The organism is Mucilaginibacter lutimaris, from assembly GCF_042676625.1.
GTDB classification, from domain to species: domain Bacteria; phylum Bacteroidota; class Bacteroidia; order Sphingobacteriales; family Sphingobacteriaceae; genus Mucilaginibacter; species Mucilaginibacter lutimaris.
This window is the reverse complement of record NZ_JBHTIA010000003.1, coordinates 1,093,607-1,151,277: the sequence shown is the minus strand read 5'-3', so window position 1 is coordinate 1,151,277 and position 57,671 is coordinate 1,093,607. Positions and strand designations below refer to the sequence as shown.

Genomic DNA, 57,671 nt, shown 5'->3' with positions numbered 1-57,671 from the left:
AGAAGTTCAGATAACGTTCCGTGGCGTCCTCGGCCATCATCATACTGATCTTACTCACCTTTTCAACAAGCGCTTTGGAAATGATCTTATTCATGATTCCATCCACTCTACGATCGTATCAGATAGTTCCTTCAGCGCCTCCCGAGACAAGGTGACATAAGTACAGTCAGTAATAGCTTGTATATACTCTGCTGACGGCTTGCGTTGATTATAACTATCAAGGTCAACGACAAAATGATCTTCATCCAGAAAGTATTTCGTTATTTCATCACCTTTATCGTTATAATAACTGACCCTGAGAACACCGTCTATCAAAAAGGCGAACTGATCAGGGGTTTTACCTGCTTCCTGGTAGTATGCGTTGCTTTTGATATGGCGTATTTTGCATTTACTGATGATAAATTGCTTCTGTTGCTCATTAAGATCTCCGAATAACAGAAGATAATTGATCAGTGCTTCCATCGATCTAAAGTGTTTCTGATAAGATAAATACTTTTAATTACTGCCTGGCATCGTAAAATAGGGCGTGATCTGTTGCAAGGTCAAGTGCTTATTCAGACCTTCAAATGTGTGCAGGTACCTTTCTGCCTCTTCATGTGGAACGGTTGCCTCGGTAATGCCAATGCTGCGCTTTTGGCGTGCTGTTGTGGCTTTTTGCAATATCTTTTTAAGGATGGCTCCCCAGTTGGTGACTGTCGCGGAAATTTGTTCGAGGGCATCTTTTCCGATAACAAGAAGCGTACAATCCGTCACTGCCTGTATAAATTCAGATTGTGGTAACGCAATAGGTAATGATCCCGTACCGGCAATGAAATTGCCTTCTTCTATGAAGCTACTGGTGATGTTTTCCACTTTCCGATTATAATAATTGTACCGAAGTACGCCACTTTCTATGAAAGCAAGTTGTGGATAGGTATGACCGGGCTCGGTAAAATAACTGCCTTCTTTAAGTCTCATACGGTGCGTGACGGTTTCGATAAGCTCGATCTGCCAATCATTCAGGTCATCGAACAAAAGCAAGTGATCAATAAGTGTCTTCATGGAAATTGATAATGTTAAAAATCAAAGGATCTTTCCCTTCTGTACAAAAATGCAGTGCGATCTGTGAATAGCATTTGCCAAATGGCAAAAACGCCTATCTTAAAATGCAAGCTATATCCGATCGTAAACCGGTAAATATTTTTTTTCGCAGTTGATCGCTATTTGCCAAATGGCAAATGGTATCGGCAGGGTTCTCCTCACATTTGTATCGTCGCATTGAACAACATCATTCTTAAAATTTTAAAACATTAAAAATGAAAACACTAACTAAAAGACAGGAAACCCGAAAAAACCCACACTCTACGATCATTGCTACTGTGAAAGTTCCGATAGCTCAAGCTTTCGATTACATAGCACCGATCTACCTGCCTCGCATTTTTCCCGGTACCGGACCAATCGCAGGAATTTCCGGCACCAGCGTTGATGCAGACTGGAATCAGGCCGGCCTGAGCAGAACAATATATTTCAATGATGGCACAACTTCAAAAGAGACCATGCAGAAATGGGAAGCACCCAACACATTTGCATACAAGAACGAAGAGTTCACTTCACCGGCGCTTAAATATACCGCAGAGCGTGTAGAAGGTGAATGGTTCTTTACCAGCCTCGATGAGCACACTACAAGAATTGAATGGACCTACAGGGCAGTTCCTAAGAACTTTTTTGCCAGGCTTTTCATCCGGTTCGTGTTGATGCGATTTATCACAAGGATGCTGAAGCAGGCAATGAATATTTCTAAGCATGACCTGGAGACTGGCGATCTTGTCGGCGCACAATTCCCGGCATCACCTGTGCAAAGCAATAGCGGCATGCAGGAAAGATCCATTTCGGAGTTCAACAGATCTACCGTAGCTATTTAAATCTTCAAAACAGCTTGTAAAATATCACGTAACATCACATAAAAAATTTATCAAATGAAAACAGCACTCATTACCGGAGCCAACAAAGGAGTCGGCTTCGAGACCGCTAAACAATTGTTGGCGGAATAATATTCGGTATTCATCGGCAGCCGCGACGCTGATCGCGGTGAAAAGGCGGTCTCTGAATTAAAAAAAGCTGGCTGCAATCACGTCCAGTACTTAAAGATCGATGTGACCGATGAAGATTCGGTGCATAAGGCAGCACAAGAACTTGCCTCAACGTCGACCAGTTAGATGCGCTGATCAACAACGCGGGTATCCCGGGAGACTTCCCGCAGGATGCCAGTAATGTTACGATGCAGAACATCCGTAAAGTATATGATACCAATTTCTTTGGCGTGATACAGACAACCCAGGCATTTCTCCCGCTACTTAAAAAATCAGCGGCGCCACGTATCGTCAACGTTTCCAGTGACCTTGGTTCTTTAAGTCTTCACAACGATACGGCTTATGAACATTATCATACCAAGTTAACCGCCTATAATTCCAGCAAAACGGCACTGAACGCTTATACCGTTCTGTTGGCCTATGAACTCAGGCATACTGCTTTTAAAGTCAACAGCGTGAACCCTGGGTATACCAAGACCGCCTTCAATTTTAACCAAGGTCATAAGCCTGTAGCTGACGGGGCAGCACCGATCGTGAAATATGCCACGATGGGTAACGAGGGACCAACAGGCCATTTTTTAAGCGATCATGGAATTACACCGTGGTAAAAATGATTCTTTTTTTTTAAAGGTGGCAGTTTGCGGCAAAGGATGGTCTTCTCGGCAACAGGATAGTTAGTTGCGATCGTGCGGGTAAATCTTCGCTTTATCGGCCCTTAAAAAGGTGGCAAGGGATTTGTTTTGGGCGATGCGCTGGAGTTGTTCGAGGTGCTGCTCTTCGAGGGGCAGCAGGGCGACCTTATCGTTTTGCAGGATCGGGATCGTCATGGTTTTGGGCGAATTTGGCGGCATTGTACTGGTCGGTCTGGCCGCGGGGTATGGATAGTGAGGTCCATTCGCCTGCGAACATTTTGCCGAGATAGACGATCTGGCCGATGTGATAGGGATAATGGGCGAGCTGGCGGTTGATGGCTTCGAGCACACTATGCGGTTCACTGCGGATCAGTATGGTTTTATGGAGGTCAGCTTCGCTTAATGAGCACAAGGTATCCAGTAAGACTTGCCAGCCAGCGTTCCATAATGTGAGCATGGCTTGGCGGGTAATAATGTCGTTGTCGAACTCGGCTTCGCGCTGGCGGTCGGGTTTCTCGCCGTCCGTGGTCAGGAAGTCGGTCCATCGGCTCTGCATATTACCGGCCAGGTGTTTAACGATACTGGCGATGCTGTTACTGTCCGGGTTATACTGCAGGAAAAGTTTTTCATCCGGTAATTGCGCAAAGGTCTTCTCCCCTAATTGTTTATAATATTCGAATTGTTTGATCGCGCTGTCGAGGTAGTTCATAACTTGCTATGTTTTTTACTGTAACAAAAATAAACGATCAGGCCGAGAATCAGCCAAGCCAGCAGGCGCAGCCAGTTCGCCCAGCCCAAGCCATAGATCATGGCGCCGCAAAAGGCGATGCCTAAAAGCGGCACTAACGGAACCCAGGGTGCGCGAAACTGGCGTTCCAGGTTAGGTTCTTTTTTCCGCAGGATGACGACGGACAGGTTCACCAGGATGAAGGCAAAAAGCGTACCGATGCTGCTCATGTGGCCAACGACATTGCCGGGCACCAATGCGGCGAACAAGCCAACGAGTAACATGATGACCAGGTTGGCTTTATAGGGTGTTTTAAATTTGGGATGTAGTTGCGCGAACATGCTGGGTAATAACCCATCCTGCCCCATGGCGTAAAAGACACGGGACTGCCCGAGCAACATGGCTAAGATGACCGAGGAGAAGCCGGCCAAAAGCGCCACCGTAACGAGTTGGGCTAACCAATCGTAGCCGGGCATGGCCTGGTGGATGGCAAAGGCGACGGAAGCTTCGCGGCCCTCGTTGCGGAAGTCTTCGACCGAAGCTAAGCCGGAGAGTACATGGCCGAAAAGGATATAAAGCACAGTACAAAAGGCCAAAGTACCTAAGATACCGACCGGCATATTGCGTTTGGGGTCGATGGTTTCCTGCGCCGTTGTGCTGACGGCGTCAAAGCCGATAAAGGCGAAAAATACGGTTCCGGCGGCTGCGAGTATGCCGCCGATACCGCCAAAGGGATGGCTAAAGCCTTGTTCATCCACATAAGTGCTTTGCGGTGGTATATAGGGGTTATGATTCACTGGGTCAATAAAACTCCAGCCGGTGAAAATGATGAGTAAAACGATCGCGACTTTGATGATGACGATCAGGCCGTTAACCCAGGCGGACTCACGGGTGCCCTTGATGAGTAGTAAACTCATCAGGATGATAATGATGAGCGCGGGCAGGTTTAGGATGCCATGTTCGCCGCTCGCTGATACCTGGAAAGGTGAATGTGACCAGGCAAAACGTATGGGCGAAACCTGGAGGATATTGACCAGCAGGTTATTGAGGTACTGACTCCAGGAGATAGCTACGGTCGCGGCACCCACGGCGTACTCTAAAATGAGGTCCCAGCCGATGATCCAGGCCAATAACTCCCCCATCGTTGCATAGGTGTAAGTGTAGGCACTGCCGGAGATCGGGATGGCCGAAGCCAGTTCGGCATAACAAAAGCCGCTCAGCGCGCAGCCGAGGGCTGCGATCACAAAAGCGAGGGTCACTGAGGCACCAGCATCATCAGCGATGGCGGTGGCGGTACTGACGAATAAGCCAGAGCCTATGACCGCGCCGATACCGAGTGCGATCAATGACCAGACGCCGAGCGTGCGTGGCAGGGTTTCACTGCCTTGCAGTATATGGCTTATTGGCTTCTTTTTCCAGAGAGACATAGTTGTGCTTTAAGGGTGGTGAGTTCGCCTAAGAGGCGGGTTTCAGGGACGGGCAGTTCGCCGGCTAAACGGACGATCTCGGCGTTGAGCGTGTCGAGTTCCGTCGGGCGACCGGCTTTGATATCTTGTAAAGTAGAAATAAATTGCCCATCAGATAATTTACTGATAGTCAACAAACTATCTATAACTGCATCAAGTTCCAGTGTAACATATTGTCGCGCTACCAAAAGGCATTCGGAAATGACCCGCTTGGCAATAGCGAGGGCGGCCGGGTCGCGGTGAAAGATGCCGTTATCGGTATCGAGCAATGGACAAATGGAATTAAAGAAACAATTGACGATGACCTTTTTCCAGACTAATTCCTGTATATTTTCCGTGGCAGTAAAGGAGAACCAAGGGTTATTTAAAGTTTCAACGATCTCATGTAATTGTGTTCCTCGGATCGTTCCTATAGGACAGTTGCTTACTGGTTTGAATTGCACCACTCCTTCTGCATCGAACTGGCTGGTGACCATGAGGACACAGCGGTACAATTGCGCATTGTCAAATGACCTTTCGATGTTCAGGCCGTTTTGCAAAATGACAACGCTTTGGGTCGTCAGCTTTGCGGCGATGTCAGGATTGGCAAATGATTTGGCGGTCACTAATACAAGCCCCTCACCTATTTCATCCAAGGTGATAACGGGTATCTCTGCTTCCAGTAGCTGGTCGGACAATTGTACTTTAATAGTGATAGGACCGCTGTTCACCCGACGGACTAGCGTGACGGGTTTTAAGGTGTGTTTTAAAAATACGGCCAGTGCCTGGCCGATGGCGCCTGCGCCGACGATATAGATCATGGTTAACGTTTAGCGTAAACAAGAATGGATGCTTTGGCGATGGCGGCTTTATTCAGCATAAAGCCGGTCATTGCCGCGGTCGAGGTCGTGCCGAGCTTGGCAGTGTTCACTGCGTAGACCGTAATTATGTAGCGGTGCGCGGCATCACCTTCGGGCGGGCATGGGCCTTGGTAGCCGGGTTTGCCGGTGTCATTGACGCTGGTTAAACTGCCGGCAGGCAAGCTGTTTTGCTTGATCGCCATGGTGGTCGCAGGTATATCGACAATTACCCAGTGCCAAAAGCCGCTTCCGGTCGGGGCATCAGGGTCATACATCGTGATGGCAAAGCTTTTGGTAGCAGCCGGCGCGTTCGACCAGTGCAATTCGGGTGAGCGGTTCTCGCCGCTGCAGGTAAATGTTTCGCTGAACTGCCCGCCGAGGTCATCACTTTTCAGCGTGAAGGTTTGCGCGGATGCCTGATGGCATAATACAACGAGAACGAATAGTATTTTTTTCATACTTCAAAATTGAGGCATGAGCGCTATGTGGTGTTATTGCGAAACGTTCATTTTGTATTGCGGGAAGCCCAATTTGCGGGTGTATGCCCGAAATGGCGTTTGAAAGCGGTGTTGAAGTTGGAGAGGTGACCATAGCCATAATCTAGGTAAATATCGTTCGCTAGCCGGCCTTTGGATAGTTCAGTAGCGGCGAGTTCGAGGCGGCGCTCGCGAATATAGCGTTGCGGCGAGACCTCGTATTGCTTTTCGAAATCGCGTTTAAAGGAGGACAGGCTGCGGTTCGCCAGGAAAGCCAGCTCTTCTAAGGTCAACGCACTCAACAAGTGCTTTTCTACGACCGCTTTTAACGTGTTTTGATGGTTACCCAAGACAGCGCCGAGGATATCAGGTGACAGCTCGTGCAAGGCGGTCAGTAGTTCCTGGACTTTGAGTCTGGCCAGGTCCGCAGATAGTGTCTGTTGCTTTTGGATGAGGGAACGCATATGGCTCACATAATCCTGGATATAGCCATTGGTCTCGAAATGCAGATACGGTTCGGTCGCTTTCGCAGACGAGCCTATAAAGGCTTGTCCGAGATGACCGGGGAAGAATACGATGAAACTGCTATAAAAGGTGTTGGTGTCGCTATGCTCCGCAATAATGGAATTGCCTTCGGGAATGAGCATCCCCTGCCCCGGCCTTAATATCGTATCGCCACCAGCACGGTAGATCTGTTTCTGCCCCTGCTGCACAAAACTGATCGCGCAATGGTCGAACAATACGCGGTTACGGAAAGGACCGCCCTTATCGCTATAATCGACAAAAGCGATATCCCCCGCGGATATCTGCGGCTGTAACCGGGTGGCTAAAGGAACACGAACAATTTCCATATCAAATGATCAAATTACCTAAACGACGCAAGGCGTCTTCAATATTGGCGGTCCAGGGCAGGCCATAGCTCAGGCGCATACAATTGCGGTACTGGTCCTGCAACGAGAACATATTGCCCGGCGCAATACTGATGCCCTGGCGCATGGCTCGGTCATATAAAGTGACCGCATTCACTTTTTCATTCATTTCGACCCAGAGCATAAACCCGCCCTGCGGCCGGCTCACTTTGGTGTCCCCTGGGAAATACTCAGCGATGGCCCGGCTATAACGCAGGGCGTTAGCTTGCAAAGTATGCCGCAGACCACGTAAGTGGTGTGCATAGCGACCGGTCTCCAGGAAACCGGCGATGACTTCCTGCGTGATCGTAGTGGCTGAAATGCTGTGGTAAAGTTTGAGCCGCAGTACCTCTTCCTTGAATTTACCTGGCGCGACCCAGCCGACCCGGTAACCCGGCGCTAAAGTTTTGGAGACAGAGCTGCACCATAAGACGAGGCCGCTGTCGTCAAAAGAACGGCAGGAACGCGGGCGTTCGGTGCCGAAATAAACTTCACCATAGAGGTCGTCTTCGATCAGGGGAACGCCGTGATATTGGATCAATCCTACAACTTCCTTTTTGTGCTCGTCAGGCATCAGGCTGCCGAGTGGATTATTAAAATTGCTAACGAGGACGACGGCTTTAATATTTTTGTTTAAGACCGCTTTGAGTGCATCGATCTCGATACCGGTTTGCGGGTGTGTCGGTAATTCAATGACCTGTAAACCCAGGCTTTGCGCCAGCTGCAAATTCCCGAAATAAACCGGGCTTTCCACGGCGATGGTATCACCACGCTGGGTCACCGCCATCAGCGACATGGCCAGCGCATCCATACAACCCGAAGTGACCACCAGGTCCTCACCGGCCAGCGGCTGCCCCTGGTTATTGTAAAAGCGGGCCACCTGCCGCCGCAGGTTCTCATTGCCCTGTACCTGCTCATATTCCAGCCCGCTCCCTTTCAGACTGCGGGTGGCTTTCAATAGTCCTTTGTTCAGTTTGGCCACCGGCAACAGTTCCAGCGAGGGTACACCTAAGGACAAGGGTATTGCCCCGTCCCTGCCCATATCTTTATAGACCCGGCTGATGACCTCATGCAAAGCGCCGCCACTAACCTGCCCCGGCGTGCTCACGCCTGGCAGCGATAAATGCTTTTTGGGTGAGCGATGCACGAAATAGCCTGAGCGTGGTCGCGACTCGATCAGTGACTTCGCCTCCAACTGGTAATAAGCCTGCAAAGCGGTACTCTGGCTGACGCGGTAACGTTCGCAAATGATCCGCAGCGAGGGGAGTTTATCCCCTACGCGTAAAACACCCTGAGCGATCTGCTGCTCCAGTTCGCTGGCGATCCGGTCATATAAATACTCCATCTGCTATGGTCTAAAAATCATTTTCTGCATCTGTACAGGTCGGCAATTTTACGACAATTTTGTGTTATGACCAAAAAAGATATCCAGACGCTACATGAGATCCATCCCTGGCATGAGCGATACATTAAACTGACCGCGGACCTGCCGCCATTAGAAGTTTTACAGGAACACCGTTATCCGTTCAACGCAAAAGACCTTGCAGCATTGGGCGAGCTAACCTACGCAACATGCAAGTGGACGATCAGAGAGATGCTGCAACACATCGTGGACACCGAACGTATCCTGGGCTACCGGGCTTTATGCCTGGCCCGTGATGAACAGGCGCCGCTGCCTAATTATGATGAAGCGGCCTACGGAAAATTCATCAACATCACCGATCGCACTGTTGATGACCTGTTAGCTGAATTTGACCTGTTAAGACAGGCGACACTGTTATTATTTCAGCAGTTTGACGAAGCAGCCCTGAAACGAACCGGTACTGCCGCAGAAAAGCGCGTTTCGGTATTGGCCATCGCTTACATTTTGGCCGGACATCCCCTGCACCATTTGAACATTATTCAAGAACGTTATTTACCCTTGTTGCTCCCGGTCGCCATCGTATTCAATGAGCCAGCTTATCTCCGACACTTTGAAGCATTAAACAAGACCTGGATACTTAAAGACTACGTCCTTGAACCTGAAGATAGGCATGTACTGGAGAACGCGCAGGAAGCCATCATCGACCGGGGCGGTGTTATTCTTTACGCGGTCGAAAATAGTCAAGTGGTCGGCACGGTCGCTTTGCAGCCCCATGGGAATGAATGGGAAATGATCAAAATGGCCGTAGCTGAAGACCAGCGCCGCCGCGGTATCGGCCGGTTCCTGATCCGCTCCGCGATGGAACAGGCCAAAAAAATGGTATCGACCGCCTGATCCTGCATTCGAACAGTATCTCCAATGCCAAAGCCGTCGACCTGTATCGCAAATGCGGCTTTCGGGAAATACCGCTGGGTGATACGCCTTATGAGCGGGCTAATATTAAAATGGAAATTCAATTATAAAACGATGCATATACCTGTAATACGAACGAACAAAAGCCGTTTAGCGGCTTATGACTTCACCAATATCCAGTTCGGGCCTAACCCGACGGATCATTTATTTACCGCCGACTACCAGAATGGCGAATGGACGAACGCCGAAGTGAAGCCTTTCGGCGAATTCCTCATCAGCCCATTAGCACTGTGTCTGCATTATGGACAGACCGTCTTCGAAGGCATGAAAGCCTTTCGCGTGGCCGATGGCGGCGTTAGCATTTTCCGCCGGGACAAACATCTGCTGCGTTTGAATCGCTCTTTGGAACGGATGTGTATGCCAGCCGTACCTGAAGCACTATTTTATGAAGCGCTTGACGCGCTCGTGGGTTTGGATGAGGGCTGGGTATCCGGTCTTACCGGCAATTCCCTGTATTTGCGCCCTATAGTCATTGCCAGCGAAGTGCGCTTAGGCGTGCTGGAAGCCAATGCATACAAATTTATGATCGTGGCCCTGCCGATGGCCAATTATTATGACGGAACCGTTAAAGTCAAAGTAGAGACCGAATATACACGTGCGGCTAAAGGTGGCGCCGGTTTCGCCAAATGCGGCGGCAATTACGGCGGAGCTTTCCTTCCTACCCGTTTGGCCCGTCAAGCCGGTTTTGACCAGGTATTGTGGACGGACGGTGATACGCACAGCTACATCGAAGAATCGGGTACGATGAACGTCATGTTCGCGATCAACGGTACACTGATCACGCCACCGCTGAACGGCACCATATTGGATGGCGTGAACCGGGACAGTATCCTGACCCTGGCTAAAGATCGTGGGATGACCACCGAGGAAAGGCCGATAGGTTACCAGGAATTGGAGACCGCTTTCAAAAATGGAGCTGAGATCGAAGCGTTTGGCGTGGGTACCGCCGCGGTATTGACCCAAATCCGTGAGATCGACATTCTGGGACAAAGCTATTTCCCGGTCACGCCCAACGATGGTATCGCCGCCAGCTTACGCGACGAACTCAATGCCATCCGTACCGGCCGCTTACCCGACCGTTATGGTTGGAATCATCTTGTAGCCAGTCCGGAAAAAGCCGAACTTGCAGAATGAACCTTACGCTGCTCATTACCGGCGCCAGTCGAGGCATTGGCGCCGCTACAGCAAAGATGGCTGCCCGGCAAGGCTACGCCGTCGCCGTCAATTATCATCATAACGCAGAAGCCGCGAATGCGATCGTCGCCGAGATCCGCGAACATGGCGGCACGGCAGAGGCCATAAAGGCAGATGTGAGTACCGAAGCCGGTGTACTGCACCTGTTCGCTGAGGTAGACCGCCTGCTCCCGCCACTATACGGCCTGGTTAATAACGCGGGCATACTGGAAACCCAAACGACCGTTGCGGACATTGCAAGCGAACGACTGCAACGCATTTTTACCGCGAATGCGATCGCCCCTTTCCTATGCTGCCGTGAAGCCATTCAAAGAATGTCCCATGGCGGCGCGATCGTGAATGTCTCGTCTTTAGCCGCAAAGACCGGCGCACCACATGAATATGCCGACTACGCTGCCAGCAAAGCTGCGCTGGAAGCTTTGACCATCGGCCTGTCCAAAGAGGTCGCCGCCCAAAATATTCGCGTCAATGGCGTCCGCCCGGCCTTCATCTATACCGACATCCACGCCGACGGCGGAGAACCCGGCCGGGTGGACCGGATCAAAGACAGTATCCCGATGCAACGCGGTGGCCGGCCCGAAGAGGTCGCCGAAGCAATCCTTTGGCTGCTGTCGGACAAGGCCTCGTACACTACCGGAACTTTTATTGATCTGACCGGAGGAAAATAAGATGCTGAACGAAACTTTACGCACACTTTTTAAGCGTGACCTCGAAAAACTAAGAACAGAACTGAACGCCTACCAGGCCGAGCCCAATATCTGGCGTGTCGATCAAGACATTGCCAATTCCGTCGGGAACCTGGCCCTTCACCTCATCGGCAACCTGAATACCTATATCGGCGCCATACTCGGCGGCACGGACTATGTCCGTGACCGTCCGGCAGAATTCGCCAGCAAAGATGTACCCAGAAGCATTTTAATCGTACAACTAGACCGCACGATAGTAATCGTTGATGCCGCGCTTAAAGCGTTGCGTAAGGACCAAATGAAGGGCCCTTACCCACAAGATGTGGGCACGGGCGATATGACGACCGAATATTTCCTGTTACACCTGGCCATGCACCTGAGCTATCATTTAGGGCAGGTCAATTATCACCGTCGTTTTCTGGACCATTAATCAACTGAAGGGAGACTTTCGACGACCATTACGCACTATTAGAAGTACGTTACAAATAGAAACTGCAAAAAAACAATGGCGATTATGGTCTTTTGAAGCCTTCCTTGAAACAAGATTCGGTTTCATCGAGGATGGCACAAGGCGCACAAGAATCGCTTAGCGGATATGATTTCGTCTCTTACCAGCATCTAGAGCTGCCTGCACTATCCCGTATAAATTTTTGGTACGTGATAGCACTAGGGTCACCTGTTACTTTTCTGAAGCTTTTGGCTGTTCAGCCAGTATGCCGACCAAGTCCTTTTCCAGGTCATTTCGGTTAGCGAGGCTATTGGTAAGGATAACCAAACCTGCGCTGAGTTGAGGGAAACAATCCAGTGAACTGCGGGAGCCACCGGTACCGCCGCCATGTTCCAGTATACGGTAGCCATTCGCACCGCTATGGATAAACCAGTTCAGGCCCATACCTTCCTGATCGGAACCGAAGGTTCGTTGATGGGAAAGCTTAATGGCCCGGTTCGCCTCGGCATTGTTAGCTTTGATGTAGTTAACCAGATCAGCAGTGGTAGATCTTAAGGCCCCCATCGCAGGAACTTCTCCCAAATCCCAAAGCGGAACCGACTTTCTTTGTTCATTATGCGGCCACGCAATCCGGCCTGACGGAAGTGATCCGATATTGATCCGTGTATCCCTCATCTGATACGGTTTCAGGATGTTTTTTGATACCAGCGAAAAGTAATCCTGACGATAAACGTCTTCCAGTATTGTACCCAGTAAAGCAACGGCCATATTGGAGTAAGCATAAATTTTGCCCGGAAGAGTATCCATTTTCATGTGATGCAGTCCTTCATATAAAAGCGTTCTCGAGTAATTGGACAAGGGGTTAAGTGAATCATAGGTGGGCCGTTCCCACATGTTGGGGAATATCCTTGTGATCCTTGAAGTGTGGTTACTTAGATCTTTAATCCGTATAGGCGTACCCTTATAATTTAGATTGGGGTAGGCACCTTTAAGATATTTTCTGATATCATCTTCCAGGTTGATCTTTTTATCCAACACGGCCTGTGCAAGGATTATCCCCGTGAATGATTTGGTCGTAGAGCCGATCTCATAGATGGTATTTTCATCGGGCCGTTGCCCGTTACCGGCCTTCGTCTCCCCATAATTGTAAAAATGCGGTTTGCCGTTCTGCACTAATGCAATGGAAAGTCCCACCGCTCTTTTATCCTGAAAATATCGCTGAACGTACCTGTCGACCAGCGAATCCAGCCGGGAATGAAGCGGGTTATCTGACGCTACCAGCCGGACCTGCCCGGCGCAGATCAGACTGTTCAGGAAATATAACGGCATCAGGTATACAAAACTAAAAAGCATTGTTACCGGCCTTTTTATGAGTGCTATAGCGTTAATTCTAATGTTCATGGGATACCGAAGATATGACCTATTAAGTTCCATTTGGTTGTTTTATGAGTAACGATTCAGGTTCTTATTTTGCCTTCTGCAGACAATTTGACTTCCAGATAAAGAACATCATGACGGCTGTAACGCCCAGATAAGGCAGCAGCACATTTAACGGGTGATAATCACGGGCATCCTGCACAAGCGCAAAAAGCATAGTTTTACCTTCTTCCGGCGAGCGGGGAACAAGTGCCTGAACCACGTTCCAGCCAAAATGCAAACCAATAGATAAGATCAATTTGCCGGTCTTGAGATAACAAATCCCGTATAGTATCGATCCGAGGCCGGTGGTCAGCCATGTCATTAAAAACTGCTGCCAGGTTACGCTCGAATTCAGCTTCAGATGCATCACAGCGAATGGCAGCGTAACCGCCAGTTGAGCGACCCAGGGCCCGTACGCGGTCAATAAACGTTGAAAGGGATAACCCCGGTAGGTGAATTCCTGTGCAAAGGACGACCAGAGGTGAATAAAGATCAATATGAGGAGATATACTGGATCAACATGGCCGGTAAAAACCAGCCTTCCGCCGTTCAACCAGATCGTAAGCCCGGCACTTGTTAATAAGGCCAATATACCTATCAGCAGCCCGCGGAAGAAGTTTTTCCAATCGGCAGCACACGTAGGCACAAATCCGAGGCTGGTTAACGGCTTAACTTCCGCTTTGAGGAACAATAAGCTCAAAAGCATTGCGATCCCAAAATAATAGAAGACGCTGTCGAGTGTAGGGATGACTCCACCAATATAAGCGGCTCCGACAATCACTATAAAATAAACGCTTACTCTTAGCCAAACGGGCAATTGATCAATCAATTTTTTCCTTTCCATTTTCCATCCTTTTGTTTACAAAAAGACGGTCTTTCGACGGGGCGGAAAAATAAAATCGACGAACCGATGGGAATTGGCAACCAAACAGCCCGGGCTAGCGATATCGTTGCTGCCTATCGTAAGATAACCTGCTGATTCAAAGTTGTAACCTTTGAAAAAGTTCTTCCCGGTTGCTTGCTCCAATTGGAATCTCAGCATTCATCAGTTCAATGACGTTGCCTTTGATCGCCCGGATCATTTTAAGGTTAACGATATATGACCGGTGCACCCGGAGAAACTGCTTGGGGGGAAGCAGATCTTCGAATAGTTTCAAATGCATTCCTGCGAACAGCCTTGTTTCCTTTAGATAAACCGAACTGAAGTCCCTTTCGGCCTGAATATAGAATATTTGGTCATGCTCCACACGCAGCAGCCTGTTATCCTGGCGAATGAACAAGCAGTCCGGCTGATGTTCTGTCTCTGGCAAACGGATATGTTTCATTGCCATTCTTTCGCTGATTTTCTGTACGGCCTGGTAAAAGCGCTCAAAGGTGATCGGCTTTAAGAGGTAATCAACGGAATTGAGATCGAAGCCTTCCACTGCATAGTTGGGATAAGCCGTCGTAAAGACAACGAGCGGTGGATTCCGCAGTGAGCGCATGAATTCCGTACCGGTAATGACCGGCATCTGAATGTCCAGGAAAATCAAGTCGACCTTCCGGCTGTAAAGCCCTTCATAGGCTTCAGTGGCGTTGTGGCAGCTTTTAACGAGTTCTAATTCTGGAACGCGCTGAATATACGTTTGCAGGATATCCCGCGCGATCGGCTCATCATCAACGACCATGCAATTGATCTTTTTCATAGGCTAAGACATAAATTTGCCAAATAAGTATTTCCACTAGCACTTACTTCGTAACGATAGCGGTCGGTATAGTATAACTCGAGCCGCTTCCGCATATTGGCCAGGCCGATACCGCCGGACATGGCCTCTGGCCTCGCCGGGTCAATGCTATTCTCTATTTCAAATTTAATCGACTCAGGCGCGACCGTTAATGCAATATCGATAAAAGCGCCCGGTTCGTCGGGCGTAAATTTGAACGCATTCTCAATCAGTGGAATAAGCAGTAAAGGGGCAATTCCAACGTCATCTGGAATTGATGGCTGGTTAAACATCACCTTTGTAAAATTTAACCTTACCTTTTCCAGTTCAATATAATCGGCCATGAGCTTCACCTCTTTGCTGATCGGCATCGTGTCCCCTTCGGATTCATAAAGCATATAACGCAACAATTCGGACAGGCGGGACACCAGACCCGCAGACCGTACCGTATCACCGGTAATGATCAGCCCGTAAATATTATTCATGGAATTAAATAAAAAATGCGGGTTCAGCTGCGCTCTGAGAAAGTTGAGTTCCAGTTCAAGCTTTTCTTTCGCCAGGGTTACGCTTTTCATATTGCTGCGGTAGGCATTCAAGGCCGTCTTAATACTGATCGGGATGGTTAAGGTGAGCAGCAGAAAAAATGGCGTACCAAAAGTGACGACGCGAATGAGGACGATATTGCTTAGATCGGAACTCATCAGTTGGAAGTAGCCAAGTTCCGTCTTAGATAACCTTTCCATACAAGGCGCGCAACTGCTGATCAGAAATTTCTCGGCAATAGCGTCCAAGATCGTATAAATCACTAAAAGTATCAGAATCAGCAATACACCTTTAACATATTTATGGTTGGCAAAATACTTTGGCCAGAGGTAGTAAATCAGGGTGTAATAAAACAGCGCAATAACGCCGGTGCTACAGGTGTTAAGTAAAAGCATGCGGCTTATAGGAAAACCGCCGTAGACGTTAAACGTGACATTTGTGAGGTAAAAGCGCAACACGAGCAGCAGCAGCCAAAACAGACCATGCTGCAACCAGCGTATACCCTTGTCTGGGTAAAGCAAAAATTTGGAATGGGACATTGACATGCCTAAAGTTGCTTTTTTTAAGCGGTCATATCAATTAAAAACCACGAACGCAAAAAAAAGCAAACAAACAGGTTTTTTTTTCCAACTACAACAGATTAATCAGATATCCTATCGCATTCCTTTTTCATCAAAACATATAAGTTTCTGTTCAGAACTCTACCCCTCCTGACTAAACAAAGTTCTGAATTGAAAAACGCCTGCTTATTTCTAGAACCGACTATACATTGATTCTAAAGGCTCGTAATTTGTGTTCGCTAGCTCGAAGTGACTGGGAATACTATATCGTTGGAATTGTATCAAATCGTTTGAATGCAGCCCCATCAGTGTTACCGCTGTCGGCATAAACGAAGTAGTCCTCCGGGTTATAAACCTGCAGGGCTGTGCTCTGTACAGGGCTGCCGTTTTCTGTCAGCAGGCTTGTTTTAGCTACAAAGAAAGCTAGTATACACAGACCGATCAGGACGGTCATTTATCATAGACGCTGTTTTTGGACTGCTATGTCTCTATTGTTTGGATGGTGTGGGCCATCCAAAAAGTCAGTTACTTTGAATTGTTTTAAGCGATCCCAATGTTTCAGGTCGACCACTGAACCGGGTCGGAGATAGTTTAGAGAAACAATTTAATAATTAACGTTGCATCAATAAAAAATTTGAGAACGACCTATTTTCACCGTAAGCACTTAGCAGGAATGTTGTAAAAAGTAAGAAGACGGTAGTACTTTAATTTTCATTGTTCTAATGGGTTCCAGTAAGTCCACCGTTCAGTGTGAAGGAAACGCGACCTAATGTATCAAAACATCTCCTCTTATCAAAGATCAAATATTGGCCTCCACCTAAAGATAATTGATTCATAATAGTTACTTTTTGTAACTTTATTTTCATGGCGCGCGCGAAAGGTTCAAGTATAACAAATTTTGAAGCTTGGGAGAGACTCTCAGGCGACGTTAGGGCTAAAGAGCCGCCAACAGGAATAAGAGAAAAGATCTTAGGCAGCTTGGGATTCGATGGTAAACGATTAAAAATAAAGAGTTTACCAGAAATAAATAAGTATACCAATCACTTGAGCTGGCTTGAGGTCATCGATCCGTTGATACCTGAACAACCCGTCAAAATTATTTTTATGCGAGAGCTCCGGAGGGATGATAAGATAGTTCAAACGCTGGTGATTACTAGAGTAGATGTAGCTGAGGAGACTCATGAATCCTATACGGAAAGCTTTTTTATCCTTAAAGGTCGTTGTGTGTGCACAGTTGGGGGAAATGTCTTTGAACTAGGCCCCGGGAACTATTTGAGTATTCCGCCCTACATTCCGCATGACGTACGTTTATTGACGCCGGAAGTAACTGCCATTCTGCAATACCAGCTTATTTAGTTTTTCTGTGATTTGTTTTACTTTTGAATAGCTAAGTTGCGGTAAATGGCAAAATAAAATCAAATATTCCTTTCAAGGATTTGAAGTCTGGGCTTCGAGCCCATGTTGATAGCCTTGAAAAAACTCTTATTGAATAAAGTTAAATACGCACAATAATTGTTCGATTTCGAACAGTTTTAATTATATATTAACAATAGTTTACTCAAGATCACGCTGTTGTAAAAATGGCACGTAGGTTGACCAAGCAAGACATTGGAATCGTATAATGTTCATATTAGTTTCTACGGCGCGTTATTCGTCTGTCTGGCCTGCATTAGTATTCCACTCGTATCGCTTTTGTTCTTTGTTAAGCGTTCTACTCGTTCAGCAAATGTTTATCTGGGCTTGGCAGTGATTACTACGGTCTTGTTCCTGCCGCACGATGCATATGTCAGCAATGAACACTTGAATAATTGGCCGATGCAGGTGTATACGTCACCGCAGTTCTCCATGGCATTCGGTCCATTGATCTACTTTTATGTTTTTAAACTAGTTAATCCTGATATACCTTTCAAACGACGAAACTTGTTGCATTTTAGTCCGGTATTTTTAGAAATAATCTTACGGGCGGGATCCACGAGCGTCTTATTGAGTCTGACCTTGCAATCGCTCTCACTCATTTCTGCTTTAAGTTATATTACACTAAGCCAAAAGCTCATCAGAGATTTTTATAACAGCCGACAATTTATTGGAGGCGATCGGTATCGACATGAACTAACTTGGCTTCGTAATTTGCTGATTATGATCAGCGTACTTTGTGTTCTGCGGTTTGCACTTTGCGTACTTTTTTATTTATTCCAGATCCAATGGATAATTTCTATCGATTACGCGGTCGCTGCAGCTACCCTATGCGGACTGATATGGCTGGCCGCACAAGCGCACCTCAAGGCGCAAAACCTTCTACCCTATCTTAATTTGCCCTTATTGCGGCCAACGAAACAGGGCGATATCAGGCATAAGGCCATTTGGATCAAAAATGAAGTAAAAACCCACCGCTATTATGAAGACCCGAATCTGAGCCTGGAGTCTTTGGCAGGTAAACTTGAGATGACCGTCCATGAGCTGTCAAGCCTGATCAATACTGGCCTGAAGAAAAGTTTTAATGATTTTATCAATCAATTTCGCATTCAGGCCGTCATAGCCAAGTTTAAAGATCCGAAGTATGACGGTATGACGTTGATCGCAGTTGCCTACGAATCTGGCTTCAATTCTCAAAGCTCATTTACACGGGTGTTTAAACAAAGTACAGGAAAAAGCCCGGCTGACTTCAAAGCGGAAATGAGAAAAGATTACCCATTTTATAATGTGAGCAAGCGAATAGAGGTCGCAACGATAATTTCGCATAAAAAAACCAACCGGATTCTTATGCTGAAAAATTATTTCATAACCGCTTACCGCAGCCTGCGAAGGTTCAAGCTTTTTACTTTTCTTAACGTGTTTGGCCTTACCACGGGCATGGCGTGTAGCATTTTGATTCTTTTATGGGTCCAGGATGAGCGAAGCTATGATCAATTTAATAAACATGCAAGGCAGATTTACAGGCTAACCGTTAATGTAGCCGGAACACCCGCGGCAGTTACGCCACCCCCAGTGGTACTTGCAATGAAACAAGAACTCCCCGCAGTAGAGACGGTCACAAGAGTGGTTCCGATCAGTACAGTAGTACGCGTTGGCAATCAGAAGTTTTCTGAGAAAAATGTTTTCTACGCAGATCCAAATTTTTTGGAAGTATTCAGTTACCCATTGCTAAAAGGGGAAAAAACTCAGGCCCTGACTAGTCCTGATGGGGTCGTCATTACCGAAATCGCTGCAATAAAATACTTTGGCACGGACAACGCCATTGGAAAGATTATTCATGTCGACAACGACGCAAATGGGCACGATTATAAGGTAACGGGCATCCTTAAAAACGTCCCGCGTAATTCGCATTTGCAATTCACGTTGTTACTACCTATTGAATTTTATGATCGATCCAACGCGGATGTCTGGGACAACTTCTCCGCCTACAGTTATATCCAGGTGCATGACCAATTTAATGCAAATTCCAAAACTATCGCCGTACTTGAAAAACAAACTGATGCTCTTTATAAAGCCAACGACAAAAGCAATACCAAAAGTACCTTTTCTTTACAGCCACTTACTGATATTCACTTGCACTCAACACTGTCGCTGGATGTTAATGGACAAGGCAATAACCAGTATGTAACCATATTCTTCTTGATAGCTTTATTTATTTTGTTGCTGGCTTGTGTCAATTTTATGAATTTAGCCACTGCTTTAGGGACGCACCGGGCGAAAGAGGTTGGTTTACGCAAAACTATAGGTGCTTTACGTGGGCAGCTGATCACACAGTTCATGAGCGAATCTATATTGGTAAGTATGATCTCGTTGATAGTGGGAATCGCTCTTGCGTGGTTGTTATTACCACTGTTCAACAATCTTTCTGGCAAACAAATAACGATCGATTTGTTAAACTTTAAAATAGCTGGAAGCCTCTTAGCCCTAGCAGCATTTGTCGGAATAGTTTCAGGTAGCTATCCGGCATTCTTTATGTCTTCGTTTAATCCTGCTAAGGTACTAAAGGGCCTTAGGATCTTTGACGGAAAGAAATCCTATTTACGCAATGGGCTGGTCGTTTTTCAATTTGCTGTAGCGGTGGTTTTGATAGTGAGCACCATCGTCGTTAACTATCAGCTGAGATTTATTCGCAGCCGGGACATGGGGTTTGATAAAAAAAACCTGCTTTACCTGGAAATGCCTAAAACTGGAGACTTACAAAGCAACTATCAGGCCTTAAAGGCGACTTTGAAGCAGAATGCAGATATCACCGATTACAGTTTGATCAATCAACTACCTACTAACCTCAGCTCCGCCACTAATGATGTTACCTGGAGTGGAAAAGACCCTCGCTTGCAGATCCTTTTTCCGCATATCAGTGTAGACGGCAATTTTGTAAAAACTTTCGGTATGCATATGCTTGCCGGACGAAGCTTCGATGACAATGTAGATGGCGATCAAGCTAATTATGTTTTAAATGAGAAAGCGGTATTGCTAATGGGCTTTACAACGGAAACCGCGGTAGGACAAAAGATCAGCAGTAAAGGGCACGAAGGCATAATAATCGGCGTAGTAAAAGATTTCAATTTTAAGCCCGTACAACAGCCAATCGAGCCGCTTATTATGAAGCATACCAACAACGGCGGCTATCTGGTGTTGAGATCCCGACCGGAAAACGTCGAGACGTTGCTGCCAAAATTACGGTCCATTTTTCAGAAAGTTTATCCAAACGCTCCCTTTTCCTTTGGTTTTGTGGATGAAGATCTGTCTAAGTTGTACTTAGCCGAGCAACGTATTTGCGCTTTATTTAATACGTTCTCAATTATTTCTATCGTAATATCTTGTCTCGGCTTATTCGGATTAGCCGCTTTCGCAACCCAGCGACGCGTAAAAGAGATCGGTGTTAGACGCGTGTTGGGTGCTAGTGTTTCCGGAATCACCGTGATGCTAATGAAAGATTTTGTAAGACTAGTGGCATTATCCCTCTTAATTGGTTTTCCTTTGGCCTGGTACGCCATGCATCATTGGTTGAATAGCTACGCCTACAGGATACAACTCAGTTGGTGGATTTTTGCTGGAGCAGGTTTGATCGCAATCTTTATAGCTGTTGTGACTGTCGCATACCAATCGGTTAAGGCGGCACTGTGTAATCCCGTCAAGAGTTTGAGAATAGACTAGAACTAACGAAGGCATTCGATACATCTTTGGTAAAATAGGAAGAGATGCCGGAATATTATCTTTTGCATTAAGCTGAGCCGTTACTATCGCTTTAGTGAATTTAAATCTGATAATTATGTGCCGGCTTTTTAAATAGAACATATTTTCTTATCTTTGAGGTAACAATTAGAGTAAACTTGCTATTTTGCGTCATTCGTAGAGTAAGGTACTTTTTAAAATGTAAGTTACTGATAATAAACATATAAGAGCGACAGTTCTGAACCCTCGCTCTCCGCCATAAGGCAAAACAAAAGAAACTGCGTCATTCGTAGAGTCTTTTTGAAAAACTTGCCAAAAACAGCATCAGTAAAGCGTAGAGCGCATGGGTTCTGAACCCTAACTCTCCGCTGATTATCATATCAAACAAAAGAAACGCCTTAAATGATGCATTTAAGGCGTTCTTGTTTTAACTGCTCCCGCTTATTTTCTCCTTCGCTGGCCGTACTTCTGCTGCAATGAGCATTAGAGGCGCGGGCTACAATCATATCTTTAGTGCCCTGGTACATACCTTCGCCGGGTATGCAAGGCCGCAAATGGTTGATCTGCGGCGTTACTATAACTAAGTTATTTTAAATTTATACGTTGGTGCTTTTTATGGTTTTACCTAACCGTATTGCAGCCAGCGCAAAATAAAATGCACCAAATGCAGAATATCCTGCCAATGAGGCTATGCCATAGTTGGGCATGTGCGCACGTAATATGATAAAGCCGCCCGCTATGAGAGATTGCGCACCGCTAAGGATCATTGGCCATTGGCCTTCAAACATTTTTCTGCGGCGCAAACCTATAATAAACTGAATAAGGCCTGTTAACGAAGCCCAAACACCAAATACCACTAATGCAGTAGGAATGCCGCTTTGCAGGGCAATAATGACCGCGATAGTTGTTAGCGTGCCAATTGCCACATTTACATATTGCGGAATTTTGTTAGATGCAGGTGGATTGGCATTAATATCAACAAATGTTGCAATGACATCCCATATAGGGTAAAGAACAAATAAAATTTCTTCGAGTGTGTTGTTCGTTTTGCCAACGGTTACTATAAGCGTGATCCATATTACAGAAAACGCTACCCGTGCGAAATATAATTTACGTAATGATTTTGCGGTTCCGGCTGCTTCACTTGGTACAGTACCGGTAGATTGATTTAATGCGTTCATGATTTATATTCTTACTTTAATACCCAAATGTCGCTTGATAATGACCACCGGTTTTTCACTTAAGTTAAAAGCGATAGATTTTTTTTTAATCTAATATCATTCCTATCAGCGTCAAAGTAAGCTGTACCAACTACATACATTACCTTACAGGTAGGCGCCCGCCCTTAATTATTTGTTCCTGTGTAAGCCTAACCGCAATAAGTATACAACTTACCCCAATTTGTATTATCTGCTGCCCTCCGTTTGCACCGACCTTTACTTCATCAAATAATTACAACATGAAAAACACAATTTTAATTACCGGTGCAAGCAGCGGTATTGGTAAAGCCACCGCTAAATTATTCCTGGAAAAAGGATGGAACGTAATTGCTACCATGCGAAACCCCGAAAACGAAACAGAGTTAAATGAGCAGGAAAACCTACTGCTTGCCCAGCTGGATGTACTTGACCTGGCTTCTATCGAGAAAGCCATAGCAACAGGAATTGAGAAATTTGGAAAGATAGATGCTTTAGTGAACAACGCCGGTTATGGCGCTTTCGGCCCTCTCGAAGCTTTTTCGAGAGAAAGCATTATCCGCCAGTTCAATACCAATGTAATTGGGCTAATGGATGTAACGCGGGCCATATTGCCACACTTCCGCGGTAATAAAAGCGGGGTTATCATCAACATTTCTTCTATAGGCGGTAAAATGGCATTCCCTTTGGGAACGCTTTACCACGGCACCAAGTTTGCCGTAGAAGGTATCTCAGAAGCTTTAAGTTATGAACTGGAACAATTTGGCGCCAAAATCAAAATTGTTGAACCAGGTGCCATAGCTACCGATTTTGCCGGCCGCTCGCTGGATTTTAGTAACGATGAATCAATGACCGAATACCAGGATATTGTTAGTAAAGTTAACGAAGGGATGCCCGCATTTTTTAAAAATGCTTCTACTGCCAGCGTAGTTGCAAACGTTATATATGAAGCGGCTACGGATGGTACCGGCAAACTACGTTACACCGCCGGCGAAGATGCAAAAAACGTAATTGCCCAACGCACAGAAACTGATGATGCAACTTTCTTCCAAGGCATTAAGGACATGTTTAAACTTGCATAATTAAAAAAACACGGGGCTGCCGTGTTATAGCGCCCTGTGTTTTTATTATAAATCTTTAACTTTAATAATCAGCAATTAAATCAATGAGTGTATCCCTCCATTTTTCTGAGATAGCCGACGTATATAAATTCTTTAATATAGATAAGCCCCTTAAGCACCCGCTGGTTGCAGTAGTGGATTTTAGCGATGTTGATGAAAGTGTAGAAGAAAACACCAGGATATCCGGAGATTACTACTGTTTATTGTTTAAGCGGTATGATGGTAATAATGTAAGGTATGGCCGTAAAGTAATCGATTTTAATCACGGCAGCCTCATGTGCATAGCGCCAAATCAGGTGTTGGAAATGGAAACAGATATAGGCGCTTATACCGAAAAAGAAGGGTGGGGCGTATTTTTCCATCCCGATCTTATCAGAAACACTTCTCTTCAGGATAAAATGAACGACTACAGCTTTTTCTCTTATGAAGTATGGGAAGCGCTTCATATGTCTGAAAAAGAGAAACAAATCTTTTATGATTGCGTACAGAATCTGGATAATGAATTACACGAGAACATCGACCAGCACACCCAAAACGTTATTGTATCCCATATCGAGTTGCTGTTAAATTATTGCGCACGCTTTTACGGGCGACAATTCATTACAAGAAAAAGTGTGAACAGCACCGTTGTAATGCATGTAGAAAAAATACTACGCCACTATTTTAGCGGACCCGGGCTTCAAGAGCAGGGCCTGCCAACCGTAAAAAAACTTGCGGATAAAGTCAACCTTTCGCCGGGGTACTTAAGCGACCTTCTCAAAAAAGAAACAGGCAAAAATGCCCAAGACCACATTCACTATTACCTTATTGAGGAAGCAAAGAATATACTGACCGGTACCGATAAGTCTGTTGCCGAGGTTGCTTACTTGTTAGGGTTTGAATACCCACAGTATTTCAACAAGCTTTTTAAACAAAAAACAGGTAAAACTCCGGTAGAATTCCGTAACCTCAACTAAGCCATTCGATGATTATATGAAACTGTTACCTCCGTAAAAATGGTGTAAGGTCAGCTCATCATTCATTCGCCAGTTGTTTTTTACCCCAGTTATGTAAATGCTCTATAAATGGCATTAGCTCGCGCCCTGTATCGCTTAATGAGTATTCTACCTTAGGCGGCACCTCATGATACATTTTACGGATGATCAGGTTATCATCTTCCAGTTCCCTTAAGGTTTGGGTGAGCATTTTGGTTGTTATATCAGGCAGTGTCCTGCTCAGTTCACCGTAACGCAATACGGACTGTAAGCCCAAATGCCACAGGATGCGTCCCTTGTACTTCCCCCCTATACGCTTAAAAGCATATTCTACACCACACCTTTGAATACATTCCGGTATTTCCTGCTTTTTTTTCATCTTTATATTTATACAAACAACTGATAATCAATAATACATACTTTTTAGTATGTAGGATACAAAAAAGTACATACTTGCCAAAAGTAAACAATAGATCTAACTTTGTTAAAAAATAAAAGATAAAAATGGAATCACAAGCTAAAGATAAACAAGGAACAATGAAGGCGGTACGCCAATACGAGTTCGGCGGCCCCGAAGTATTACGTTACGAAGATGCACCCATTCCGGACATAGGGCCGGGAGAAGTCCGCATTCGGGTACATGCAGTAGGCCTTAACCCACCCGATTGGTATTTACGCGATGGATTTAAGATACTGCCGCCTGAGTGGCAACCCAAGCTGCCCTTTCCCATCATATTGGGCACCGACGTTTCGGGCGTTATAGAGGCCGTTGCCGATGACGTTAAGGATTTCTCGGTTGGAGACGAGGTTTATTCGATGGTACGCTTTCCGGGTGAGGTTTTGGGAAATAGCAGGGCTTACGCGGAGTATGTAACCGCCCCTGCCTCAGAAGTTGCGCTGAAGCCTGCCGGCCTCGATCATGTGCATGCCGCCGCCGCGCCCATGTCATTACTAACCGCATGGCAGTTTATGATAGCACAAGGGCACAATGTGCCTAACCCGCTTCAGCCTAAACAGCACGAGCCCGTTCCGCTGCAAGGTAAAAGGGTACTGGTTAACGGTGCTGCCGGTGGTGTAGGCCACTTTGCGGTACAACTTGCTAAATGGAAAGGCGCTCACGTTATCGCGATAGCCTCAGGCAGGCATGAAGCGTTCCTGATGGACCTTGGCGCTGATGAATTTTATGACTATACAAAAGTTACCCCCGAGGATATTATTCGTGATGTTGATCTGGTAGTTGATGCTATCGGCGGGCCATCTACCGGCCGTTTTTTACGTACCATAAAACGTAGGGGAGCGTTATTCCCGGTGTTTGGGCTTGGCGCGGGCGGTAGCGAAGAAGCCGAAAAGCTTGGCATCACCTTCTCTACCACACAGGTTCGTTCGAGCGGCGCGCAACTGGCAGAAATAAGTGGCTTGCTGGATAACCGTACCATACGGGTTGCCGTAGACAGCACTTTTACACTTGCCGATGCACATAAGGCTCATGAACGGGCCGAAAAAGGAAGCATACAAGGTAAAATCGTATTAACTGTACAATAGACCAACTGATAGCGGGCGCGGCCCCCATTCATATAGGCTGCGCCCGCATTAAGTATATTATGAGGTTATTGTTCCGTTTTCGGGCTCTTTTAAAAACCTTGTTTTAGGCAGGCTGCCGGGGAAATTTTCCTGTATGTATTGTATCATGTTCTCCCTTACATAACACCTTAAATCAAAAGCCTGCGATGAATTTCTGGCGCTAACCAACATACGTAATTCAATAACACGTTCTTTAGCATCAGTAACCTGCAATATGCCAACGCGCTTATCCCAAAGATCGGTTGCATCTAACAGTTTGGTCAATTCCCCCCTCAGCGCGTCAGTAGGCACTGTATAATCTACATATAAAAACACCGTACCTAATATTTCAGAGGTGGTTCTGGTCCAGTTTTGAAAGGGCTTCTCTATAAAGTAATTAATAGGCAGGATCAATCTGCGCTGATCCCATATATTAAGCACAACGTAAGTAAGTGTAATATCCTCTACCCGCCCCCATTCGCCTTCAACCACCAGCACATCGTCAATACGTATGGGTTGCGTAAAAGCTATTTGGAAACCAGCCAATAGATTACCTAATGATTTCTGCGCTGCAAAACCAATAATGATACCTCCTATGCCCACCCCCGTTAAAAGCCCGGCACCCAGTTTGCGCACATTATCAAAACTCAATAGTATAAGGGCGAGTGTAATTAAAATAATAAGTACGGTAGCCAGCTTCCTGATGAATTGCAGCTGTGTGCGTATCTTACGTTCTTTGAGATTATCGGCCTTATTAAAATCGTATTTATAGTAAATAAAATCCTCAAGCACCCTAATGGAACTCATCACTAGGCTTGCAAACGATATCAGCAAAAAAATGCCAAGCCATCTTCTGAACGCACCGTCATAAACCTCTCTTAAAGCTAGGTATGGTAACATGATGTTAGCCACCAGCAGCGGTATAAAATGGTTTAGCGGCCTGCTAAGGTGTGTAACTAACGACCGTAATAGTGAATACTCCGCCTCCTTTTTATTCTTGTAATAGTTAAGCAGTATTTTAACAAACACTTTTATGATAAAGCCAATAAATAATATAAAGGCGATAACAATAATATTCCACAACCAGGGTGATAATGTTTTAGACCATAAATTTATTTGCTCTTCCATATTTATAAAAATATTGGCCTGTCAAGCTTCATGGCAATACGGTAGGCGGCATTCATTAAGCCTACATGGCTATAGGCCTGCGGGAAGTTACCCCATTGGCTGCCAGACTCTTCGTCAACGTCCTCACTAAATAAAAGCAGGTGGTTACAGTATTTGAGCAATTTTTCAAACTCCCTGGTGGCATCATCAAGCCGCCCAACGCAGGCAAGCGCCTCAACGTACCAGAACGCGCATATAAGGAAGGTGGTTTTGGGTTTTCCAAAATCATCGGTATGTATGTAACGATAAAATAAGCCTCCCTCTGTCTTAAGCTCTTTTTCTAAAGCTATCAAATGATCTTTTGCCTTTTGCGATGCAGGATCAAGGTAGTTCATCATAATAAGCTGTAATGTGCTTGCATCTAAATGCGGGCTGCCTACAGCATGGGTGTAAACCTTGCGTTCTGGGTCGTAGCATGCTTCTATATGTGCGGCTGCGCGCGCCTTTAATTCGCGCGCTTTTTCAACAAGTTCGTCATTATTGATGGTAAGAGCGATCTTTTCGGCCGCGCAGCAACCTGCCCATTGGAAAAGGTTGCTATAGCAATGGATGTGCGCTATATTTCTAAACTCCCATATCCCCGCGTCTTTTTCGTCGATAGTCCGTTCTATTTTACCTAAGATGGAAGCTATCCATTTGTCAGAGTCTTTACGCTCGCTAAAAATAAAGCGGTGGTCGGTATAAAGCGGCAACAGTGATATAAGCACCTGGCCATAAATATCGTTCTGGATATGTTCTGACGCCTGGTTGCCAATACGCACCGGGCCATTACCCATATAACCCGACAAGTGTTCCATGATGGTCTCGGTAAGGTCTTTTTTACCGGTTATGCTGTATAGCGGCTGATATCTGAAATGCTCCTTGTCTCCAAAAGAGATATCGGTTACATACCCGAAATATCGCTCCATTTCTTCGAAATGGCCTATATGGTTAAGCGATGTTAATACGTAATAGGTATCGCGCAGCCAGCAGTAGCGGTAATCCCAGTTACGGCCGCTGCCGGGGAACTCAGGCAAGCTACTGGTGCTGGCCGCGATAATAGCCCCGGTATCTTCATATTGATGGATCTTTAGCGCCAGTGCCGAACGGACAACATATGGCTGATAAAAGCCGGCAATTGTTGAATGCTTGATCCACAGGCGCCAGTAATCAATAGTTTCGCGTAAATATTCTTCGGCCATGCTTGTTAACGATTTATCAAGCTCAGAGCCGTAGTTTAACAGCAGGTATTTGGTCTCGTTAAGAGAAAAGAAGGATGCATCCTCTAAATAGCTCAGCGGGATATTTGAAGTAAGCGTCATCCGTTCATCGCAGCCTGTAAACTCAATGGAATCGCTGCCAAACTGCCTGTCCCATTTATTTTGCCCATAATCACAAACCGGCTCGCATTTAACACTTATTCTTGGGTTACCCTCCAGTACCTCAATTTTACGGATGAGGATAAGGGGCTTATAGTAACGCCCGTTTTTGAGGAACCGCGGCGCAAAATCTGTTACGCGGTATTTACCGTTGGCACAAGTTATTTCGGTACGCAGTACATTGGTATTTTCGAGGTAGTACTGCTTCGAAGTAAATTCGCCTAAGGGCTTAATAGAAAACTCGCCTCCTTTTCTATCATCAAGCAAACCGCCAAAAATAAACTGGCTGTCGAACCGTGGCCAGCACATCCATTCAATGTTAGTATTAGTGTTTACGTGAGCTAAAAAGGCGCAGTTCCCTATAATGCCGGTACTATAAGTATGTTTTTCCATGAACAATTATAAATTATCATACCAACAACAATAGTTTATAATTGTTACCTAAAAATGTTTTTTGATTAATGAACGGCTTGTGGCTGCAGCAAATTGTTAATTGTTTCCTTCAATTCATGCAGGTTTACAGGTTTGGTAATAACGTTACTACAGCCAAATTTTGCCGAAATGGGATCCAGAGATGTATATTCTGATAGTAAGATGATCGGCAGGTCGTGCAGCTCATTATCCGATTTTATCTGGTGGCATAACGTTCCGCCGTTGTCATCATTTAATATAAAATCAATGATCAATAGCTCCGGCGAGCTTTGTTTCATCTGGTTCAGTATATCAGCAGAGCAGCAGATCACTTCCGGTTCGATATTTAAAAATTGGCTGTTTGATTTAAGCAGATGAACAACCGTGTCATCGGGGCTTATAAGTATTACTTTTCTCATAGGTAGGATGGTAGGAACGCAAATTAAATAAATGAAATCACATTTTATCGTTCTAAGAAAAAAAATAACTCTTAAAACAAATCAAAGTTTTCGTGTTATATGAGTATGTCTAAAAATATTTACCCCGGTAAACCGTATCCGCTTGGCGCAACCTATGATGGGCAAGGCGTAAACTTCGCGTTGTTCTCTGATAATGCAACCAATGTTGAACTTTGTCTTTTTGATTCATCTGCTGAGCAGAAACAACCGGAAGAACGCATAAAACTTACCGAACGCACACACCAGATATGGCACTGTTACATACCCGGCATAAAGCCCGGCCAGTTATACGGCTACAGGGTACACGGCCCATATGAGCCTGAACAAGGACACAGGTTTAACGCTAATAAAGTTTTGATAGACCCGTATGCAAAAGCTATATCGGGCACTATTGACTGGCACGACTCGTTATTTGGTTATGAGCTTGGGCACCATGCCGAAGACCTGAGTTTTAGTGCTACTGATAGCTCGCCTTATATACCAAAGGCAGTTGTTGTAGACCCAACATTTGATTGGGAAGACGACCAGCCGCCGCGTACGCCTTATCATCAATCTGTAATTTACGAAACACATGTTAAGGGCTTTACGCAACTCCACCCCGATATTCCCGAAGAAATAAGAGGCACTTATGAAGCCATTGGACACCCGGCAAGCATAAAATATCTAACAGAACTTGGGGTAACGGCTATAGAATTGATGCCGGTACACCATTTTGTAAACGACAGGCACCTTGCCGAAAAAGGTTTAAGCAATTACTGGGGTTACAATACGATAGGTTTTTTTGCACCTGATGTGCGTTACGCCGGTAATATCGACAACGGACAGCAGGTACAGGAGTTTAAACAAATGGTAAAAGCACTGCACAAGGCCGGTATAGAGGTAATACTTGATGTAGTTTACAACCATACCGGCGAAGGTAACCACATGGGCCCTACGCTATCATTAAAAGGTATTGATAACTCATCATACTACAGGCTAGTAGATGATAATAAAAGATATTATAACGATTATACCGGCACCGGCAACACGCTGAATGCCATGCTGCCAAATGTATTGCGCTACATTATGGATAGCCTGCGTTATTGGATAACAGAAATGCACGTTGATGGCTTTAGGTTTGACCTTGCAGCCACCCTTGCCCGGGAGCTTCATGAAGTGAACAGGTTAAGCGGCTTTTTCGACATCATTTACCAGGACCCTACCATTTCTCAGGTAAAGCTGATATCAGAACCGTGGGATATAGGCGAAGATGGCTACCAGGTGGGTAACTTCCCGCCGGGATGGGGCGAGTGGAATGGAAAATTCCGTGATTGCATCCGCGATTACTGGATTGGCGCCGACAGTATGCTGGGCGAGTTTGGCCAGCGCTTTACCGGCAGCCCCGATCTTTACCAGGAGGATTACCGCAAACCAACCGCCAGTATTAATTTTATTACTGCTCATGACGGCTTTACGCTTAACGATCTGGTATCATACAACGAAAAACATAACGAAGCAAACGGAGAAGATAATAACGACGGCGAAAGCCATAACCGATCCTGGAATTGCGGTGCCGAAGGGCCTACTGATGACCCGGAAGTTATAAAGCTGCGCGATCGTCAGAAACGAAACCTGCTTACTACCCTATTTCTATCGCAAGGGGTGCCTATGCTTGTTGCAGGGGATGAATTTGGGCGTACACAACAAGGTAATAACAACGCATACTGCCAGGATAACGAGATCTCGTGGCTTAATTGGGGCGAAGCGGATCGGGACTTATTAGCCTTTACCCGCCGCCTCATCGCTTTGCGGAAAGACCACCCCATATTCCGCCGGCGGAAATGGTTCAGGGGTAAACCTGTTAAGGGTAAGGGTCCCGAAGATATTGCCTGGTTTTTACCTGAAGGGGGGCCGATGGAAGACCATAACTGGGATCACGATTTCGCGCGTTCTCTGGGTATCTATCTCAACGGCCTTGGCCTGCACTCGGTAGATCCAAAGGGTGTCCCAATAAAAGACGATAATTTTTATTTGATGTTTAACGCACATCACGAACCACTGGAATACAGGTTGCCCGAAGTGCTGAATAATAAAAGCTGGGAGATTGTTTTAGATACGGCTAATGACGATGTTTTTGAGCAAACCATAAACAACCGGGAAAGCATACGTGTTGAAGGAAGAGCAGTTGTTGTATTGCGTAATAAGCTTTTTAATGAATAAAGAAGATCTAATACCCGGCGTAAGTTTTTTAGAAGATGGTACAGCATGCGTTGTGCTTTGGGCGCCAAAGGCAGATACAGCGGCTATTCTTTTAAACGACAAAGAACAATTGCCGTTAAACAAAGTTGAAAAAGGCTACTGGACGCTTACTACGGATATAATTAAGCCCTTTGATAAATATTCATTCCTATTAGATGGGACTAAACAACTGCCCGACCCTGCTTCACGGTCGCAGCCGGACGGTGTGCATGGGCAATCGCAGGCTATTGACCTGAAAAGCTTTGAGTGGAAAACAACCGAATGGCAAGCCACCCCATTACAAGATTACATTATTTATGAACTACATACCGGCACTTTTACACCTGAAGGAACTTTTGAAGGTATTAAAAATAAGTTACAACACTTAAAAGAACTGGGTGTTACTGCCATCGAAATTATGCCTGTAGCACAGTTTCCTGGTGGGCGAAACTGGGGGTATGATGGTGTTTTCCCGTTCGCGGTACAAAACTCTTACGGGGGTGCCTCAGGGTTGATGAAGTTGGTAGATGCCTGCCACAAGCATGGCTTAGCTGTAATATTAGATGTGGTTTATAACCATGTTGGCCCCGAAGGCAATTACTTTAATGAGTTTGGGTCATACTTTACCGATAAATACCGCACACCCTGGGGTAACGCCATAAACTTTGACGATGCCGGCTGCGATGAAGTGCGAAATTACTTTGTACAAAATGTGTTAATGTGGTTCCGCGATTTTAAAATAGATGCATTGAGGTTAGATGCGGTACATGCCATTAAAGACTTTGGGCCTAAACATATTTTACAGGAAATGAGGGAAGCGGTTGATGAACTGATGGCCCAAACAGGACGCACACATTACCTCATTATAGAATTTGACCTGAACGATAAACGCTTCATCGACCCAATCAAAGAACATGGCTATGGCATGGATGCGCAATGGATAGACGAATTCCATCATGCTTTACGTGTAACCGCGGGCGGAGAACGTAACGGTTATTACTCGGATTTTGAGGGAATAAAGCATCTGGCTAAATCTTACCGCGATGCTTACGTATACGATGGGATTTACTCCGAAGAGCGCCAAAAAACATTTGGTACTAAAACAGATAACCCGGGCAGCCAGTTTGTAGTGTTCTCGCAAAACCATGACCATGTGGGCAACCGCATGCTTGGCGAGCGCAGTAGCGTGCTATTTAGCTCATCAATGCAAAAATTGATGGCTGCCGCGGTAATGGTTAGTCCCTACCTGCCAATGCTATTTATGGGCGAGGAATACAGCGAACAAAACCCCTTTTTATATTTTGTGAGTCATGGAGATCAAGAGTTGATCGAAGCCGTGCGTAAAGGCCGTAAAGAAGAATTTAAAGCTTTCCATGTGCAGGGCGAAGCGCCCGACCCGCAGTCGGAAAGCACGTTCACCAAATCGAAATTAAATTGGGGAAGTATGGCCCAGGAGCAGCAGCAGGATATGTTGCAATATTATAAAACGCTTATCCGGCTACGTAAAACCTTGCCTGCTCTAAGCAACCCCGAGCGCCAAAAGCTATCTGTAACTTATAATGATACACAGCAAACCTTGCAACTCCATCGTTGGAAAGATGGCAACCAGGTATACTGCTTCATGAATTTCTCGAAACAACCACAACAGATCGAACCGCCCGCCGATGCGCTAAAAATGGCTTTAAATTCTGCGAAGAATAACGATCATCCAAAAAACATCATTCAACCAGAATCGATAATAATTTATACAAACAAATATGTTTAACCCGGTATCTACCTATCGCATACAATTTCATAAGGATTTTACTTTTGCAAACCTGGAGCAGATAATCCCTTATTTGGCCAAACTGGGTGTAAAAACTTTATATGCGTCGCCCATATTTAGCGCGGTACCGGGCAGCAATCACGGGTATGATGGTGTTGATCCGCTTACTATAAACCCTGAGATTGGAACGCTTGAACAATTAAAAGACATCAGTAAAAAGTTAAAGCAAGTTGGTATAAGCTGGTTACAGGATATTGTACCCAACCATATGGCTTTTCATCACCATAACAAATGGCTGATGGACCTGCTCAAAAATGGCCCCTCCTCCCCTTACCGCAATTACTTTGACCAAAGCCTGGCCGACGAAACATTCTTTAAAGGCCCCATCATGGTTCCCTTTTTAGGTGATGACCTGGAAAACGTGATTAATAACGGCGAGCTAAAGATCATCAACCAAAATGATGGCTTCTTTTTTAATTACGCGGATCAATTCTGGCCAATCAATGACGATTCTGCGTTGGCGCTTACTGGAATAGATCCGGATGTGTTAAATGTAGACAAAAGCAAGTTGATAGAAATTGCCAACAAACAACATTACAGGCTGTGTAACTGGAAAGAAACGGATACGCAAATTAATTTCAGGCGATTTTTTACAGTAAACGGACTCATTTGCATCAACATACAACGCCAGAAAGTATTTGACCATTTCCATCAGTTAATAGCACAACTACTTAAGGAAGACGTTATACAGGGCCTGCGTATCGACCACATTGATGGTTTATATGACCCTGAACAGTACCTGCAACGCCTCCGCAAACTTGCAGGCGATGATACTTATATCGTAGTTGAAAAGATCCTGGAACCCGGTGAAGCCTTGCCCGCATGGCCCATACAAGGCACAACCGGTTATGATTTTCTGGCGCAGGTAAACAATCTTTTTACTGACAGGAAAAGCGAAAAAGCCTTTACCCGTTTTTACAAGGATCTAACAGAGAAGAAAAGACCGGTAAATGAGCAGATAAAGGATAAAAAGAACCTGATCCTGACCACTCACATGAATGGCGAACTGGAGAACCTCACCAACCTGATTATTGAATTGGGATTAGGAGACGCCAACAACCGTGATGGTATTAAAAAAGACATTTCACATTTACTTATAAACTTCCCAGTTTACCGTTTTTATGGCAATAGCTGGCCGCTGCCTCACGAAGAGGAACAAAAACTCGTTACGATTTTAAACGAAATTAAAAGCGATAACCTTCAATTGTTTGAACACAAAGCAGACGACGATTATAACCGTCGTGCATTAAGCTTTTACCAACGCTGTATGCAATTTAGCGGACCCTTAATGGCTAAGGGTGTAGAGGATACGTTAATGTATACTTACAACCGGTTTATAGACCATAATGAGGTAGGCGATTCGCCCGAAACATTTGGTTTGCCGGCAGATGAGTTTCACACATTAATGATTGAGCGCCAAAACCAATGGCCGCTGGCACTCAATGCAACTGCTACCCATGATACCAAACGGGGTGAAGGTGTAAGGGCGCGTTTAAATGTGTTAAGCACCATAAGCGACGAATGGATAGAAAAAGTAACGGAATGGCAGGCCCTAAATGCTGATATTAAATTAGGTGGCGCGCCTGATAACAATGATGAATATTTTATTTACCAAACGCTTATTGGTACGTACCCGATGCCCGGTGAGCAAGCGGCCGACTTTGCAGAACGATTGGATGCTTATCTTGAAAAAACACTTCGCGAAGCAAAACGGCATTCTAACTGGGCAGATCCTAACGAAAATTATGAGGAAGCGGTAAAACACTTTGCTTCATCATTGCTGAATACATCGCGGCCATTTTGGGACAGTTTTAAAACATTCCATAAAAAAGTATGTGACCTGGGCGTAGTGAATTCCCTTGCCCAGCTAACATTAAAGCTTACCTGCCCGGGCGTGCCCGATATTTACCAGGGCTGCGAACTTTGGGATCTGAGCATGGTTGACCCTGATAACCGCCGTCCTGTTGATTATAGCGTTCGACAAGCCTACCTCGACGCAAACGAACGCGAAAGTATAGAAGAGATTTGGGGCAGCAAGTTTAACGGACATGTAAAAACCTGGCTTTTGCAACGGCTATTAGATTTAAGAAGCAAGTTTGCAGAAGTTTTTGCTAACGGCGACTACCTCCCCATAACCCTAAGTGGCAAACATGCCGATGAAGCTATTGCCTTTGCAAGAATTTACCAGGATAAATGGCTTGTTACAATTGTACCGGTACGGGCCAAAGCGCAACTGAATGACACCTATATACATTTACCAAACGAAGCGCCTGTATCGTTTAAAAACATTATAACGAATGAAACAGGCTTAACAGGTAAAAAGATCGCCATCAGCACTATGCTCAAGGAACTCCCGGTTGCGGTATTAGAGCTTAACAACTCAACAAGCAAGCGGGCCGCGGGTGTTTTATTACATATTACATCGCTGCCCTCAAATTTTGGCATTGGCGATCTTGGGCCAAAAGCCCGGCAGTTTGCCAAATTATTAAAGGAAGGTTACCAGCGTTATTGGCAAATATTACCGCTCAACTCGGTAAGCGCTGCCGATGCGTTCTCCCCCTACAGCTCAACATCCAGCCAGGCGGGTAATATATTGTTAATTAGTCCGGAACAATTGGTTGAAGATGGCCTGCTAACATCAATTGATTTGCAACAGTACAATGGAGAGAACCGGCAGTTAAATTTTGAAAAGGCGCAGGACATAAAAAATCAGTTACTCGAGAAAGCCTGGCAAATTTATATAAGCCACCCTACAGAAGCATTACAGAAAAATTTCGCCTTGTTTTGTGAGCAGGAAAAGACATGGCTTGACAATTACGCCTTTTTTTGTGTACTAAAAGATAAATATCACCAAGCACCCTGGTATACCTGGCCAGATGAATTTAAGTTTAGAAAACAAAATGCGCTACAGCAATTTGCTGAAGTGAACACTGGCGAAGTTGAAAAAGTTAAATGGTTACAATTTATATTTACGAAGCAATGGTTAAATCTTAAGGCGCATTGTAACAATTTAGGCATCAGCATTTTTGGCGACATCCCTTTTTACATTAGCTACGATTCTGCAGATGTATGGACCGAGCCGGAACTATTTGACCTAGATGAGAATCTGGACATGATCAATGTATCAGGCGTACCGCCCGATTATTTCAACAGCAATGGCCAGCGCTGGGGAACACCTGTATATAATTGGCAAAAATTAAAGGAACAAGGATATGACTGGTGGTTAAAACGCATCAAAAAGAACCTGCAATGGTTCGATTTGCTGCGACTTGACCATTTCAGGGCCTTTGCCGATTATTGGGCAGTTCCCGCTAATGAAGATACCGCCATAAATGGCAAATGGCTCAACGGCCCGGGCTCTGATTTTTTCAAAACGCTGTTAGCTGCCATACCCAATTTGCCGTTAGTAGCCGAAGATCTGGGCGATATAGACGAAAAAGTACATCAATTGAAAGATGAGTTTGCTCTACCGGGCATGAAAGTGTTGCAATTTGCCTTTGGTGATAACATTGCACAGTCTGATTACATCCCTCATCATCATACGCCAAATGATATTGTTTATACCGGTACGCATGATAATAACACAACGCTCGGGTGGTTTAGGCAGGATGCGGATAAAACAGTTATTAAAAATTTAAAACGCTACGCTGGCATTGATGTAAAGGAACGAAACATTGTCAATACTATCATTAGGATGGCATTAGGTTCTGTTTGTAATACTGCAATAATCCCTTTGCAGGATTGGTTTAAACTTGACGAACAGAGCAGAATGAACACACCCGCCGGTGAAGATGGCACTAATTGGAAATGGCAATTATCAGAGTCCAATTTCAATAACATCCCCATCAAAAAAATGAAAAAATGGGCGGCCTTATTTGATCGCGTTTAAAGTATTTAAGCACGATCTTATAAAATATAAGATGCCGTTTAAACCATATTCCCTGTTACGCACAACCCCAACTTAAGGGGTTAACAATTTACCTTCTAAAATATTTACGATATATTAATTTCTTTAAAGTTAATTAAGTTAAACAATTATAAATTCAAAGGGTTGTTATAATATATCCGCTACTTAAAAGTATTAGCCGCTCCCTTCCGAAATATTTGTTTAACCACTAAAAAGCTTTATATGTTAGCAATGAATTATCGTGGCCCATACCGGGTCAGGGCAGAACAAAAACCGATGCCCGAAATCCTTCATCCCGAAGATGCCATAGTAAGGGTAACCCGCAGCTGCATCTGTGGCTCTGATCTTCATTTGTACCATGGCCTTGTACCGGATACCCGCGTTGGGTCTACGTTCGGCCATGAGTTTACAGGCATTGTTGAAGAAGTAGGCCCTTTAGTACAAAACCTTAAAGTTGGCGACCATGTGTTGGTTCCGTTTAATATAGCATGTGGTAAGTGTAACTTTTGCAAGCAGGGATTATACGGTAACTGTCACGAATCTAACCCTATGGCAACCGCTGTAGGTGGCATATTTGGCTATTCACATACTGCCGGGGGCTTTGATGGCGGGCAGGCCGAATATGTACGCGTACCTTACGCGGATGTAGGGCCAACGGTAATCCCCGCAGATATGGATCCGGATGATGCTGTATTGCTTACCGATGTTGTGCCAACCGGGTATCAGGCGGCAGAAATGGGCGGCATTAAAGAGGGCGATACCGTTGTAATTTTTGGCGCGGGCCCTATAGGCATTATGGCGGCACGTTGTGCCTGGTTTTTTGGTCCATCGCGCGTAATTGTTATCGATCATATTGATTACCGCCTGGAGTTTGCAAAGAACTATGCCAAGTGTGAAGTGTACAACTTTAAATCATTAGAAGATCCTGTAGTTTTTCTTAAAAAAACAACCGACTGGTATGGGGCCGACGTTTGTATTGATTGCGTAGGCTGCGAGGCAGAGGGTAACACACTGCAAACATTAAGCGGCAGGGTTGGCCTGTTACAGGCTGGCGCTACTACCGCGCTACAATGGGCCATTAACAGCGTTAAAAAAGGTGGCATTGTATCAATTGTAGGCGTTTACGGTCCACCGTTTAACCTGGTGCCTATAGGCAATGTAGTAAACAAAGGCATCACTATAAGGGCTAACCAGGCATCGGTAAAAAGATTATTACCGAAGCTGATAGACCATGTACAATCCGGCAGGTTAAAACCAAGCGAGTTAATAACCCATCGTATCCCGCTCGAAGAAATAAGCGATGCTTACCGGCTATTTTCCTCAAAACTCGACGAGTGTATCAAAACCGTTTTAATACCATCTACTAAAAGATAACAACATGTCAGCACAAAATTATAAAGATATACCCGGATGGGGAATGGATGCCGATCCGGAAAATGAACCCACCTACCCTATTAAAAATTACACTGGCGACGATCATAAACGCATTAATTATGAACGGTCTGAACAGCAGCCGGCAAATGTGGAGATATTAAAATCTAACGAGCGACCGGGCTTAACTGCCGTATTTGGTACAACTGTGCCGCCGTCGGGCCTTAGTGGTGTTATAAGGCGTTATGCCTTTAAGCATAGTGAAGACAGGTACCGCCATTGGTTGCCTCTTATACTTGCCGACCGTATAAATATTTTGGAGGGAGTGATAGATGATATTAAAGATGGTCGCTTCCCTAACATTATAGCCGAGCGGGGTTACAAGGCAGAGTGGAAATATAACCGGCTCGCGGTAATCAGAAAATTGGTTATAGGCGCTGTAGTTGCAGCGGTTGTATGGTCATCAATAAATAAAAAACATAAATAAACTATAAAAATCATGAAAAAATACATTTGGATATTTTTGATAGCAGCCGGTGCAGCAACTTACGGCTGTAAAGGCAACGGCAGCACCAGCGGAAGCAACGATGCCGGAAAGTCAGACTCGGTAAGTTTAAATGACGGTAATGGCGCCCCTGGTTCTGGTACCGGTTCTGCCGGAGCAGGTACAGTTGGCGATACAACGCTTACCCCACAGGATACGGTTAACGGCGCGCCGTTACCTAAAAAGCCAGATACCTCGATACAAAAAAAATAAGATTTTAAAAGAAAGTTGTGGTAGCCCCATGAAGGAAAAGTCATTCATTACCCATGCGGCGTGGTGACACAATTACGGGTGGCGAAGCAACTAATAACAAAACAACAGGCAATGAAAAAAACAGCAACGGCAATATTAATAACTACAAGCGTATTACTACTTGCTTGTAAGGGCAACCCACAAGGTGCAATGGGCGCAAATGACAAACCCGATACAACAGCTGCGTTTGATAAACAAGACCCTAAAAATGGCAGGCCCGAAGCCACAAAGGGCGACAGCACCGGTAGCTCTGTTGGGCCCGGTAACGACAAAACGCACGCTACAGATTCTGAGGACAAGCAAAAACACCGTTAACCGTTGGTGTTTTATATCTTTCGACTCTTGTATTAATAAAGCAGGGCTGTTGGCCCTGCTTTATTGTATATTCTATTTTAATTATCCAAATCATCCATTGATGCCATAATTACAGCCTTGCCTAATTCATAAACCTCATCCGGAAATTAACTAATTACAATAAAAATTTATCAAAGCCATGCGGTAATACCATTAGCGGTACTTTACTTTTAACTGCAAATTTTTGGGTATAACTGTTATTAAAAATACTGTTATTACGATGGATCATAACCAACATATCTATATGCCCGTTCTCTGCCAGCCAGTGAAGGCCATCCTTAACACCATCACTTTGTAAACTCCGGTAGTAAATATTAGGGTAATCTACCTTGCAGGTAACATCACTTAAAAACGAGTCTATTTGTTTTTGATCCTGCCCCGGAGTTTGTAAAACATGGCTTATCAGTATTTCTGCATTAAAATATCTTGCAAAGTTGGCCAGAGAATGCAGGGCGTCTATATCCGCTCCGCTTAAATCTGTAGCAAAGCCAATCTTTTTTAACGGCTTGTAAGTATAAGCTTTAGGTATCAGTAATAAGGGAAAATCGGCCTTGTTGATCAGATCGCGGCTATTACTACCCAGCACAAACCGCGAGAATACATTAGCCCCCGACATGCCCATTACCACCATATTTGCATGATCATCGCAAACAATGTTTCTAATATAGTCTGTAACATAGCCCACGCCTGTAGTATGACTGATACGTGGTTGAAAGCCATCGTTTTCCGTATTCGGTTCTTTTTCTAAAACGGTTGTTAAATAATTCAACTCGGCCTCAGACCCTTCGCGCAAACTTTCAAAATCTTCCAGTGGCCAGGCAACCTGTGCAGCCATGACGGATTCTGAGGGGACTTTTATGGCATTACATAATTTAATGTTTGCCTTAACCTTTTGGGCTATTTTAAGCGCGTATTTTGCAGCGTTATTGGCAGATGGTGAGAAATCCGTTGGTACAACTATGGTTTTCATTTCCAGATTTTTTTATTTCAAAAGTGCTTTTATCTCTTTGTTTAAATAATGACAGGGTTCACATACCCTAATTTATTTTTATGATAGCTGTCAAGTAAATTAGTTTTGGGTCACTTTAAGGGTTTGGTCGTCTTTTTTATATAAAAGCATATCCAGGTTTTTGTCAAGCCCATACACATCATCATAAACTACAAGCCGGCCATTAACAATTTCGCAGGTGATGTAGGTAACGGCTATTTTAACCGGTTTTTTTAGAACGAAGTTTTTTCTGATGCCTCTGTCGATAGCTTTTTCCATAGTTGGTACAACAACACTTAAACCGTCGTTCTCTAACATTAATTTAGCCAGCTTAGCGGCATATTGCACTCTTACACAACCGTGGCTTAAAGCCCGGTTTTTCCTGTAAAACAGTTCCTGTTCGGGTGTATCGTGTAAATAGATGTCATGAATATTAGCAAACCTAAATACCACTTGCCCAAGCGCATTATCGCACCCCGCAGATTGTGTTGCACGGTAGCGTTGCGGGGCTTGTTTTATTTTTAGCAAGTATGTTTTATTGGGGTTAATAAGCATCCCGGCATCGTTATAAATTGAATAATGGTGGGCGCTGAGATACGCGGTATCTTTAATAGCTTTAGGAAGCAGTTCTTTTATAAATATTTTTTGTGGCACTTTCCATTCTGGCGCTGTGGTAAAATAGTTAACAGCGCTATTTAAAGTTGGTGTGGCATTACCGGGTTTGCCAACTATTACCCTAAAGGTATCGAGCAAGCCATTGTGATAAAAGCTTAATTTATAGGATGGCACATTAACCTGCAGGTAGTTATCAGTATCAAGGGTAGCCCATCTCAATCGTTCCATATTAAGGGCCATCTTACGCACATCTGCTTCAGGAAATTCATAACAATCTCCAAGTTGCACTCCCGCAATGGCATGCATCCGCGATTGTATATCCTGATACAGTTTATTTTGTGGTTGTGCACCGGTAATGGTTAACATCAGGTCCTTGCTCTGCATAGCCATATTGATCAGGCTAAGCGCATCAAAATCTAAATTGCCTTTGTCTATTTTTGAGGCGGGGTACTGTGGGTTATATTTACCAAAGTGAAGGTTATTTGCAAATGATACCATGGCATCCGTTAGCATAATATCGAAACGTGCCTGCTGATCAAGAGGCACCCCGGCAGGGCGCTCAAAAATATCATGAAGCGTGCTGTATAATAATTCTTTAGGGTGATAATCGGCTTGGTTAAGCCCAAATTGCAAAACACAATCTATCATAAGCATGGCTGCCCATGTTTGGTCCTCGGCTGTTTCTTTGGCCAACCAATTTGCATCAAACTGCCTTTGCGTGTAAAACCGTTTTACCGATGCCGGAAAGTTCAGTGATAGCTTTCCGCCTACAAGTTGCTTTTCTATCTCGGCAGATAGTTCTTTATCATAAAGCTTACGCGCCGGCTGTTTAACTGCCGCCATGCTTACAAATACGGCCAGCATCATAACAATAAGAAATAAGCAGGTAAGCAATAAGGTATTGGCTTTACGGCTATATAAGTTGTAGTCCCCTGCGTTTGTACGTGTTTTCATAACCTTTGTTTAATGCAATAAAGGTCTGATAAACAGCCGTGTAAAATAATGACCCAAATCATGTATTAAGCTGACCTAACGCATCTGCATAAAAAAGGCACCATAAGTTATGGTGCCTGCAATTGTTATATGTATTATAGGGGTTTTTAGACGGGCTGTAACAATGAATATTTTCACTCAAATTACCAACTGAATGATTTATATATTAACTTCTAATTTTTAACGTGTGGTGCGGCCGGTTTAAGAACTGTATTTTGGTGTTATTTGCTATTGTATTTATTAATTTAATGCAAAATTGGTTAATGTAATTATATAGATACATGACCGGCATCACGCGTAAAAATGGGTTACATTAAATTATAGCGGCTACCTGGTTTAAAAAGTGACACGCGTCATTATTTGACATGAATGATGTTACATTTTTACGGTATTGCACTTATGATATTTGCGGATGTTAGTTGTAAAGGACTAACTTAGTTTTATGGAAAATGCGGCGCTACTTAAAGCCATTATACAAAATGCCATTGATGGCATCATTACAATTGATGAAAGAGGGCTGATTGAAACCATCAATCCGGCTGCATGTACCCTTTTTAATTACGCGCCCGAAGAGGTTGTTGGCAAAAACATCTCATATTTAATGCCGCCGCCAGACCGTACACAACACGACGAATATATAAGGCGCTACCAGCATACCGGCGTGCCCCACATTATTGGCATTGGCCGCGAGGTAACCGGCTTACGAAAAGATGGCACTACCTTTCCGTTCAGGTTAGGCGTAAGCGAGGTGGCATACTCGGGCCGTAAAATATATACCGGTTTTATTCATGACCTAAGCAGGCAAAAAGAAGCCGAGGAACAGTTAAAAGAATATGCAACACACCTGGAAGACCTTGTGCATGAAAGAACACAATCTTTAAAAGAAACTGTAACCGCGCTGCAAAGCGCAAAGGAGGAAGTTAGCCTGTCATTAGAAAAAGAAAAAGAACTGGGCCAGCTTAAAAGCCGGTTTGTTTCCATGGCATCGCATGAGTTCCGCACACCTTTAAGCGCTATACAATTATCTGCCTCGCTGGTTGATAAATACGCCCAGGCGTTTAAAAGCGATAATATTGCCAAGCATGTGGGAAAGATCAAAAACGCGGTAGGCAACCTAACTACTATATTAAATGATTTCCTCTCGCTCGAAAAACTGGAGGCCGGCAAGATAGAACCTACATTTACCAACTTCGACCTGGTTAAGTTATCAGAAGAAATTACCGAAGAAATGCAGATGGTAGCCAAGCAAAACCAGCATATTATTTACCAGCATACCGGTCAAGAAAGTATGGTTAATTTGGACCAAAACTTATTGAAAAACTGCGTTTTTAATTTAATAGCCAACGCCATCAAATACTCGGGCGAAAACAGCTTTATTGAATTTAATACAGAGATAAATAATAACGCCTGCACTGTTGTTATAAAAGACAATGGCATTGGTATCCCCGAAAAAGATCAGAAACACCTTTTCGAACCGTTTTTCAGGGCGCATAATACAGGTAACATTCCGGGTACCGGTTTGGGGCTTAATATAGTAGCGCGTTACACCGAGCTGATGCAGGGAAAAATAGAATTTAACAGTGAAGTAAACCGGGGCACATCATTTACAATTTCGTTTGATAGGATATGAGTAAGCAAGTATTGATCATAGAAGATAATACCGACATTAGGGAGAATGTTGTTGAGATATTAGAGCTGGCAGATTTTGAGGTGCTACAGGCAAGTAACGGCAAAATTGGCGTAGACCTGGCACTTAAAAACAAACCCGATATAATACTTTGCGATATTATGATGCCCGACCTGGATGGCTATGGCGTACTTTATATGCTTAATAAAAATCCCGAAACCGCCACCATACCCTTTATATTTTTGACCGCCAAAGCCGAGCGTTTAGATCTGCGAAAAGGTATGGAGATGGGTGCCGATGATTATCTTACCAAACCTTTTGATGATATTGAATTGCTTAACGCCATTGAAACCCGTTTAAAAAAGAAAGAGGCACAGGAAAATTTTTACACTAACCCGCTGGAGCGCCTGAACAACCTGCTATCTAAAAACAATGGCCTGGCCGAGCTTAAGCGCATTGTAGCCGAACGTAAAAGCCGCCAGTTTAAAAAAGGACAGGTTGTTTATTACGATGGTGATAAAGCGAATGGGCTTTATATAATTTTAAGCGGTAAAATAAAATCCATGAAACTTGCCGAGGATGGACGCGAGTTAATGACAGGTATATTCACTACTGATGACTACCTTGGGGTTAACGCCATGTTGGCTAACGAAGCATATGCCGATACAGCTACCGCGCTGGAAGATTCGCAGCTTTGCCTGATACCTAAAGAGCAGTTAGATGAACTGATAAACCAATATCCGGATGTGGCACGGGAATTTATTAGCCTGTTAGCGAATGACGTTAGGGATAAAGAAGAACAGCTATTGCACCTTGCCTACAATTCTGTACGTAAACGCATGGCCGAATCGCTGTTACGCTTAAATAAGCAAAGCAGCGCACAAGAAGGGTTTAAAATAAGCCGCGAAGACCTTGCTGCCATGACGGGTATGGCTACCGAAACTGTAAGCCGCACTTTAACGGATTTTAAAGACGAAGGCCTCATTGAAAAAAAAGGCAGCCTTATCACCATTCTCGACGAAAAACGGATAGCCAGGATGAAAAACTGACGAGCGTCATATTTATGGCTGACCGCGCTCAGCTATACCGCCCTTCATTTGCAATAATTTTGAAGAAACAAAATTGCGGATGAAAGTAGTAGCGTATAGTATAAAACCGTTTGAAAAGGAATTCCTTTCAAAAGCCAATCAAAAAAAACACGAAATAACCCTCATATCAAACCCGCTTAGTTTAGAAACCGCCATTTATGCCGAGGGTAAAGATGCAGTTGTTGTTTTTACAAACGATGATGTTTCTGAAAAAGTGATAGATAAACTGGCCGGGCTTGGCATCAAATATATCGCGACCCGCTCGGCTGGTACCGATCATATAGACAGGGTGGCCGCGGGCCAACATGGAATTAAAGTAGCAAACGTACCCTTTTACTCACCCGAGGCAATTGCCGAGCACGCGGTTGCCCTTGCATTTGCCCTTAACCGCAATTTAATAAAAGCCGACACACATAGCCACCATTTTAACTTTACCAATAACGGTTTAATGGGTTTTAACTTTGCGGGCAAAACAGTTGGTATTATAGGCCTTGGCAATACAGGCCTTGCTGTTGCCGCCATATTTAAGGGCTTAGGCTGCAGGGTTATTGGTTACGACCTTGATTTCCCTAAAGATAACACTTTGGTAGAACATGTGCCGCTTCCCGATCTGTATGCCAGTTCGGATATTATATCGCTGCACGTGCCGCTTAATGATGGTACAAGGCACATCATCAACCAAATATCCCTGCAGCAAATGAAGGATGGGGTAATGCTCATCAATACCTCGCGCGGGCCATTAATAAAAACTACAGACGTGATCAGGGCTATTTACTCGGGTAAGGTTGGTTACCTGGGCCTTGATGTTTACGAATTTGAAAAAGGGCTGTTTTTTGAGGATCACGAAAAAGACGCTGTTAAAGATGAATTGCTTGAAGAGTTAATGAATTTTGACAACGTTTTAATTACCCCGCACCAGGCCTATTTAACAAGGGAGGCGCTGCAGGGCATTGCCGACCAAACCATTAAAAACCTTGACCTTTGGCAGCAAAATAAATGCGTTGGTAAAGCCTGCGCGTGTGCCAATAGCTGCCAGGTACCCAAAACCCTACCCCAAATTTAAATTGTTGTTATGTATAAACAACTTACTCAAAAGTATAACGTAGCGGCGCCGCGATATACCAGTTACCCCACCATGCCTTACTGGGATACCTGCAATTTTAGTACCCAGCAATGGTTAGCATCAGTAAAAACCTCCTTTCAGGAAACAAATACTCAGGATGGTATAAGCCTATACGTGCATTTGCCGTTTTGCGAAAGCCTTTGCACTTATTGCGGATGTAATACCCGTATAACTAAGAACCACAATGTAGAGCAGCCTTATATTGATTCCGTTTTAAAGGAATGGCAAATGTACAGGAGCATTATGGGCGATGTGCCCGTTATTCGCGAGTTACACCTTGGCGGTGGTACGCCTACTTTTTTTAGCCCTTATAACTTGCAAAAATTAATAACGGGTTTATTGGATCTGGTGAACTTACACCCCAATGCCGAATTTAGCTTTGAGGCGCACCCCGGTAATACGACAGAGGCACACTTACAAACGTTGTACGACCTCGGCTTTAGGCGGCTTAGCCTTGGGATACAGGATTTTGACCCTGCCGTACAATTGATCATTAACCGGCACCAAACCTTAGAGCAGGTACGAAACGTAACCTACATGGCCCGCAATATTGGCTATACCTCTATTAACTACGACCTTATTTATGGCCTGCCTTTGCAAACCATGGATAGCCTTGTAAAAACGATGCACCTGGTAAGCGAACTGGTTCCCGATAGGATAGCGTTTTACAGCTATGCCCATGTACCATGGATAAAACCTGGGCAACGCAAATTTACCGAGGCCGATCTGCCGGATGTCCCTACTAAAGCAAAACTATATGAAATAGGCAGAAGCCTGTTAAAGAATTTTGGCTATGCCGAAATTGGCATGGACCACTTTGCCTTGCCTAATGATGAATTAGTTACAGCCGGGGCAAAAGGTACCCTGCACCGTAATTTTATGGGCTATACACATCAGCACACTCAATTAATGGTGGGGCTTGGCGTATCGGCCATTAGCGATAGCTGGTATGGCTTCGCCCAAAATCAAAAAAAGCTCGAGGATTATATCAATGATATTGAGCTGGGTGAGCTACCAGTTTTTAAAGGGCACATTTTAACGCATGATGACCTTGTGATCCGTAAGCATATCCTCAACATTATGTGTACCGGCAAAACAACCTGGAACCATCATACCGAAACTTGCGAAGATTTATCTGAAGGAATTGAACGCCTGGAACCTTTAGAGCAGGATGGCTTAATAGAGCTATTCCCGTGGGGGTTGCAGGTTACCGATGCAGGTAAACGCTTTTTACGTAATGTTTGTATGGCACTTGATGCCAGGCTTTGGTGCGATAAACCAACAACACAATTATTCAGCATGTCTGTATAACACAAGAAAGGCTATCTAAATTTTAGATAGCCTTTCTTATACACAATAACAAAAACCAATTACTCATCCGCTATCTTCAGCACCACCCTGCCGGTGATAACCCCTTTACGCATATCATCAAAAACCTGATTAATGTCTTCCAGCTTAGCTGTATGTATATCAGCCTTTACTTTACCATCTACAGCAAAAGCAACAGCCTCCTGCATATCTTTACGGGTACCAACAATAGATCCGCGTACTGTGTAACGGTTAAGTACCGTCTCAAATATGGGCAAGTCGAAACTACCTTTTGGCAAACCATTTAAAGCGATAGTACCTTTACGCCGCAGCATGCCTACTCCCTGCTCAAAAGCAATGGGAGATACTGCCGTAACCAATACACCGTGCATACCACCAGTAGCTTTTTTAAGCACCTCACCGGGGTTTTCGTTAAGGGCATTAACTGTAATTTCTGCACCCTGTAGTTTAGCCAGTGCCAGTTTATCGTCGGCAATATCAACGGCGGCAACATGCATACCCATGGCTTTCGCATATTGTACAGCCAAATGGCCCAAACCGCCAACGCCTGATATAGCCACCCATTCGCCGGGTTTTACTTCAGTTTCTTTCAAACCTTTATAAACGGTTACACCCGCGCAAATAATTGGCGCCATCTCGGCAAAGCTTATCCCCTTTGGGAAATGAGCCACGTAACGCGAATCGGCAACAACATATTCAGCAAAACCGCCATTAACACTGTAACCCCCGTTTTTCTGCTCTTCGCAAAGGGTTTCCCATCCGGTTATACAAAACTCGCAGCATCCGCAGGCACTATGCAGCCATGGCGCACCTACTATATCGCCAATAGCCACATTCTTAATACCTGTACCTAAAGCTACCACATAGCCAATGGCTTCGTGTCCTGCTATAAGCGGAAGTTGCGGCTTTACTGGCCAGTCGCCATTTGCGGCATGCAGGTCGGTATGGCAAACGCCACAGGCTACTACCTTTACCAACAACTGGTTCTCGCCGGGTGTTGGTACTGGTACATCCTCAATAATCAACGGTTGCCCAAACTTATGGATAACCGCGGCTTTCATTGTTTTTGGGATCATAATTATATCGTAAATAATATTATCATTATTAAATGTGCAAGTATGCTAAAAGCAAAAAAGCCAAGCATTACACGGATGCCCGCGCCGCCCATACCTGCAATAATATTAGAAAAGAAAAGCCCCAGTGTTACAGCTAACACCGCAAGAGGCGCATGGAAATAAAAAAGCAAAACAGCAGGAACCGGTAAAAACAATACACCCTGTGCTATTAATGAAACCATAAACCAAAGCGTACGGTTAGGCGCTTGCTTATCGGCCAGGGCGGTTATTTTGTTTAATAGGCCGCCATTATTATTTGTTGAAGAAACATTGCTCCATTGAGCTGTTGTATTTGTTAAAGTTGCCATAATGTTGATATTTATTATGACAAAAGTGCGGTAATAGCTACCGCAAGCGAATGATGCCGGTAGGGTTTTAATATGACGGTGGTCACATTCTTATGAGCCTTAATGGCACACGCTAACCCCTACCTGTTTTACTACCGGGCTTAAGTATGGAATGTTTAAACCCGAGCCTCTTAAGATGAACCAGCAGCCAAGGCATATCATTAAATAAGGCATTACAACATTAATGCGGCGGCGTATAAGCGGGCTTAAAAAACCTAAGCTGAGCATGGCAATAAACATAAGCGGCAGGGTGCCCATTCCAAACCAAAACATAAATATAGCGGCATCGGCCGGCGAGGTGGTATTTAGCGCGCCAAAAAGTGCTACATACACAAAACCGCAGGGTAAAAAGCCATTAAGTATCCCTAATACAAAATGCCCTGCTTTGTGTTTTATACCCATATTAACCGCTTTATAAAACCAGGGGAATGCATAAGAACCTGCAAATCCTTTAAACTTTACAAGCCTGAAAACCCCAAACGCTATAACAAATATACCACTTAGTATGCTAAGTATTTGCTGCATGCCAGATAGCCATAACAGCTTACCTACTGTACCTAAAAGTAACCCTAACCCGGCATATGTGGTTATACGCCCAAAGTTGTAAAGCAGTTTATCAACAACCAACAGCCACCGGTACTTTTGGGCTGATGGGATGCTAAAAGCCAGGGGCCCGCACATACCAACGCAATGCACGCTGCCAAAAAGGCCAATTAAAAATGCTACCTGGCTATTTTCCATTTATGTAGAGATCCTGTTGGTATAAGTAACCGATATTCCCGCTGTTCCAATCTATCCTGATAGCCCACCTCCCGGTACTTAATTTATTTACCGGTATGGTCGCGTAATTTTGTTGGCCGGTATTTAAGGCAAATATCAGGTCCTTACTTTTGCCAAGCGGAGTAATTAATTTTATTGTACCTGTAGCAGGCTGTTTAAACGCGATAGAAATTTCGCCATCAAGCTGCTTAATTATTGGCCGGGCTTTATCGGTAATAACCTGTTTTTCTTTAGCGTAATCTGTATTATAGTTAAGGCCTTTTTCGTAATACTGATGGTCATAATCATCGGCGGGCATTTTAAACATATAAAAGCTCATGCTGATGATAAAACTCATAAAAAGAAGCATCCCTATAACTAATCCTTTTCCCCAGTTCATATCGTTAATTGTTTATTGGGCCAATAAATGATGTACTTTGAGTGTCCATTACTTTATCGCCGCTTAGTAATTGTAGTTTAATCGTTGTTTTTGGCGAATGAATGGCCGAAGCAGACATCATCACAAAAAACACCACTTTTACCGCTCCTCCTTTTTCAATAGTTCCCGGCGGCTGAATATATTTTATCTTAAAAGCCGGATCGGTTGTACTTATGGTTATTGATCTTGTCACGTTAGACTTATTGATGATCTCGGCGTTGTAAATATTGCTGATGTATCCTCCCGGTTGTTCCTGGTAAAGCATGCCTGCGCCGCGCATCACCGTTATATCCATATCCTTGCGGCTAAATATAAAATAGCTTAATACGCCTATCAGCAAAACCATTATAGCGCTGTAACCAGCCATGCGCCAGGTAAACGCTGGTTTCTGGTTATTCTTTATCATGTTTTCCGAATAATACCCCACCAGGTTTAACGGCTTGTTTATTTTTTCCATAACATGGTTACAGGCATCTATACAAGCCGTACAGTTAATACACTCTAACTGTGTGCCCTTCCTTATATCAATACCCGTAGGGCAAACAGCTACACAAAGGTCGCAATCCACGCAATCACCTTTTAAGGATTGGTTGGTATCTTTGCGCAATTTGCCGCGCGGCTCTCCCCTTACATCGTTATAAGCCACTACAACGGTATCTTTGTCTATCAAAACCCCCTGCAACCGGCCATAGGGGCATATTACAGTACAAACCAATTCGCGTACCTGGCTATACACCATGTAAAAAACAGCTGTAAACACCCATATACTGATAAACCCAACAACATGGGCGGCAACCGGCTGAGTAATTATTTGCATTAAGCTTTCGCTGCCAATAACATAAGCCAAAAAGGTGTTGGCGATAAGAAACGATAGCAGTATGAAGATAAAATGCTTGGCACCTTTTTTTAAGATCTTTTCGTTGGTCCACCCGCCGGCATCCAGCTTGCGTCGCTTGTTGGCGTCACCCTCTATCCAAATCTCTATTTTACGGAAAACCATTTCCATAAAAATGGTTTGCGGGCATATCCATCCGCAAAATACCCGCCCGAATGTTATTGTAAAAAGCGTTACAAAAACCACAAACACCAATGTTGCTATTACAAACAGGAAAATATCCTGCGGCCAAAAAACCTGGCCTAAGATTACAAACCTGCGCTCTATAAAGTTGAGTAGTAAAAGCGGTTGGCCACCAATTTTTAAGAAAGGCCCCGCGAAAAAGAACAGTAAATACACATAGCTGATTGCCGACCGCCATTTGTATAACTTTCCCTTTCGTAAGGATGGATACAGCCATTGCCTTTTCTCTGTTCGCGCGTCACTTACAACTGTATCCATTACACTATTAATTAGAGGCTAATTTTTCACTTACTACTTTATCTCCCTGCGGTTCTTTAGCACCAGCCGGATGGGTACCCTGCACCGATAAAATGTAATTTGCTACATCGGCTATTTGCTTTGGCGATAACTGCTTTTCCCAGGTTGGCATACCTTTAGCCGGAACGCCGTATTTAATGGTTTTAAATATGTCGTTCACCTTATCGCCATGCAGCCAATACTCATCTGTTAGGTTTGGCCCTACAGCACCCTGCGCGTTATCGCCATGGCATGGCGCGCAGGTAGATTTAAAGATAGCCTTACCTGCTACCAGAATTGCCGGATCTGATGAGAATTTAACTGTATTTTCATCTACCAGGTTAGCAGCCTTGCTCAGGTATATTTTTTTTGCTACTTCTGCCTGCGCCATTTCTGTTTTGTACTCGGCATCCTGCAGCTGTCCAATGTCAAACACGTGGTAAACCAATAAATAGCCAATACCAAAAATGATGGTTGAATAAAAGAGTACCATAAACCAGGCCGGTGTTGGGTTATTAAGCTCCTGTATCCCATCGTATTCATGTTCTATCAGCAGGCTTTTTTCTTCATATAGGGGTTTTAACGATAAAAGCTTATTCCATACTTCGCCTTTTGGCTTCTTCTCTTTTTTAACGGGCTGTAATTCTGCCGCTATTTGCTGGTTAGTATAACCCTGCGATTTAAGGATAACACGGGTTAACACTTTAAATGTTCGTAATAAAACGAGCATTACACCTAAAAATAACAGCAACATGGTTATGATAGCTCCATACCCTATGTAGTTTTTTACTTCATCTGATACCATGCTGTCATTTTGGGCGAAACCAGATTGTGCAGCAAATAAAGCTGCTATTATAGTGAACGATACCCTTTTCATTGCAAAACGTTTTTAAGTGGATCTGTCTCATTGTCGCTCAGCGGCAGCGCGCTCATATGGTCTACATGTTTTTTGCCTAAGCGGAACAGGATAATGGCAACAACAATAAAAAATACAAGGAATATACCCAGCGAACTAAGCAGGTAAACCTGGTGCCCGTTAATGTTCTCGGTGAATTGTTTAAACATGGTTTTATTATTTATTGGCGGTTTTATTTGCTTTTATATCTACACCCAACCTTTGCAGGTAAGCTATAATGGCAATGATCTCTTTATCGCTTTTTACTTTTATTTTATCCTTAGCAAGGTTGTCGGCAATATCTTGCGCTTGCTTGTTCAGGTCGGCATTTGCCCGGTTTTCGTAACCTGCCGCGTAAGGTACACCTAGCGTACGCATAGCATTTATTTTGCTACGGGTTGTTGTAGTATCTAATGTTTGGGTTAGCAGCCAATCGTAATTTGGCATGATACTACCCGGCGACATCAGCCGTGGGTCCATCATGTGGTTATAATGCCAGGCGTTGCCATACTTCTGCCCTTCGCGTGCCAGGTCGGGACCGGTGCGCTTAGATCCCCACAGGAATGGGTGATCATATACAAACTCTCCGGCTTTACTGTACTCGCCGTACCGCTCAGTTTCTGACCGGAACGGCCTTACGGTTTGGGAGTGACAATTAGAACAGCCCTCGCGGATATAAATATCCCTTCCCTGCAATTCCAGCGGCGTGTAAGGTTTTACACTGGCTATTGTAGGCACGTTTGATGATATGGTTAGAGTTGGCATCAGCTCAATTACCGTACCTACCAATATCACGATCAGCGCGCCCACCATCAGTTGAATTGGCCTGCGTTCCAGCCTGCGGTGCCAGCCACTTTCGGCAGCCGCGTTTACAGGCTCTAACGGCAGAGATTCGGCAGCTTCGTTGGCTACCAGCTGACCCTGCATCATGGTGCGGGCAAGGTTATAAGCCATAACAATTGCACCCAACAAGTAAAAAGTACCGCCAATAGAGCGCATTACGTGCATAGGAATGATGCGCAGGGTGGTTTCTAAAAAGTTAGGGTATTTAAGCATGCCTTCGGGTGTAAATTCCTTAAGCATCAATCCTTGGGTAAAACCGGCCCAGTACATGGGTATAGCATAAAACAGGATACCTAATGTGCCTATCCAGAAATGGAACCCGGCCATTTTCTTGGAATATAAATTAGTTTTATAGATGCGCGGTATTAGCCAATACAAGATAGCAAAGGTTAAAAAGCCATTCCAGCCAAGGGCGCCAACGTGCACGTGTGCTACTATCCAATCGGTAAAGTGGGCAAGGCCGTTCACCTGTTTAAGCGATAGCATAGGGCCTTCAAACGTGGCCATACCATAAGCGGTTAAGCCAACAACCATAAATTTAAGTACAACATCATCGCGCACTTTATCCCAGGCGCCACGCAGGGTCAGCAAGCCATTTATCATACCGCCCCAGCTTGGTGCAATAAGCATTATAGAAAACGCGATACCTAAAGATTGCGCCCAGCCCGGTAATGTTGTATACAATAAATGGTGCGGGCCGGCCCATATATAAATGAATATCAGCGCCCAAAAGTGAAGGATACTAAGTTTGTATGAATAAATAGGCCTGTTAGCCATCTTAGGCAAAAAGTAATACATCATGCCCAGGTATGGCGTAGTCAGAAAAAACGCAACGGCATTGTGGCCATACCACCACTGCACAAGCGCGTCTTGCACACCGGCATAAACCATGTAACTTTTAAAAGCCGAAACCGGTAACTCGAATGAGTTAACTATATGCAAAACAGCAATTGTTACAAATGTGGCTATGTAAAACCAAATAGCTACATATAAATGGCGTTCACGGCGCTTAAATATGGTACCAAACATATTGATACCAAATACTACCCAAATTATGGTTATGGCAATATCAATTGGCCACTCCAGTTCGGCATACTCGTGAGATGTTGTTAAGCCTAATGGAAGGGTAATAACGGCTGACAGTATAATAAGCTGCCACCCCCAAAAATGTACATTGCTTAAAAAATTGCTGAACATGCGGGCTTTTAACAACCGCTGTAAGGAATAGTAAACGCCCATAAATATGGCGTTGCCCACAAATGCGAAGATCACCGCATTGGTATGCAACGGGCGGATACGGCCAAAAGTGGTGTACTGGTTGCCCATGTTCATACCGGGCTTAAATAACTGGATGGCTGCAATAAGGCCTACTGTCATTCCGATAATACCCCAAACAATGGTGGCTATACCAAAATTTCTTACGATCTTATTGTCATAGTAAAATTTTTCGGGCTGCATATGTGTTGTTTATTGATGTTGTAAAAATATTTTAAGCCGGGCAGGCTAAGAATGATTGGGATTTTAAGAAAAGATGATAGCGGTCACTTTTTTTCGTCGGCTTCGATCTCATCGTCTAATAAAATGCGTACCGACGGGGTGTACAGATCATCATTTTGGCCCGTACGCTGTGCCCAGAAAAACGCGGTTAAGAATGCGAGCGCCAAAAGCACGCTGCATCCGATTAAAAAATATATGATACTCATAACAGCCCCCTCCTTTTTGCTGCGAAGTGTGTTGCAATAGTGGTAAAAGAAATAATTGTTGCTGTGCTTAAAGGCATAAGTATTGCCGCAATTAAAGGCGACAAGTTGCCCGTAACCGCGTAACTTAAACCAATAAGGTTATAGGTAAGCGATATTAAAAATGAAATATGAATGATAACTACCGTGCTTTTAGAGAACCTCAAAAAAGCGGGCAGCTTGTTAAACGACCGGCCATCTAATATGGCATCGCAGCCGGGCGAAAAGTTATTGATATTATCGGTTACGGCTATGCCCAGGTCGCTTTGCTTTAGGGCGCCGGCATCGTTAAGGCCATCGCCCATCATCATCACCTTTCCTTTTAACCTCTGTAAAAGTTGTATAAAATCGAGCTTATTTTGCGGCGATTGATTAAAACCCATCCTGTCGGCGGTTTTAAACACGTGCAATAATTCATTTTTTTCATGATCACTATCTCCCGAAATAAGGAAAGTTTGATATAATGATAAATCCTCCACGGTTTGCTGCAAACCTGGCCTGTATTGCTGCCTGAAAGCGAAATAACCGCAATAACGCCCGTTAACAAGCATATGTACACGGGTTTGCCCTACAGATTCTTCAACCTCGCCAAACAAAAATTTACCACTGCCAATACGTATATGATGCTTACCTATCAGCGCGTTTATACCCTCGCCGGGCGTTTCCTTATAATGATCTATACCGTGTTTTTTAACCCTACCAAGATATTGGCATATCATCCGCGATAGCGGGTGGTTAGAGTTTACACAGGTGCTGTAAACCAACTCTGCCTCTAAAGGCGATAGTGTGCCTGTAAGTGTTATCTGGCTGTCGGTAGCTGTTGTTATGGTACCTGTTTTATCAAATACAACAGTATCTATCCTGGCCAACTGCTCTACTACAGCCGTGTTTTTTAAGTAAAAAAGGTTCCTATCGAATATGCTTAACGCCGCCGACATGGTAAACGGCGTGCTTAGCGCCAGTGCGCAGGGGCATGCAACAATTAACACCGCCGTAAAAGCTGCCAGCCCCCTGCTTAAACTTGTTGGCAGCCAAAAAATAAGCGAACCAAAAGCGACAGCTAATAATACTATTGTAAAGTATTTGCTAATACGCTCGTTAAAAGTTTGCATGCGGTTATCCTGCCGGCGGGCAAATGCTTCGTTGTTCCAAAGTTGTGTGAGGTAGCTTTGCGAAACAGGTTTTACCACCTCTAACTCTATAGCCTCACTGGTTTGCCTGCCGCCGGCATAAATTATCTCGCCCAGGGTTTTACTAACCGGTACCGATTCGCCTGTTACGAAGCTAAAATCTATCAGGGCCTCACCTTTTAGTAAGATGGCATCGGCAGGGATAATTTCGTTATGGCGCAACACAATCCGTTGGCCAACTTTAAGGTCGGCAAGCGGAACGGGGTATTCAGTATCATTTGTTACCACCTGCACCGCCACCGGGAAGAACGAGCGGTAGTCGCGCTCGAACGAGATGTGATGATAAGTTTTGCGCTGTACAAACTTACCAACCAGCAAGAAAAACACCAGCCCGCAAAGCGTATCGGCAAAACCGGCGCCTGCATGCGTTAATATTTCAATAACCGTTCGGGCAAATAATACCGCTATACCCAGGGCCAGTGGAAAATCTATATTTAAAACTTTGTTACGAAGGTTTTGCCACGCCGAAACAAAGTATTCGTGCCCGCTGTAAAATACTACAGGCAGCGAAAACAGGATATTTAACCAGCCAAAAAAATGCTTAAAGTTTTGCTCTAAAGCAGACAGCCCAAGATACTCGGGGAAGCTAAGCAGCATTACATTGCCAAAGCAAAATCCGGCAACAGCAATACGCTGTACCAGGTTGTCTTTATCATTAACGCGGTTCTGCTTTTTAATAACATCCTGCAGGCTTATTAGCGGTTCGTAACCAATATCAAAAAGCAGCTCAACCAGTTGCTTTAGCGTAAGCTGCTTAGGATGGTACTTAATATTTAACTGTTTTTTCAGGAAATCTATCCGGCTGTACAATATGGCTGGGTTAAACTTGTTCAGTTTTTCCAGCAGCCAAATGCACGAACTGCAATGAATATGCGGGATATATAGGGTAACTATAGCGAGGCCCTCGTCCTGGTAATCTAACAATTCGTTCACTATGCCGGGCTCGTCAAGGTAATCAAAACGCTTAGCTGTACGGTTGCGTGTTAAGCCCGGGTGGTCGTTAAAATTATAATAGCTGCAAAGGTTATTAGCTGATAGTATGCTGTAAACGCTTTTACACCCCAGGCAGCAAAAATGCTTGTCTTCAACTATATAGTTTGTGCTTAAGCACTCGTCTCCGCAGTGGTAACAGGTGGTTTTTTCTTTAAAAATACTTTCCGTCATTTGTGGATATTTAATATCCAAAACTGCCTGTTTTAGGGCTGATAAATAGTGATGACGATTAGGGCAAAAAGTGACGGTGGTCAGTTTTAGCCATACAAAGGCGGGTTACTTTTGGCCCATGAGCCATACATTCCATATCCCCGTTTTAGGTTTAGGTTTTTCTATCGATACGCCACTTAAGGTAGCACGCTACGG

Annotated in this window: 55 protein-coding genes (2 of these 55 running past the window's edge); 23 read left to right on the top strand and 32 right to left on the bottom strand. The window is 44.5% G+C overall.

Going from position 1 to position 57,671, the window contains the following annotated elements; genetic code table 11:
• The 3 genes in view from ACFQZI_RS06040 to ACFQZI_RS06030 are tightly spaced (at most 33 nt apart) and all read right to left on the bottom strand, a layout consistent with a single transcriptional unit that may run on beyond the window.
• Window positions 1–94, bottom strand: the beginning of a protein-coding gene (locus ACFQZI_RS06040; protein ID WP_377139759.1) for a hypothetical protein. 113 nt of this gene lie to the left of the window's left edge; only the first 94 of its 207 coding nucleotides appear in the window; the start codon lies at window positions 92–94; the stop codon falls past the left edge of the window.
• Window positions 91–462 carry a Crp/Fnr family transcriptional regulator gene (locus ACFQZI_RS06035; RefSeq protein ID WP_377139757.1) on the bottom strand — a complete coding sequence of 124 codons (372 nt, stop codon included), beginning with the start codon at window positions 460–462 and terminating at the stop codon, window positions 91–93. The genes ACFQZI_RS06040 and ACFQZI_RS06035 overlap by 4 nt, the downstream gene beginning before the upstream one ends.
• 33 nt (window positions 463–495) lie before the next feature.
• Window positions 496–1,041 carry a Crp/Fnr family transcriptional regulator gene (locus ACFQZI_RS06030; protein WP_377139754.1) on the bottom strand — a complete coding sequence of 182 codons (546 nt, stop codon included), beginning with the start codon at window positions 1,039–1,041 and terminating at the stop codon, window positions 496–498.
• A 494-nt stretch (window positions 1,042–1,535) separates the two neighbouring features.
• Here ACFQZI_RS06030 and ACFQZI_RS06025 point away from each other — a divergent pair, with 494 nt between their 5' ends.
• Entirely contained in the window at window positions 1,536–1,901 is a 366-nt protein-coding gene (locus tag ACFQZI_RS06025; protein WP_377139751.1) for a hypothetical protein, read from the top strand.
• 299 nt (window positions 1,902–2,200) lie between these two features.
• The gene (locus tag ACFQZI_RS06020) at window positions 2,201–2,677 is read left to right on the top strand and encodes an SDR family NAD(P)-dependent oxidoreductase (protein WP_377141743.1); all 477 of its coding nucleotides are present in this window, start codon (window positions 2,201–2,203) and stop codon (window positions 2,675–2,677) included.
• Window positions 2,678–2,743: 66 nt separating this feature from the next.
• Here ACFQZI_RS06020 and ACFQZI_RS06015 read toward each other — a convergent pair whose 3' ends face one another.
• Genes ACFQZI_RS06015 through ACFQZI_RS05985 form a run of 7 tightly spaced genes read right to left on the bottom strand, consistent with a single transcriptional unit; the run spans window position 2,744 to window position 8,462 of the window.
• Window positions 2,744–2,896, bottom strand: coding sequence for a hypothetical protein (locus ACFQZI_RS06015; RefSeq protein ID WP_377139748.1), 153 nt, complete (start codon window positions 2,894–2,896; stop codon window positions 2,744–2,746).
• Window positions 2,868–3,410, bottom strand: a complete 543-nt coding sequence (locus ACFQZI_RS06010; protein WP_377139745.1) for a DUF1572 family protein — start codon at window positions 3,408–3,410, stop codon at window positions 2,868–2,870. The genes ACFQZI_RS06015 and ACFQZI_RS06010 overlap by 29 nt, the downstream gene beginning before the upstream one ends.
• Entirely contained in the window at window positions 3,407–4,855 is a 1,449-nt protein-coding gene (locus tag ACFQZI_RS06005) for an amino acid permease (protein ID WP_377139742.1), read from the bottom strand. Before ACFQZI_RS06005 ends, ACFQZI_RS06010 begins: the two co-directional genes overlap by 4 nt.
• On the bottom strand, window positions 4,828–5,694 hold the full coding sequence (locus ACFQZI_RS06000; protein ID WP_377139739.1) for a ketopantoate reductase family protein: 867 nt from the start codon (window positions 5,692–5,694) through the stop codon (window positions 4,828–4,830). The genes ACFQZI_RS06005 and ACFQZI_RS06000 overlap by 28 nt, the downstream gene beginning before the upstream one ends.
• 2 nt (window positions 5,695–5,696) lie before the next feature.
• Complete coding sequence (locus ACFQZI_RS05995; protein WP_377139736.1) at window positions 5,697–6,191, bottom strand: YbhB/YbcL family Raf kinase inhibitor-like protein; 495 nt, start codon at window positions 6,189–6,191, stop codon at window positions 5,697–5,699.
• A gap of 47 nt (window positions 6,192–6,238) precedes the next feature.
• A complete protein-coding gene (locus ACFQZI_RS05990) occupies window positions 6,239–7,060 on the bottom strand; it encodes a helix-turn-helix domain-containing protein (RefSeq protein ID WP_377139734.1) in 822 nt (273 codons plus the stop codon).
• Between the two features lies 1 nt (window position 7,061).
• Window positions 7,062–8,462, bottom strand: a complete 1,401-nt coding sequence (locus ACFQZI_RS05985; protein ID WP_377139731.1) for an aminotransferase-like domain-containing protein — start codon at window positions 8,460–8,462, stop codon at window positions 7,062–7,064.
• A 66-nt stretch (window positions 8,463–8,528) separates the two neighbouring features.
• On the opposite strand from ACFQZI_RS05985, the gene ACFQZI_RS05980 reads away from it, so the two are divergent.
• Genes ACFQZI_RS05980 through ACFQZI_RS05965 form a run of 4 tightly spaced genes read left to right on the top strand, consistent with a single transcriptional unit; the run spans window position 8,529 to window position 11,762 of the window.
• Window positions 8,529–9,374 carry a GNAT family N-acetyltransferase gene (locus tag ACFQZI_RS05980; protein WP_377139729.1) on the top strand — a complete coding sequence of 282 codons (846 nt, stop codon included), beginning with the start codon at window positions 8,529–8,531 and terminating at the stop codon, window positions 9,372–9,374.
• Window positions 9,375–9,398: 24 nt separating this feature from the next.
• A complete protein-coding gene (locus ACFQZI_RS05975; RefSeq protein WP_377139726.1) occupies window positions 9,399–10,586 on the top strand; it encodes a branched-chain amino acid aminotransferase in 1,188 nt (395 codons plus the stop codon).
• Entirely contained in the window at window positions 10,583–11,314 is a 732-nt protein-coding gene (locus ACFQZI_RS05970) for an SDR family oxidoreductase (RefSeq protein WP_377139723.1), read from the top strand. The genes ACFQZI_RS05975 and ACFQZI_RS05970 overlap by 4 nt, the downstream gene beginning before the upstream one ends.
• Before the next feature lies 1 nt (window position 11,315).
• Complete coding sequence (locus ACFQZI_RS05965) at window positions 11,316–11,762, top strand: DinB family protein (RefSeq protein WP_377139721.1); 447 nt, start codon at window positions 11,316–11,318, stop codon at window positions 11,760–11,762.
• A gap of 249 nt (window positions 11,763–12,011) precedes the next feature.
• On the opposite strand, the gene ACFQZI_RS05960 is transcribed toward ACFQZI_RS05965, so the two are convergent.
• From ACFQZI_RS05960 to ACFQZI_RS05940, 5 genes are all read right to left on the bottom strand, one after another.
• Window positions 12,012–13,181 (bottom strand): serine hydrolase domain-containing protein, encoded by a 1,170-nt coding sequence (locus ACFQZI_RS05960; protein WP_377139719.1) that lies wholly within the window; start codon window positions 13,179–13,181, stop codon window positions 12,012–12,014.
• Window positions 13,182–13,245: 64 nt separating this feature from the next.
• Window positions 13,246–14,043 (bottom strand): CPBP family intramembrane glutamic endopeptidase, encoded by a 798-nt coding sequence (locus ACFQZI_RS05955; RefSeq protein WP_377139717.1) that lies wholly within the window; start codon window positions 14,041–14,043, stop codon window positions 13,246–13,248.
• Between the two features lie 136 nt (window positions 14,044–14,179).
• Complete coding sequence (locus tag ACFQZI_RS05950) at window positions 14,180–14,884, bottom strand: LytR/AlgR family response regulator transcription factor (protein WP_377139714.1); 705 nt, start codon at window positions 14,882–14,884, stop codon at window positions 14,180–14,182.
• Window positions 14,881–15,984 (bottom strand): sensor histidine kinase, encoded by a 1,104-nt coding sequence (locus tag ACFQZI_RS05945; RefSeq protein ID WP_377139711.1) that lies wholly within the window; start codon window positions 15,982–15,984, stop codon window positions 14,881–14,883. The genes ACFQZI_RS05950 and ACFQZI_RS05945 overlap by 4 nt, the downstream gene beginning before the upstream one ends.
• A 283-nt stretch (window positions 15,985–16,267) precedes the next feature.
• A complete protein-coding gene (locus ACFQZI_RS05940) occupies window positions 16,268–16,459 on the bottom strand; it encodes a hypothetical protein (protein ID WP_377139709.1) in 192 nt (63 codons plus the stop codon).
• 410 nt (window positions 16,460–16,869) lie between these two features.
• On the opposite strand from ACFQZI_RS05940, the gene ACFQZI_RS05935 reads away from it, so the two are divergent.
• Window positions 16,870–17,361, top strand: coding sequence for a cupin domain-containing protein (locus tag ACFQZI_RS05935; protein WP_377139707.1), 492 nt, complete (start codon window positions 16,870–16,872; stop codon window positions 17,359–17,361).
• A gap of 252 nt (window positions 17,362–17,613) precedes the next feature.
• Window positions 17,614–21,135 (top strand): ABC transporter permease, encoded by a 3,522-nt coding sequence (locus tag ACFQZI_RS05930; RefSeq protein WP_377139704.1) that lies wholly within the window; start codon window positions 17,614–17,616, stop codon window positions 21,133–21,135.
• Between the two features lie 614 nt (window positions 21,136–21,749).
• Here ACFQZI_RS05930 and ACFQZI_RS05925 read toward each other — a convergent pair.
• Window positions 21,750–22,334: a hypothetical protein gene (locus ACFQZI_RS05925; protein WP_377139701.1), complete on the bottom strand. Its 585-nt coding sequence runs from the start codon at window positions 22,332–22,334 to the stop codon at window positions 21,750–21,752.
• A gap of 278 nt (window positions 22,335–22,612) precedes the next feature.
• On the opposite strand from ACFQZI_RS05925, the gene ACFQZI_RS05920 reads away from it, so the two are divergent.
• Entirely contained in the window at window positions 22,613–23,431 is an 819-nt protein-coding gene (locus tag ACFQZI_RS05920) for an SDR family oxidoreductase (protein ID WP_377139698.1), read from the top strand.
• An 83-nt stretch (window positions 23,432–23,514) separates the two neighbouring features.
• The gene (locus ACFQZI_RS05915) at window positions 23,515–24,426 is read left to right on the top strand and encodes a helix-turn-helix domain-containing protein (protein WP_377139695.1); all 912 of its coding nucleotides are present in this window, start codon (window positions 23,515–23,517) and stop codon (window positions 24,424–24,426) included.
• A 58-nt stretch (window positions 24,427–24,484) separates the two neighbouring features.
• Here the strand turns inward: ACFQZI_RS05915 and ACFQZI_RS05910 are convergent, their stop codons facing one another.
• The gene (locus ACFQZI_RS05910) at window positions 24,485–24,823 is read right to left on the bottom strand and encodes a winged helix-turn-helix transcriptional regulator (protein WP_377139693.1); all 339 of its coding nucleotides are present in this window, start codon (window positions 24,821–24,823) and stop codon (window positions 24,485–24,487) included.
• Between the two features lie 125 nt (window positions 24,824–24,948).
• Between ACFQZI_RS05910 and ACFQZI_RS05905 the strand changes: the two genes are divergently transcribed.
• On the top strand, window positions 24,949–25,986 hold the full coding sequence (locus ACFQZI_RS05905; RefSeq protein WP_377139691.1) for an NADP-dependent oxidoreductase: 1,038 nt from the start codon (window positions 24,949–24,951) through the stop codon (window positions 25,984–25,986).
• A 57-nt stretch (window positions 25,987–26,043) separates the two neighbouring features.
• On the opposite strand, the gene ACFQZI_RS05900 is transcribed toward ACFQZI_RS05905, so the two are convergent.
• The 3 genes from ACFQZI_RS05900 to ACFQZI_RS05890 all read right to left on the bottom strand — a co-directional run bounded on the left by ACFQZI_RS05900 (window position 26,044) and on the right by ACFQZI_RS05890 (window position 29,359).
• Window positions 26,044–27,132, bottom strand: a complete 1,089-nt coding sequence (locus tag ACFQZI_RS05900) for a mechanosensitive ion channel family protein (RefSeq protein ID WP_377139689.1) — start codon at window positions 27,130–27,132, stop codon at window positions 26,044–26,046.
• 2 nt (window positions 27,133–27,134) lie between these two features.
• Window positions 27,135–28,922 carry a glycoside hydrolase family 15 protein gene (locus ACFQZI_RS05895; protein WP_377139687.1) on the bottom strand — a complete coding sequence of 596 codons (1,788 nt, stop codon included), beginning with the start codon at window positions 28,920–28,922 and terminating at the stop codon, window positions 27,135–27,137.
• Window positions 28,923–28,987: 65 nt separating this feature from the next.
• Window positions 28,988–29,359 (bottom strand): response regulator, encoded by a 372-nt coding sequence (locus ACFQZI_RS05890; protein ID WP_377139684.1) that lies wholly within the window; start codon window positions 29,357–29,359, stop codon window positions 28,988–28,990.
• Between the two features lie 105 nt (window positions 29,360–29,464).
• On the opposite strand from ACFQZI_RS05890, the gene glgX reads away from it, so the two are divergent.
• The 7 genes from glgX (at window position 29,465) to ACFQZI_RS05855 (ending at window position 39,829) form a co-directional block, all read left to right on the top strand.
• Window positions 29,465–31,597, top strand: a complete 2,133-nt coding sequence (gene glgX, locus ACFQZI_RS05885; RefSeq protein ID WP_377139681.1) for a glycogen debranching protein GlgX — start codon at window positions 29,465–29,467, stop codon at window positions 31,595–31,597.
• On the top strand, window positions 31,590–33,380 hold the full coding sequence (gene treZ / locus ACFQZI_RS05880; RefSeq protein ID WP_377139678.1) for a malto-oligosyltrehalose trehalohydrolase: 1,791 nt from the start codon (window positions 31,590–31,592) through the stop codon (window positions 33,378–33,380). The genes glgX and treZ overlap by 8 nt, the downstream gene beginning before the upstream one ends.
• Entirely contained in the window at window positions 33,373–37,329 is a 3,957-nt protein-coding gene (treY, locus tag ACFQZI_RS05875) for a malto-oligosyltrehalose synthase (protein WP_377139675.1), read from the top strand. Before treZ ends, treY begins: the two co-directional genes overlap by 8 nt.
• Before the next feature lie 294 nt (window positions 37,330–37,623).
• The gene (locus ACFQZI_RS05870) at window positions 37,624–38,721 is read left to right on the top strand and encodes a zinc-dependent alcohol dehydrogenase (RefSeq protein ID WP_377139672.1); all 1,098 of its coding nucleotides are present in this window, start codon (window positions 37,624–37,626) and stop codon (window positions 38,719–38,721) included.
• Window positions 38,722–38,725: 4 nt separating this feature from the next.
• Window positions 38,726–39,205, top strand: coding sequence for a hypothetical protein (locus ACFQZI_RS05865; RefSeq protein WP_377139669.1), 480 nt, complete (start codon window positions 38,726–38,728; stop codon window positions 39,203–39,205).
• A gap of 12 nt (window positions 39,206–39,217) precedes the next feature.
• Window positions 39,218–39,475 carry a hypothetical protein gene (locus ACFQZI_RS05860; RefSeq protein WP_377139666.1) on the top strand — a complete coding sequence of 86 codons (258 nt, stop codon included), beginning with the start codon at window positions 39,218–39,220 and terminating at the stop codon, window positions 39,473–39,475.
• 111 nt (window positions 39,476–39,586) lie between these two features.
• Window positions 39,587–39,829: a hypothetical protein gene (locus ACFQZI_RS05855; protein WP_377139664.1), complete on the top strand. Its 243-nt coding sequence runs from the start codon at window positions 39,587–39,589 to the stop codon at window positions 39,827–39,829.
• Window positions 39,830–39,983: 154 nt separating this feature from the next.
• Here the strand turns inward: ACFQZI_RS05855 and ACFQZI_RS05850 are convergent, their stop codons facing one another.
• Both ACFQZI_RS05850 and ACFQZI_RS05845 read right to left on the bottom strand, forming a co-directional pair.
• On the bottom strand, window positions 39,984–40,838 hold the full coding sequence (locus tag ACFQZI_RS05850; protein WP_377139662.1) for a universal stress protein: 855 nt from the start codon (window positions 40,836–40,838) through the stop codon (window positions 39,984–39,986).
• A 99-nt stretch (window positions 40,839–40,937) separates the two neighbouring features.
• On the bottom strand, window positions 40,938–42,425 hold the full coding sequence (locus ACFQZI_RS05845) for a L,D-transpeptidase family protein (protein ID WP_377139659.1): 1,488 nt from the start codon (window positions 42,423–42,425) through the stop codon (window positions 40,938–40,940).
• A gap of 481 nt (window positions 42,426–42,906) precedes the next feature.
• Between ACFQZI_RS05845 and ACFQZI_RS05840 the strand changes: the two genes are divergently transcribed.
• From ACFQZI_RS05840 to hemN, 4 genes are all read left to right on the top strand, one after another.
• The gene (locus tag ACFQZI_RS05840) at window positions 42,907–44,094 is read left to right on the top strand and encodes a PAS domain-containing sensor histidine kinase (RefSeq protein WP_377139657.1); all 1,188 of its coding nucleotides are present in this window, start codon (window positions 42,907–42,909) and stop codon (window positions 44,092–44,094) included.
• Window positions 44,091–45,140: a response regulator gene (locus tag ACFQZI_RS05835; protein WP_377139654.1), complete on the top strand. Its 1,050-nt coding sequence runs from the start codon at window positions 44,091–44,093 to the stop codon at window positions 45,138–45,140. Before ACFQZI_RS05840 ends, ACFQZI_RS05835 begins: the two co-directional genes overlap by 4 nt.
• Window positions 45,141–45,219: 79 nt before the next feature.
• Window positions 45,220–46,242 carry a 2-hydroxyacid dehydrogenase gene (locus ACFQZI_RS05830; RefSeq protein WP_377139652.1) on the top strand — a complete coding sequence of 341 codons (1,023 nt, stop codon included), beginning with the start codon at window positions 45,220–45,222 and terminating at the stop codon, window positions 46,240–46,242.
• 9 nt (window positions 46,243–46,251) lie between these two features.
• Entirely contained in the window at window positions 46,252–47,613 is a 1,362-nt protein-coding gene (hemN, locus tag ACFQZI_RS05825) for an oxygen-independent coproporphyrinogen III oxidase (RefSeq protein WP_377139650.1), read from the top strand.
• Between the two features lie 59 nt (window positions 47,614–47,672).
• On the opposite strand, the gene adhP is transcribed toward hemN, so the two are convergent.
• The 10 genes from adhP to ACFQZI_RS05775 all read right to left on the bottom strand — a co-directional run bounded on the left by adhP (window position 47,673) and on the right by ACFQZI_RS05775 (window position 57,476).
• Window positions 47,673–48,707 (bottom strand): alcohol dehydrogenase AdhP, encoded by a 1,035-nt coding sequence (gene adhP, locus ACFQZI_RS05820; RefSeq protein WP_377139647.1) that lies wholly within the window; start codon window positions 48,705–48,707, stop codon window positions 47,673–47,675.
• Between the two features lie 2 nt (window positions 48,708–48,709).
• Entirely contained in the window at window positions 48,710–49,054 is a 345-nt protein-coding gene (locus ACFQZI_RS05815) for a hypothetical protein (RefSeq protein ID WP_377139644.1), read from the bottom strand.
• 99 nt (window positions 49,055–49,153) lie between these two features.
• Window positions 49,154–49,834 carry a sulfite exporter TauE/SafE family protein gene (locus tag ACFQZI_RS05810; protein ID WP_377139641.1) on the bottom strand — a complete coding sequence of 227 codons (681 nt, stop codon included), beginning with the start codon at window positions 49,832–49,834 and terminating at the stop codon, window positions 49,154–49,156.
• Window positions 49,824–50,252: a FixH family protein gene (locus ACFQZI_RS05805; protein WP_377139639.1), complete on the bottom strand. Its 429-nt coding sequence runs from the start codon at window positions 50,250–50,252 to the stop codon at window positions 49,824–49,826. The genes ACFQZI_RS05810 and ACFQZI_RS05805 overlap by 11 nt, the downstream gene beginning before the upstream one ends.
• Before the next feature lie 4 nt (window positions 50,253–50,256).
• Window positions 50,257–51,627, bottom strand: coding sequence for a cytochrome c oxidase accessory protein CcoG (gene ccoG / locus ACFQZI_RS05800; RefSeq protein WP_377139636.1), 1,371 nt, complete (start codon window positions 51,625–51,627; stop codon window positions 50,257–50,259).
• A 7-nt stretch (window positions 51,628–51,634) separates the two neighbouring features.
• Window positions 51,635–52,522 (bottom strand): cbb3-type cytochrome c oxidase N-terminal domain-containing protein, encoded by an 888-nt coding sequence (locus tag ACFQZI_RS05795; RefSeq protein WP_377139634.1) that lies wholly within the window; start codon window positions 52,520–52,522, stop codon window positions 51,635–51,637.
• Window positions 52,519–52,710 carry a hypothetical protein gene (locus tag ACFQZI_RS05790; protein ID WP_377139632.1) on the bottom strand — a complete coding sequence of 64 codons (192 nt, stop codon included), beginning with the start codon at window positions 52,708–52,710 and terminating at the stop codon, window positions 52,519–52,521. Before ACFQZI_RS05790 ends, ACFQZI_RS05795 begins: the two co-directional genes overlap by 4 nt.
• Before the next feature lie 7 nt (window positions 52,711–52,717).
• Window positions 52,718–54,841 (bottom strand): cytochrome-c oxidase, cbb3-type subunit I, encoded by a 2,124-nt coding sequence (ccoN, locus tag ACFQZI_RS05785; protein ID WP_377139629.1) that lies wholly within the window; start codon window positions 54,839–54,841, stop codon window positions 52,718–52,720.
• Window positions 54,842–54,924: 83 nt separating this feature from the next.
• Complete coding sequence (gene ccoS, locus ACFQZI_RS05780; protein ID WP_377139626.1) at window positions 54,925–55,086, bottom strand: cbb3-type cytochrome oxidase assembly protein CcoS; 162 nt, start codon at window positions 55,084–55,086, stop codon at window positions 54,925–54,927.
• Window positions 55,083–57,476: a heavy metal translocating P-type ATPase gene (locus tag ACFQZI_RS05775; RefSeq protein WP_377139623.1), complete on the bottom strand. Its 2,394-nt coding sequence runs from the start codon at window positions 57,474–57,476 to the stop codon at window positions 55,083–55,085. Before ACFQZI_RS05775 ends, ccoS begins: the two co-directional genes overlap by 4 nt.
• Window positions 57,477–57,594: 118 nt before the next feature.
• On the opposite strand from ACFQZI_RS05775, the gene ACFQZI_RS05770 reads away from it, so the two are divergent.
• Window positions 57,595–57,671 carry the beginning of a hypothetical protein gene (locus ACFQZI_RS05770; protein ID WP_377139620.1) on the top strand. 1,702 nt of this gene lie beyond the right edge of the window, so 77 of the gene's 1,779 nt are visible here — the first part of the coding sequence; the start codon lies at window positions 57,595–57,597; its stop codon lies beyond the right edge, outside the window.

Bases quoted from the DNA above. Each gene is read 5' to 3' on its own strand.
- ACFQZI_RS06035 (WP_377139757.1), bottom strand. From the start codon at position 462: ATGGAAGCACTGATCAATTATCTTCTGTTATTCGGAGATCTTAATGAG.
- ACFQZI_RS06030 (WP_377139754.1), bottom strand. From the start codon at position 1,041: ATGAAGACACTTATTGATCACTTGCTTTTGTTCGATGACCTGAATGAT.
- ACFQZI_RS06025 (WP_377139751.1), top strand. From the start codon at position 1,536: ATGCAGAAATGGGAAGCACCCAACACATTTGCATACAAGAACGAAGAG.
- ACFQZI_RS06015 (WP_377139748.1), bottom strand. From the start codon at position 2,896: ATGACGATCCCGATCCTGCAAAACGATAAGGTCGCCCTGCTGCCCCTC.
- ACFQZI_RS06010 (WP_377139745.1), bottom strand. From the start codon at position 3,410: ATGAACTACCTCGACAGCGCGATCAAACAATTCGAATATTATAAACAA.
- ACFQZI_RS06005 (WP_377139742.1), bottom strand. From the start codon at position 4,855: ATGTCTCTCTGGAAAAAGAAGCCAATAAGCCATATACTGCAAGGCAGT.
- ACFQZI_RS06000 (WP_377139739.1), bottom strand. From the start codon at position 5,694: ATGATCTATATCGTCGGCGCAGGCGCCATCGGCCAGGCACTGGCCGTA.
- ACFQZI_RS05995 (WP_377139736.1), bottom strand. From the start codon at position 6,191: ATGAAAAAAATACTATTCGTTCTCGTTGTATTATGCCATCAGGCATCC.
- ACFQZI_RS05990 (WP_377139734.1), bottom strand. From the start codon at position 7,060: ATGGAAATTGTTCGTGTTCCTTTAGCCACCCGGTTACAGCCGCAGATA.
- ACFQZI_RS05985 (WP_377139731.1), bottom strand. From the start codon at position 8,462: ATGGAGTATTTATATGACCGGATCGCCAGCGAACTGGAGCAGCAGATC.
- ACFQZI_RS05980 (WP_377139729.1), top strand. From the start codon at position 8,529: ATGACCAAAAAAGATATCCAGACGCTACATGAGATCCATCCCTGGCAT.
- ACFQZI_RS05975 (WP_377139726.1), top strand. From the start codon at position 9,399: ATGCCAAAGCCGTCGACCTGTATCGCAAATGCGGCTTTCGGGAAATAC.
- ACFQZI_RS05970 (WP_377139723.1), top strand. From the start codon at position 10,583: ATGAACCTTACGCTGCTCATTACCGGCGCCAGTCGAGGCATTGGCGCC.
- ACFQZI_RS05965 (WP_377139721.1), top strand. From the start codon at position 11,316: ATGCTGAACGAAACTTTACGCACACTTTTTAAGCGTGACCTCGAAAAA.
- ACFQZI_RS05960 (WP_377139719.1), bottom strand. From the start codon at position 13,181: ATGAACATTAGAATTAACGCTATAGCACTCATAAAAAGGCCGGTAACA.
- ACFQZI_RS05955 (WP_377139717.1), bottom strand. From the start codon at position 14,043: ATGGAAAGGAAAAAATTGATTGATCAATTGCCCGTTTGGCTAAGAGTA.
- ACFQZI_RS05950 (WP_377139714.1), bottom strand. From the start codon at position 14,884: ATGAAAAAGATCAATTGCATGGTCGTTGATGATGAGCCGATCGCGCGG.
- ACFQZI_RS05945 (WP_377139711.1), bottom strand. From the start codon at position 15,984: ATGTCCCATTCCAAATTTTTGCTTTACCCAGACAAGGGTATACGCTGG.
- ACFQZI_RS05940 (WP_377139709.1), bottom strand. From the start codon at position 16,459: ATGACCGTCCTGATCGGTCTGTGTATACTAGCTTTCTTTGTAGCTAAA.
- ACFQZI_RS05935 (WP_377139707.1), top strand. From the start codon at position 16,870: ATGGCGCGCGCGAAAGGTTCAAGTATAACAAATTTTGAAGCTTGGGAG.
- ACFQZI_RS05925 (WP_377139701.1), bottom strand. From the start codon at position 22,334: ATGAACGCATTAAATCAATCTACCGGTACTGTACCAAGTGAAGCAGCC.
- ACFQZI_RS05920 (WP_377139698.1), top strand. From the start codon at position 22,613: ATGAAAAACACAATTTTAATTACCGGTGCAAGCAGCGGTATTGGTAAA.
- ACFQZI_RS05915 (WP_377139695.1), top strand. From the start codon at position 23,515: ATGAGTGTATCCCTCCATTTTTCTGAGATAGCCGACGTATATAAATTC.
- ACFQZI_RS05910 (WP_377139693.1), bottom strand. From the start codon at position 24,823: ATGAAAAAAAAGCAGGAAATACCGGAATGTATTCAAAGGTGTGGTGTA.
- ACFQZI_RS05905 (WP_377139691.1), top strand. From the start codon at position 24,949: ATGGAATCACAAGCTAAAGATAAACAAGGAACAATGAAGGCGGTACGC.
- ACFQZI_RS05900 (WP_377139689.1), bottom strand. From the start codon at position 27,132: ATGGAAGAGCAAATAAATTTATGGTCTAAAACATTATCACCCTGGTTG.
- ACFQZI_RS05895 (WP_377139687.1), bottom strand. From the start codon at position 28,922: ATGGAAAAACATACTTATAGTACCGGCATTATAGGGAACTGCGCCTTT.
- ACFQZI_RS05890 (WP_377139684.1), bottom strand. From the start codon at position 29,359: ATGAGAAAAGTAATACTTATAAGCCCCGATGACACGGTTGTTCATCTG.
- glgX (WP_377139681.1), top strand. From the start codon at position 29,465: ATGTCTAAAAATATTTACCCCGGTAAACCGTATCCGCTTGGCGCAACC.
- treZ (WP_377139678.1), top strand. From the start codon at position 31,590: ATGAATAAAGAAGATCTAATACCCGGCGTAAGTTTTTTAGAAGATGGT.
- treY (WP_377139675.1), top strand. From the start codon at position 33,373: ATGTTTAACCCGGTATCTACCTATCGCATACAATTTCATAAGGATTTT.
- ACFQZI_RS05870 (WP_377139672.1), top strand. From the start codon at position 37,624: ATGCCCGAAATCCTTCATCCCGAAGATGCCATAGTAAGGGTAACCCGC.
- ACFQZI_RS05865 (WP_377139669.1), top strand. From the start codon at position 38,726: ATGTCAGCACAAAATTATAAAGATATACCCGGATGGGGAATGGATGCC.
- ACFQZI_RS05860 (WP_377139666.1), top strand. From the start codon at position 39,218: ATGAAAAAATACATTTGGATATTTTTGATAGCAGCCGGTGCAGCAACT.
- ACFQZI_RS05855 (WP_377139664.1), top strand. From the start codon at position 39,587: ATGAAAAAAACAGCAACGGCAATATTAATAACTACAAGCGTATTACTA.
- ACFQZI_RS05850 (WP_377139662.1), bottom strand. From the start codon at position 40,838: ATGAAAACCATAGTTGTACCAACGGATTTCTCACCATCTGCCAATAAC.
- ACFQZI_RS05845 (WP_377139659.1), bottom strand. From the start codon at position 42,425: ATGAAAACACGTACAAACGCAGGGGACTACAACTTATATAGCCGTAAA.
- ACFQZI_RS05840 (WP_377139657.1), top strand. From the start codon at position 42,907: ATGGAAAATGCGGCGCTACTTAAAGCCATTATACAAAATGCCATTGAT.
- ACFQZI_RS05835 (WP_377139654.1), top strand. From the start codon at position 44,091: ATGAGTAAGCAAGTATTGATCATAGAAGATAATACCGACATTAGGGAG.
- ACFQZI_RS05830 (WP_377139652.1), top strand. From the start codon at position 45,220: ATGAAAGTAGTAGCGTATAGTATAAAACCGTTTGAAAAGGAATTCCTT.
- hemN (WP_377139650.1), top strand. From the start codon at position 46,252: ATGTATAAACAACTTACTCAAAAGTATAACGTAGCGGCGCCGCGATAT.
- adhP (WP_377139647.1), bottom strand. From the start codon at position 48,707: ATGATCCCAAAAACAATGAAAGCCGCGGTTATCCATAAGTTTGGGCAA.
- ACFQZI_RS05815 (WP_377139644.1), bottom strand. From the start codon at position 49,054: ATGGCAACTTTAACAAATACAACAGCTCAATGGAGCAATGTTTCTTCA.
- ACFQZI_RS05810 (WP_377139641.1), bottom strand. From the start codon at position 49,834: ATGGAAAATAGCCAGGTAGCATTTTTAATTGGCCTTTTTGGCAGCGTG.
- ACFQZI_RS05805 (WP_377139639.1), bottom strand. From the start codon at position 50,252: ATGAACTGGGGAAAAGGATTAGTTATAGGGATGCTTCTTTTTATGAGT.
- ccoG (WP_377139636.1), bottom strand. From the start codon at position 51,627: ATGGATACAGTTGTAAGTGACGCGCGAACAGAGAAAAGGCAATGGCTG.
- ACFQZI_RS05795 (WP_377139634.1), bottom strand. From the start codon at position 52,522: ATGAAAAGGGTATCGTTCACTATAATAGCAGCTTTATTTGCTGCACAA.
- ACFQZI_RS05790 (WP_377139632.1), bottom strand. From the start codon at position 52,710: ATGTTTAAACAATTCACCGAGAACATTAACGGGCACCAGGTTTACCTG.
- ccoN (WP_377139629.1), bottom strand. From the start codon at position 54,841: ATGCAGCCCGAAAAATTTTACTATGACAATAAGATCGTAAGAAATTTT.
- ccoS (WP_377139626.1), bottom strand. From the start codon at position 55,086: ATGAGTATCATATATTTTTTAATCGGATGCAGCGTGCTTTTGGCGCTC.
- ACFQZI_RS05775 (WP_377139623.1), bottom strand. From the start codon at position 57,476: ATGACGGAAAGTATTTTTAAAGAAAAAACCACCTGTTACCACTGCGGA.